Origin of the sequence: Pandoraea pnomenusa, assembly GCF_040391475.1 — a bacterium.
GTDB lineage: Bacteria > Pseudomonadota > Gammaproteobacteria > Burkholderiales > Burkholderiaceae > Pandoraea > Pandoraea pnomenusa_C.
Map to the genome: position 1 here is coordinate 283,170 of NZ_JBEBXS010000003.1, position 53,737 is coordinate 336,906.

General features: G+C 64.2%; 48 protein-coding genes and 1 tRNA gene (1 of these 49 running past the window's edge). 20 read left to right on the plus strand and 29 right to left on the minus strand.

Features of this window, described 5'->3' with window-relative positions:
• From ABWO90_RS05485 to ABWO90_RS05505, 5 genes are all read left to right on the plus strand, one after another.
• Positions 1–190: the 3' end of a TonB-dependent siderophore receptor gene (locus ABWO90_RS05485; protein ID WP_502922546.1), read on the plus strand. Its footprint begins 2,270 nt before the window's first position; only the last 190 of its 2,460 coding nucleotides appear in the window; its start codon lies beyond the left edge, outside the window; the stop codon is at positions 188–190.
• A 71-nt stretch (positions 191–261) separates the two neighbouring features.
• Positions 262–1,017: a DUF4198 domain-containing protein gene (locus ABWO90_RS05490; RefSeq protein ID WP_353190187.1), complete on the plus strand. Its 756-nt coding sequence runs from the start codon at positions 262–264 to the stop codon at positions 1,015–1,017.
• 12 nt (positions 1,018–1,029) lie between these two features.
• Positions 1,030–1,341: a DUF3649 domain-containing protein gene (locus ABWO90_RS05495; RefSeq protein ID WP_353190188.1), complete on the plus strand. Its 312-nt coding sequence runs from the start codon at positions 1,030–1,032 to the stop codon at positions 1,339–1,341.
• Positions 1,342–1,400: 59 nt separating this feature from the next.
• Positions 1,401–3,080 (plus strand): PepSY-associated TM helix domain-containing protein, encoded by a 1,680-nt coding sequence (locus ABWO90_RS05500; protein WP_353190189.1) that lies wholly within the window; start codon positions 1,401–1,403, stop codon positions 3,078–3,080.
• Positions 3,077–3,358 carry a DUF3325 domain-containing protein gene (locus ABWO90_RS05505; protein WP_353190190.1) on the plus strand — a complete coding sequence of 94 codons (282 nt, stop codon included), beginning with the start codon at positions 3,077–3,079 and terminating at the stop codon, positions 3,356–3,358. Before ABWO90_RS05500 ends, ABWO90_RS05505 begins: the two co-directional genes overlap by 4 nt.
• Before the next feature lie 52 nt (positions 3,359–3,410).
• Here ABWO90_RS05505 and ribA read toward each other — a convergent pair whose 3' ends face one another.
• The 4 genes from ribA to ABWO90_RS05525 form a co-directional block, all read right to left on the minus strand.
• A complete protein-coding gene (gene ribA, locus ABWO90_RS05510) occupies positions 3,411–4,058 on the minus strand; it encodes a GTP cyclohydrolase II (protein WP_353190191.1) in 648 nt (215 codons plus the stop codon).
• Positions 4,059–4,207: 149 nt separating this feature from the next.
• Positions 4,208–5,305 (minus strand): threonine aldolase family protein, encoded by a 1,098-nt coding sequence (locus tag ABWO90_RS05515; RefSeq protein ID WP_353190192.1) that lies wholly within the window; start codon positions 5,303–5,305, stop codon positions 4,208–4,210.
• The gene (locus tag ABWO90_RS05520; RefSeq protein WP_353190193.1) at positions 5,302–6,603 is read right to left on the minus strand and encodes a dicarboxylate/amino acid:cation symporter; all 1,302 of its coding nucleotides are present in this window, start codon (positions 6,601–6,603) and stop codon (positions 5,302–5,304) included. Before ABWO90_RS05520 ends, ABWO90_RS05515 begins: the two co-directional genes overlap by 4 nt.
• A gap of 51 nt (positions 6,604–6,654) precedes the next feature.
• A complete protein-coding gene (locus ABWO90_RS05525; RefSeq protein WP_353190194.1) occupies positions 6,655–7,398 on the minus strand; it encodes a GntR family transcriptional regulator in 744 nt (247 codons plus the stop codon).
• A gap of 225 nt (positions 7,399–7,623) precedes the next feature.
• Here ABWO90_RS05525 and ABWO90_RS05530 point away from each other — a divergent pair, with 225 nt between their 5' ends.
• A complete protein-coding gene (locus ABWO90_RS05530; RefSeq protein ID WP_353190195.1) occupies positions 7,624–8,979 on the plus strand; it encodes an aspartate aminotransferase family protein in 1,356 nt (451 codons plus the stop codon).
• A 101-nt stretch (positions 8,980–9,080) separates the two neighbouring features.
• Positions 9,081–10,466 (plus strand): amino acid permease, encoded by a 1,386-nt coding sequence (locus ABWO90_RS05535; protein ID WP_353190196.1) that lies wholly within the window; start codon positions 9,081–9,083, stop codon positions 10,464–10,466.
• A gap of 103 nt (positions 10,467–10,569) precedes the next feature.
• Here the strand turns inward: ABWO90_RS05535 and ABWO90_RS05540 are convergent, their stop codons facing one another.
• The 7 genes from ABWO90_RS05540 to gcvA form a co-directional block, all read right to left on the minus strand.
• Positions 10,570–11,451: a MurR/RpiR family transcriptional regulator gene (locus ABWO90_RS05540; RefSeq protein ID WP_353190197.1), complete on the minus strand. Its 882-nt coding sequence runs from the start codon at positions 11,449–11,451 to the stop codon at positions 10,570–10,572.
• A gap of 122 nt (positions 11,452–11,573) precedes the next feature.
• Complete coding sequence (locus tag ABWO90_RS05545; RefSeq protein ID WP_353190198.1) at positions 11,574–11,777, minus strand: hypothetical protein; 204 nt, start codon at positions 11,775–11,777, stop codon at positions 11,574–11,576.
• 44 nt (positions 11,778–11,821) lie between these two features.
• Positions 11,822–12,850, minus strand: a complete 1,029-nt coding sequence (locus tag ABWO90_RS05550) for an alcohol dehydrogenase (protein ID WP_353190199.1) — start codon at positions 12,848–12,850, stop codon at positions 11,822–11,824.
• 121 nt (positions 12,851–12,971) lie between these two features.
• Positions 12,972–14,102, minus strand: coding sequence for a flavin monoamine oxidase family protein (locus tag ABWO90_RS05555; RefSeq protein WP_353190200.1), 1,131 nt, complete (start codon positions 14,100–14,102; stop codon positions 12,972–12,974).
• On the minus strand, positions 14,099–14,785 hold the full coding sequence (locus tag ABWO90_RS05560) for a cupin domain-containing protein (RefSeq protein ID WP_353190201.1): 687 nt from the start codon (positions 14,783–14,785) through the stop codon (positions 14,099–14,101). Before ABWO90_RS05560 ends, ABWO90_RS05555 begins: the two co-directional genes overlap by 4 nt.
• An 18-nt stretch (positions 14,786–14,803) precedes the next feature.
• On the minus strand, positions 14,804–15,994 hold the full coding sequence (locus tag ABWO90_RS05565; protein WP_353190202.1) for an MFS transporter: 1,191 nt from the start codon (positions 15,992–15,994) through the stop codon (positions 14,804–14,806).
• A 217-nt stretch (positions 15,995–16,211) separates the two neighbouring features.
• Positions 16,212–17,129: a transcriptional regulator GcvA gene (gene gcvA / locus ABWO90_RS05570; RefSeq protein WP_353190203.1), complete on the minus strand. Its 918-nt coding sequence runs from the start codon at positions 17,127–17,129 to the stop codon at positions 16,212–16,214.
• 147 nt (positions 17,130–17,276) lie between these two features.
• Between gcvA and ABWO90_RS05575 the strand changes: the two genes are divergently transcribed.
• From ABWO90_RS05575 to ABWO90_RS05590, 4 genes are all read left to right on the plus strand, one after another.
• Positions 17,277–18,059 carry a substrate-binding domain-containing protein gene (locus tag ABWO90_RS05575; RefSeq protein ID WP_353190204.1) on the plus strand — a complete coding sequence of 261 codons (783 nt, stop codon included), beginning with the start codon at positions 17,277–17,279 and terminating at the stop codon, positions 18,057–18,059.
• Between the two features lie 207 nt (positions 18,060–18,266).
• Positions 18,267–18,683, plus strand: coding sequence for a hypothetical protein (locus ABWO90_RS05580; protein ID WP_353190205.1), 417 nt, complete (start codon positions 18,267–18,269; stop codon positions 18,681–18,683).
• Between the two features lie 166 nt (positions 18,684–18,849).
• A complete protein-coding gene (locus ABWO90_RS05585) occupies positions 18,850–19,707 on the plus strand; it encodes a hypothetical protein (RefSeq protein ID WP_502922547.1) in 858 nt (285 codons plus the stop codon).
• 542 nt (positions 19,708–20,249) lie between these two features.
• Positions 20,250–20,834, plus strand: coding sequence for an imm11 family protein (locus ABWO90_RS05590; RefSeq protein WP_353190207.1), 585 nt, complete (start codon positions 20,250–20,252; stop codon positions 20,832–20,834).
• A gap of 199 nt (positions 20,835–21,033) precedes the next feature.
• Here ABWO90_RS05590 and ABWO90_RS05595 read toward each other — a convergent pair whose 3' ends face one another.
• Complete coding sequence (locus ABWO90_RS05595; RefSeq protein ID WP_353190208.1) at positions 21,034–21,270, minus strand: hypothetical protein; 237 nt, start codon at positions 21,268–21,270, stop codon at positions 21,034–21,036.
• 131 nt (positions 21,271–21,401) lie between these two features.
• On the opposite strand from ABWO90_RS05595, the gene ABWO90_RS05600 reads away from it, so the two are divergent.
• Positions 21,402–21,998, plus strand: coding sequence for a hypothetical protein (locus tag ABWO90_RS05600; protein WP_353190209.1), 597 nt, complete (start codon positions 21,402–21,404; stop codon positions 21,996–21,998).
• Between the two features lie 56 nt (positions 21,999–22,054).
• Here the strand turns inward: ABWO90_RS05600 and ABWO90_RS05605 are convergent.
• From ABWO90_RS05605 to fdnG, 7 genes are all read right to left on the minus strand, one after another.
• Positions 22,055–22,150: transfer RNA gene (locus ABWO90_RS05605), tRNA-Sec, on the minus strand.
• Between the two features lie 24 nt (positions 22,151–22,174).
• Positions 22,175–24,088: a selenocysteine-specific translation elongation factor gene (gene selB / locus ABWO90_RS05610; RefSeq protein WP_353190210.1), complete on the minus strand. Its 1,914-nt coding sequence runs from the start codon at positions 24,086–24,088 to the stop codon at positions 22,175–22,177.
• Complete coding sequence (gene selA / locus ABWO90_RS05615) at positions 24,085–25,515, minus strand: L-seryl-tRNA(Sec) selenium transferase (RefSeq protein ID WP_353190211.1); 1,431 nt, start codon at positions 25,513–25,515, stop codon at positions 24,085–24,087. Before selA ends, selB begins: the two co-directional genes overlap by 4 nt.
• Before the next feature lie 19 nt (positions 25,516–25,534).
• Complete coding sequence (gene fdhE, locus ABWO90_RS05620; RefSeq protein ID WP_353190244.1) at positions 25,535–26,569, minus strand: formate dehydrogenase accessory protein FdhE; 1,035 nt, start codon at positions 26,567–26,569, stop codon at positions 25,535–25,537.
• Positions 26,570–26,623: 54 nt separating this feature from the next.
• Positions 26,624–27,280, minus strand: coding sequence for a formate dehydrogenase subunit gamma (locus tag ABWO90_RS05625; RefSeq protein WP_353190212.1), 657 nt, complete (start codon positions 27,278–27,280; stop codon positions 26,624–26,626).
• 1 nt (position 27,281) lies between these two features.
• The gene (fdxH, locus tag ABWO90_RS05630; RefSeq protein ID WP_353190213.1) at positions 27,282–28,232 is read right to left on the minus strand and encodes a formate dehydrogenase subunit beta; all 951 of its coding nucleotides are present in this window, start codon (positions 28,230–28,232) and stop codon (positions 27,282–27,284) included.
• Between the two features lie 9 nt (positions 28,233–28,241).
• Positions 28,242–31,310 carry a formate dehydrogenase-N subunit alpha gene (gene fdnG / locus ABWO90_RS05635; protein ID WP_353190214.1) on the minus strand — a complete coding sequence of 1,023 codons (3,069 nt, stop codon included), beginning with the start codon at positions 31,308–31,310 and terminating at the stop codon, positions 28,242–28,244.
• A gap of 206 nt (positions 31,311–31,516) precedes the next feature.
• Between fdnG and ABWO90_RS05640 the strand changes: the two genes are divergently transcribed.
• The 5 genes from ABWO90_RS05640 to ABWO90_RS05660 all read left to right on the plus strand — a co-directional run bounded on the left by ABWO90_RS05640 (position 31,517) and on the right by ABWO90_RS05660 (position 37,343).
• Complete coding sequence (locus tag ABWO90_RS05640; RefSeq protein ID WP_353190215.1) at positions 31,517–32,158, plus strand: paraquat-inducible protein A; 642 nt, start codon at positions 31,517–31,519, stop codon at positions 32,156–32,158.
• A complete protein-coding gene (locus ABWO90_RS05645; RefSeq protein WP_353190216.1) occupies positions 32,155–32,799 on the plus strand; it encodes a paraquat-inducible protein A in 645 nt (214 codons plus the stop codon). The genes ABWO90_RS05640 and ABWO90_RS05645 overlap by 4 nt, the downstream gene beginning before the upstream one ends.
• Positions 32,792–34,462: a PqiB family protein gene (locus tag ABWO90_RS05650; RefSeq protein ID WP_353190217.1), complete on the plus strand. Its 1,671-nt coding sequence runs from the start codon at positions 32,792–32,794 to the stop codon at positions 34,460–34,462. Before ABWO90_RS05645 ends, ABWO90_RS05650 begins: the two co-directional genes overlap by 8 nt.
• On the plus strand, positions 34,459–35,169 hold the full coding sequence (locus ABWO90_RS05655; RefSeq protein WP_353190218.1) for a PqiC family protein: 711 nt from the start codon (positions 34,459–34,461) through the stop codon (positions 35,167–35,169). The genes ABWO90_RS05650 and ABWO90_RS05655 overlap by 4 nt, the downstream gene beginning before the upstream one ends.
• A 230-nt stretch (positions 35,170–35,399) precedes the next feature.
• The gene (locus ABWO90_RS05660; protein WP_353190219.1) at positions 35,400–37,343 is read left to right on the plus strand and encodes an ATP-binding response regulator; all 1,944 of its coding nucleotides are present in this window, start codon (positions 35,400–35,402) and stop codon (positions 37,341–37,343) included.
• 5 nt (positions 37,344–37,348) lie between these two features.
• Here the strand turns inward: ABWO90_RS05660 and ABWO90_RS05665 are convergent, their stop codons facing one another.
• Positions 37,349–38,035, minus strand: a complete 687-nt coding sequence (locus ABWO90_RS05665) for a response regulator (RefSeq protein WP_353190220.1) — start codon at positions 38,033–38,035, stop codon at positions 37,349–37,351.
• 378 nt (positions 38,036–38,413) lie between these two features.
• Between ABWO90_RS05665 and ABWO90_RS05670 the strand changes: the two genes are divergently transcribed.
• Entirely contained in the window at positions 38,414–39,721 is a 1,308-nt protein-coding gene (locus ABWO90_RS05670; protein WP_353190221.1) for an ABC transporter substrate-binding protein, read from the plus strand.
• Positions 39,722–39,761: 40 nt separating this feature from the next.
• Here ABWO90_RS05670 and mdtD read toward each other — a convergent pair whose 3' ends face one another.
• The 5 genes from mdtD to ABWO90_RS05695 form a co-directional block, all read right to left on the minus strand.
• The gene (gene mdtD / locus ABWO90_RS05675) at positions 39,762–41,201 is read right to left on the minus strand and encodes a multidrug transporter subunit MdtD (RefSeq protein WP_353190222.1); all 1,440 of its coding nucleotides are present in this window, start codon (positions 41,199–41,201) and stop codon (positions 39,762–39,764) included.
• A gap of 167 nt (positions 41,202–41,368) precedes the next feature.
• On the minus strand, positions 41,369–41,950 hold the full coding sequence (locus ABWO90_RS05680; protein WP_353190223.1) for a FlxA-like family protein: 582 nt from the start codon (positions 41,948–41,950) through the stop codon (positions 41,369–41,371).
• 133 nt (positions 41,951–42,083) lie between these two features.
• Positions 42,084–43,952 (minus strand): glycoside hydrolase family 15 protein, encoded by a 1,869-nt coding sequence (locus ABWO90_RS05685; RefSeq protein ID WP_353190224.1) that lies wholly within the window; start codon positions 43,950–43,952, stop codon positions 42,084–42,086.
• A 359-nt stretch (positions 43,953–44,311) separates the two neighbouring features.
• A complete protein-coding gene (locus tag ABWO90_RS05690; protein ID WP_353190225.1) occupies positions 44,312–45,550 on the minus strand; it encodes a CaiB/BaiF CoA transferase family protein in 1,239 nt (412 codons plus the stop codon).
• 1 nt (position 45,551) lies between these two features.
• Positions 45,552–46,364, minus strand: a complete 813-nt coding sequence (locus ABWO90_RS05695) for an enoyl-CoA hydratase/isomerase family protein (protein WP_353190226.1) — start codon at positions 46,362–46,364, stop codon at positions 45,552–45,554.
• Between the two features lie 179 nt (positions 46,365–46,543).
• On the opposite strand from ABWO90_RS05695, the gene ABWO90_RS05700 reads away from it, so the two are divergent.
• Complete coding sequence (locus tag ABWO90_RS05700) at positions 46,544–47,218, plus strand: GntR family transcriptional regulator (RefSeq protein ID WP_353190227.1); 675 nt, start codon at positions 46,544–46,546, stop codon at positions 47,216–47,218.
• 43 nt (positions 47,219–47,261) lie between these two features.
• Here ABWO90_RS05700 and ABWO90_RS05705 read toward each other — a convergent pair whose 3' ends face one another.
• Positions 47,262–47,996, minus strand: coding sequence for a GntR family transcriptional regulator (locus tag ABWO90_RS05705; protein WP_353190228.1), 735 nt, complete (start codon positions 47,994–47,996; stop codon positions 47,262–47,264).
• A gap of 294 nt (positions 47,997–48,290) precedes the next feature.
• On the opposite strand from ABWO90_RS05705, the gene ABWO90_RS05710 reads away from it, so the two are divergent.
• Positions 48,291–49,052 carry a 2-keto-4-pentenoate hydratase gene (locus ABWO90_RS05710; protein WP_353190229.1) on the plus strand — a complete coding sequence of 254 codons (762 nt, stop codon included), beginning with the start codon at positions 48,291–48,293 and terminating at the stop codon, positions 49,050–49,052.
• Positions 49,053–49,076: 24 nt separating this feature from the next.
• Here ABWO90_RS05710 and ABWO90_RS05715 read toward each other — a convergent pair whose 3' ends face one another.
• From ABWO90_RS05715 to ABWO90_RS05725, 3 genes are all read right to left on the minus strand, one after another.
• A complete protein-coding gene (locus ABWO90_RS05715) occupies positions 49,077–50,336 on the minus strand; it encodes an MFS transporter (protein ID WP_353190230.1) in 1,260 nt (419 codons plus the stop codon).
• Positions 50,337–50,818: 482 nt separating this feature from the next.
• Complete coding sequence (locus tag ABWO90_RS05720) at positions 50,819–52,192, minus strand: ankyrin repeat domain-containing protein (protein WP_353190231.1); 1,374 nt, start codon at positions 52,190–52,192, stop codon at positions 50,819–50,821.
• Between the two features lie 397 nt (positions 52,193–52,589).
• Entirely contained in the window at positions 52,590–53,540 is a 951-nt protein-coding gene (locus tag ABWO90_RS05725) for a LysR family transcriptional regulator (RefSeq protein WP_353190232.1), read from the minus strand.
• Between the last annotated feature and the right edge of the window lie 197 nt (positions 53,541–53,737).

Consider the following 53,737-nt stretch of genomic DNA (forward strand, 5'->3'; position numbering starts at 1 on the left):
GCTGGAGCTGCCTGCCTGGACCCGCTACGACATCGGCGCGCGATATCGCACCCGCGTCGCCGGCAAATCGGTCGTGTTCCGCGCCAACATCGAGAACCTGTTCAATTCGAACTTCTGGCTCATGAGCGGCACCTACGCGACCGTCGCTGCGCCGCGCACGTTCCTGCTCTCGGCCCAGATCGACTTCTGAGCCACACCGCCATGCGCCAGCCCATCACACACTTTTCTCACCACGTCTGCAACCGCTACAAGGAACCCGCTATGACGAAGACTGCTACCCACCGGATGACGCAACTGACGTTCGCCGCCCTCCTCGCTGCCGTCGGCACGGCAGGCACGGCCCAGGCACATCAGATCTGGATCGAGCAGGCCGCCGGCCAGAACGCCGTGATCCGCTTCGGCGAATTCGGTGAGAACCTGCGCGAAGTCTCGCCTGGCCTGCTGGACAAGTTCGTCGCGCCGACCGGCACGCTCACCTCCGCGCAAGGCGAGAAGACGGCAGAAGCGTCGAAGACGGCGAACGGATTCGCCTTGCCGTTCAAGGCGAACGTCGGCGAAGCGCTGGTCGCCGAGGACACGAAGTACCCGCTCTTCACCTTCAAGCGCGACGGTCAGGAAGTCACCAACTGGTACCGCCCGGCCGCACGCCTGGCGACCGACTTTTCGAAACAGAAGCCGCAACTGACGCTCGACCTCGTGCCCGCCGGCAAGACCGGCGAGTTCCAGTTGTTCTTCCAGGGCAAGCCGCTGCCCAAGGCCAAGGTGTCGCTCGTCACGCAATCGGGCTGGGCGAAGGAAGCGCGTACGGACGCGCAGGGCCTCGTCGCGTTCGACATGCCGTGGAAGGGTGTCTACGTGGCCGAAGTCAGCCACAAGGACACCACGCCGGGTGAACGCGCAGGGGCCAAGGGCGCCGAGCGCTATCAGGGCGTGAACTATGTGACGACCACGACGGTGGTGCAGGCCGAAGGCATCGATCCGCTGCCGGCCGGCCCTGCCGCCAAGCCCAACAAGTAAGCGACACGCATCATGGCTCAGGCTCATCGCACCTCGCTCGTCGGCGTGGGTGCGCTCATCGCTCGCATCGTGGCGGCCATCGGCGGCGGATACGCCGTCGCGGCGCTCGCGAGTGTGGCGGTCCTCGCGCTGCCGATGGACAAGTCCCAGGCGATCATCACCGGACAGCTGGCGAGCTTCGCCGTCTATGCCGGTGCCGTCGTGTGGGTGTTTGCCGTGCGCAGCGCGCGCCGGGCCTGGGCCGGCCTGCTGGTCGCGGCGGCGCCGCTCGCGCTTGCCGCGTGGGCGGTGTCGTCCGGTTGGCTGACGGGAGGGGCTGCGTAATGTCCGCGCAAGTTTCCGAAGCGACGAATGCTACGAAAGCTACGAAGGCGACGAAAGCGATGAAGTCGCCCAAACCGTCCAACGTCCCGAATGGTCGCGGCCTCCGTCAGACGATGTCCGATCTGCACACCTGGTCCGGGCTGCTCGTGGGCTGGTTGCTCTATGCCATGTTCCTGACCGGCACGGTCAGCTACTTCAAGGACGAACTGTCGCAATGGATGCGCCCGGAAGTCGCGCATCAGCAGGAGCTGCCGGATTCGGCCGTCGTGGCCCAACAGGTCGGCGACCGCCTCTCGACGCTCGCCGCAGGTAGCCCGCAATGGAGCGTCTATCTGCCGACCGAGCGCAATCCGGTCGCCAATGTCTTCTGGCGCAACGCCCCTGCGGCGGCCAAGGGCGGCGCAAAAGCCCCGCGCCGCGCCTTCGAGGAAGCCACTTTCGACCCGGTGACGGGCCAGACCCTTCGGGCTCGCGAGACCCTCGGCGGCGAGTTCTTCTATCGCTTCCACTTCCAGTTCCATCCGCTGCCCGTGCTGTGGGGACGCTGGCTCGCCGGCTTCTGCGCCATGTTCATGCTCGTGGCGATCGTGAGCGGCGTGATCACGCACAAGAAGATTTTCGTCGACTTCTTTACGTTCCGATGGGGCAAGGGACAACGCTCGTGGCTCGACGCGCATAACGCGCTCTCTGTCTTCGGCCTGCCCTTCCATCTGATGATTACCTATACCGGCCTCGTCACACTCATGGCGATGTACATGCCTTGGGGTGCACAAACGGCCATCAAGACACCGGTCGAGCGGGCACAACTGATGTCGCAGTTGAGCGCGTTCCCGCCACCGGGCAAGGCCGCCGGACAGCCCGCACCGCTCGCGTCCATCGAGGCGATGGTGCGCGAGGCGCAGGCGCGTTGGGGCGCTCACGACGTGGGCCGTGTCACCGTGACGAACCCGGGCGACGCCAACGCACGCGTGGCCGTCACACGCGGCGAATCGTCGCGCGTGTCGATGAGCCCGCAATACCTGCTGTTCGACGGCACGACCGGCAAGCTGCTCGACGTCAGGGACAATGTGGGCGCGGCTGCCGAAACCCGCGGGGTGATGTACGCGCTTCACCTCGGACGCTTCAGCGATCTGCATCTGCGCTGGCTCTACTTCCTCGTGAGTCTGGGCGGCACGGCCATGGTCGGCACGGGACTGGTCATGTGGACGGTGAAACGCCGCAGCAAGCTCCCCGACCCGGCGCGCCCGCACTTCGGCTTCCACGTGGTGGAGCGATTGAACATCGCGGCCATCGCCGGGCTGTCGATTGCGATGGCAGGATTCCTCTGGGGTAACCGTCTGATTCCTGTGACCGCAGCGGCACGCAGTGCCGCAGAAGTGGACCTGTTCTATTGGGTCTGGGCGGCCACGCTGCTCTATGCGCTGGTGCGCCCGGCGAAGCGTGCATGGGTCGAGCTGCTGTGGATCGGCGCGGCGGTGCTCGCCTTGCTACCGGTGCTCAATGCCGTGACGACATCGCGCGGTCTCTGGCACAGCCTGAGCACGGGCGACTGGGCCTATGTCGGCGTCGATCTGATGCTGTGGGCGCTGGCCGCCTTGCACGCGTGGCTGGCAATTCGTACCGCGCGGCACAAGCCGAAATCGAAGCCGGTGCGCGCAGCAAGGCCACCGAAGTCGTCGGCGCCGGCCGAAGCGATCGAAGCCCCGACACCCGCTGCGATGAACGAGGACCGCGCATGATGGCTTTCTTCACGTTCGCGGTGTGTCTGGCAGGCTTTGCGGGACTCGCGCTGGCGACCGAGCGTCAGCAGACGGCATGGTTCGGCGGCGTGTCGGCAGTGCGCACCCGCCGGTGCCGCATCTTCGGATGGGCATCGCTCGCCATCGCCCTGGCGGCGACGGTGTCACGTCTGGGATGGGGATTCGGACTGGTGAACTACAGCGGGCAGACGAGTCTGGCGGCCGGCGTCGTGTATCTCGCACTCATCGCGATCGCGCGCCGCCGTCAACCGGACTGAGGACATCGACGGGCGACGCGCCGGTCGTCGCGACCGGCCTGTCCTTGCCCGCTTATTCGTTCTCTTCGAAGTAGTGCCCGAACTTCACCTGCTTGGTGCGGATGTAGCGTTCGTTCTCTTCGCGCACGGGAATGTCGAGCGCAACGCGTTCGCACACGGGAATACCGTGCTTGGCGAGCGTATCGAATTTCTTTGGGTTGTTACTCATAAGGCGCACCGAGCGCACCCCGAGAATGCGCAGGATCGCGGCGGCCGAGTCATATTCCCGGGCGTCGTCGGGCAAACCGAGATCCAGATTCGCCTCGACGGTGTCACGTCCCTGCTCCTGAAGCAGGTACGCACGGATCTTGTTGCTCAGTCCGATGCCGCGCCCTTCATGCCCGCGCAGGTACAGCATCACGCCGCGCCCTTCCTCGGCAATCTTGCGCATCCCCGCGTCGAGTTGCTCCCCGCAGTCGCACCGATACGAGCCGAACACGTCGCCGGTCAGGCATTCCGAATGCAGACGCACGAGGGTCGGCGCGTCGCCGGACACGTCGCCCATGACCAGCGCGAGATGTTCGTTGTCGCTGTCCTTGACGCGAAACGCATGTGAGGCGAAGGTGCCGTAGCGGGTCGGCAGCGTTGCGGACGCAACGAGCTCGACGCATTCGCCGGCATCGCACGCAGGCTTGGCAGAGGCAGTACCAGGGGACTTCATGATGACGTTCAAACAGGCCGAATGGAGGTATTCCGGGCCACCCGACAAGGGTGGCGTGCGTTAGGAGTGTACCGCCATTTCCGTTTTTCGGCCGACAGCGGCGTGCAACACACTGTTGCACGCCGCTGCCCTATCGGTTCGCGACAGGCTCAGCGACCGGGCACGCCCCGGGGCGACGCATTGGCCGCGAAGCTCTCGCGAATCGCTGCCACAGCCGCAATCGTCGCGTCGATATCGTCGTCGCCGATGTGGCGGTGCGTCACCAGCCGCAGCATCGACGCGCCGCTCGAACGCGCCAGAATGCCGAACCCGGCGAGCGCCGCCTCCCACGCCAGCGGGTTGGCTTCGCGTTGCCCGGCCACGCGCAAGCGCACGATATTGCTCGTCGACGGCAGCGCATCGACCAGTTGCGGATCGATCTGCGCCAGCCCGGCCCACAAGCGCTGCGCGCGCTGATTGTCGTCGGCAAGCCGCGCAACCATCGTCTCCATCGCCACCTTCCCGGCGGCCGCCATGATCCCGGCCTGACGCAGGCCGCCACCGGTCATGCGACGGAAGGTGCGCGCCTGCTCGATCGTGGCATGCGTGCCGACGAGCATTGCCCCCATCGGGGCCGAGAGTCCCTTCGAGAGGCAGAAGGTCAGGGTGTCGCAATGCGCCGTGATCTGCCCGACGTCCACCCCGAGCGCTGCGGCCGCATTGAACACACGGGCACCGTCCATATGCACCGGCACCCCGGCGCGCGAGGCGAGTGCGTGCACGTCCGCCAGATACGAGAGCGACGGCACATAGCCACCCGAGTGGTTATGCGTCGACTCGACCCCGACCATGGCCGTCGGTTGCCCGTAACGCGAAAAGCCGGGGCGCAGCGCCCCGGCCAGTTGATCGAGATCCATCTCGCCATGCACTGACGGTATGGGCACCGGATAGAGATGCGCGAGCCGCGACATGCCGCCCGCTTCCGACTTCGCCATGTGCGCCTGCGCATCGATGATTGCCTCGCCGCCGCGCGTGGCGTGGCACAGCGAGGCGATCAGATTGCCCATGGTGCCGGAGACGACGAACATCGCCGCCTCCTTCCCGGTCATCACGGCGGCGAGATGTTCGAGGGCGCGCACGGTCGGATCGCCTTCGAGGGTGTCGTCACCCAGCGATGCGGTCTGCATCGCCTCCCACATCAGGGCCGTGGGACGGGTGACGGTGTCGCTTCGCAGATCGACGAAGCGTTCGGTCGGACTTGAGGTCATGCAAACTCCTGGCCGTGGGCATGGCCGCCTGCGCTCGCCTGTTCCGAATCGGCGAGCGCCGCCTTGACGGCTTCGGGCGATTCGTACGGAATTCCGGCGAGCTTCATGACGAGCTTGATGGCCACGGTGTTGCTGAAAACATTGATGGCGGTACGGCCCATGTCGAGGAACGCATCGACACCGGCGATGATGGCGAGCGCCTCGATGGGCACGCCGATGGTCGTGAGCACCATCGCGATCGCCACGAGCCCGCCCGACGGCACGTTTGCGCTGCCCTTGCTGGCCAGCGTGGTGACGAGCACGATCGAGAGCAGCGTGGGCATGTCGAGCGGCACATGATACGCATCGGCGAGGAAGCCGACCGCCAGCGCGAAGTACATGATCGATCCGTCGCGGTTGAACGCATAGCCCAGCGGCAACACGACCGACGCGATGGCCTTGGGTACGCCCATGCCGATGAGCTTCTCCATGTGCAGCGGCAGCGTGGCTTCCGACGAGCGCGTGGCGAACGCGAGAATCACAGGCTCACCAATGGCACGCGTCGTGGCCAGCGGCTTCTCGCCAATGGCCTTGAGCAGAATCCAGAACAGCACGAGCAGCACACCGAGGCCCAGATACATGGTGCCCACGAGCTTCACGAGCGCGAGGATCGTGCCCAGCCCCTGGGTGGCGAACAGCCAGGAGATGATGGCGAAGATCGCGAGCGGCGACAGGGAGATGATCCAGTCGGTGAGCTTGAATACGGCGCCCATGAGCGCGTCGAGCACGCCGACGAGCGGCTTGGCGCGCTCACCGATGGCCGAGAGCGCGAGCCCCAGCAGCACCGCGAAGACCAGCACCGGCAGCAGATTGCTGCCACTCATCGCCGCGAAGATGTTCGACGGGATCATGTCGAGGAAGAACTTGGTCCAGTCGACGGACGCGGCAATCGGCTTGGACGACGCATGCGCCGCCGCGAGATTCGCCCCGAGGCCGGGACGGAAGATCGCGTTCAGGCCAAGCCCGATCACGATCGACACGAGCGTGGCGATGAAGAAGTAGATGAGACTGATCGCCGACACACGCCCAAGTGCGCGTGCGTTGTGACCCATTTGATAGATGCCGAGCGTGATCGCCGTGAAGACAAGCGGCACGACGATCATCTTGACGGCCTGCACGAAGGCCGTGCCCACGGGCATGAGCTTGGTGGCGAATGCCGGGGCGACCATGCCGAAACCGATGCCGAGCGTCAGGCCGATCAGCATCTGGACAGGTAACGGGATGAGGCGCTTCTTCTTGCTGGCAGTGCTTGACGACATGACGGCGATCTCCGGTGAATTGCTGGCGGCGCACGAGGCGCTCGCGATGACTTATTTCGTGGAACGGCGACGAGGCCTGGCAGGTGCTTCGGCGCCGACGTCCGCCCCGGCCGGCACAAGCGGCGCGGCGGCGGGCACGAGCGCCTGCAGACGCGCCTGCATGGCCTGCGTGAGGTGATCCCAGACATGGCGCTGGGCCGCCTCGGCCTGCCCGGCGGCAATGGCGTCGAAGATCGCCAGATGCTCGCGCACGGCAGCACGGGTGCGCTCGGCGTCGTAGTGGGGAATGCGCTGGAGCGCGAGACCGTTCTGCGTGCGCAACGCGTGATACGTCTCGGTCAGACGCGCGTTGTCGGCGGCAGCGAACATCGCCTCATGGAATTGCCAGCCCACGCGCTGGGTGATGTCCACGTCGAGCGGCAGACCCTCGTTGCCCTGCGCATCGAGCGCGCGCAGGCGCACGGCGACTTCCTCGAGCGCAGGTGTCACGCCCTTTTGCGCCGCGAGCCACGCGGCCATTCCTTCGAGCGCGAGACGCACCTCGTGAATCTCGCTCAGATCGCGCACCGACAACTGGCGCACGAACGTGCCGCGCATCGGCACGATCTCGAGCAGACCGTCGTTGGCGAGTGCGCGAATCGCTTCGCGCACTGGCGTGCGGCTGATGCCGAATCGCTCCGAGAGAGCGCGCTCGGACAGCGCCTCCCCTGCGCGAATTTCGCCGGAGACGATGAGATGGCGAATGGCGTTGTACGCCGAATCGCTCAGGGCCGGGGTGCGTTGTGTCTGGTTCATAACTGGCATACCAGCAAAAAACAATTTGCCGGTCAATCGGAAATATCGGGCGATGAGGCATTTGCGGGTAAACCATAGCGGTGGGCATCTGGCATCGATCCGGCGCGCCGACGTCTCGCATCTCAGGGTTTCTACGCATCAAAAAATAAACATGTGTGCTATACGCTTACGGAAATTGAACATGTGTTCAATTCATTTTCGTTTGCACACAGCCCCCAACCCACCATGAGTCAAGTTGCTTCCAGTCGCGTCTTCCACCGTCATTTGCGCCATCAGCCGCCCATCGCCGTTGGCGGACAAGGGGTCTACCTGAAGGACGCCGAGGGCCGCGAGTACATCGACGCCTCCGGCGGTGCCGCCGTGTCGTGCCTCGGCCACGGCCATCCGGATGTCATTGCCGCCATGCACGCCCAGATCGACAAGCTGGCTTACGCACATACCGGGTTCTTCAGCTCCGAAGTCGCCGAAGCGCTCGCCGACACCCTGATCCGCAACACGCCGGCCGATTCGGGCCTGAGCCATGTGTATTACGTGAGCGGCGGCTCCGAAGCCATCGAAGCCGCGCTCAAGATGGCGCGTCAGTATTTCGTCGAGATCGGTCAGCCGCAGCGCCGCCGCTTCATCGCGCGGCGTCAGAGCTATCACGGCAACACGCTCGGCGCGCTGGCCATCGGCGGCAATCGCTGGCGGCGTGCGCAGTTCGAACCCTTGCTCATCGACGTCACGCACGTCTCGCCCTGCTACGCGTATCGCGATCAGCGCGAGCAGGAAAGCGAAGTCGAGTACGGACAACGTCTCGCGCAGGAGCTTGAAGCCACCATCCTCGAGCACGGCGCCGACTCGATCATCGCCTTCGTCGCCGAGACCGTCGGGGGCGCCACGTCGGGTGTCATCACGCCGGTGAAGGGCTATTTCAAGGCGATTCGCGAGGTCTGCGATCGATACGGCATCCTGTTGATCCTCGACGAGGTGATGTGCGGCATGGGACGCTGCGGCACGCTGCACGCCTGGGAACAGGAAGGCATTGCCCCGGACATTCAGACGATCGCCAAGGGACTCGGTGGCGGCTATCAGCCGATCGGCGCCGTGCTGGCGAGCCGTCGCGTCGTCGACGCCATGAGCGCGGGCAGCGGCTTCTTCCACCACGGTCACACCTACCTCGCGCATCCGACCGCATGCGCGGCGGCACTGGCCGTGCAAACGGTCATCGAACGCGACGGACTCCTCGCGCAAGTGCGCGAGCGCGGCGACTACCTCATGCGGCAACTGAACGAACGCTTCGCCGGCAATCCGCATGTCGGCGACATTCGCGGCCGGGGCCTGTTCGTCGGCGTCGAACTGGTGGCCGATCGCGCGACGAAGGCGCCTTTCGACCCGCGCTTCGCAGTGCATGCCGGCGTCAAGCGCGAAGCGATGGCGCGCGGCCTGGCGTGCTATCCGGCGATGGGTACCGTCGACGGCAAACATGGCGATCACATCATGCTGGCACCGCCGTTCGTCATCAGTGAAACCGAGATCGATCTTGTCGTCGACCGTCTCGAGGGCGCTATCGAAGCGGCCGTCGCCCCCGCCACGCGCTGACACGCCCTCCCGCGCGAGGCGGCACCGTCGAGACATCGGTGCCGCCTTGCGCGCGTGTCCGCCCAGTCGTCCCATAAACCTTATACAAAGGGAATTCGACCATGCAGCAGAACTCGCTGAGCCAAAGCCTCAAGCAGCGGCACATCACCATGATTGCCCTGGGTGGCGTCATCGGCGCCGGCCTATTCGTCGGCTCGGGCGCCATCATCGCCACCGCCGGACCGGCCGCCATTCTGTCCTATCTCGTGGGCGGGCTGATCGTCACGTTCGTGATGTTCATGCTCGGTGAGATGGCCTCGCGCAACCCCGACAGCGGCTCGTTCTCGACCTATGCGAGCACCTACCTCGGTGAATGGGCGGGTTTCGCCGTCGGCTGGCTTTACTGGTTCAAGTCGCTCATGACGATCACCATCGAAGCCATTCTGCTCGGCGCGATGCTCCACGAATTCCTGCCCTGGCTGCCCGTTTGGGGCGGCGCGGTTGTAATGCTCATCACGCTGATCGTGAGCAACGCCTATTCGGTGCGTTCGTTCGGCGAGGCGGAGTACTGGCTGTCGTTCGCAAAGGTAGCGACCATTGTGATCTTCATGCTGTTCGGGCTGTCGATCCTGTTCGGTTTCCAGAGCAAGATCCCGGCGCCGGGCTTCGTGAACCTGACGTCGCACGGCGGCTTCATGCCCAACGGCATTTCGCCGGTGATCGCGGGCATCATGGTCGTGATCTTCTCGCTCGGCGGCAGCGAAATCGCCGCCGTGGCGGCCGGCGAGTCGGAGAACCCGCGCAAGAACGTGGTGCGCGCCATCCGCAGCGTGATCTTCCGCGTGCTCGTGTTCTACATCGGTTCCGTGTCGATCATCATCCTGTGCCTGCCGTGGACGGACAAGGCCAACCTCGCGTCGCCGTACGTGTCGTTGTTCAGCATGGCCGGGTTCCCGAACGCCGCGCTGGCCATGAAGGCGGTGCTGTTCGTGTCGTTCATGTCGGTGATGAATTCGTTCCTGTTCTCCAACTCGCGCATGCTGTATTCGCTCAGCCAGCGGGGCTACGCGCCGCAGTTGTTCGCCCGCACCAACTCGCGCGGCGTGCCGATCAACGCACTGGGTTTCAGCTTCGCCATCTGCCTGACGATTCTCGCGGTGCACTTCGTGAGCGGCGGCGATCTGTTCCTCATGCTCGCAAAGAGCAGCGGCGCGTTCGTGATGACCGTGTGGATCTTCATCATCGTGGCCCACTTCGTCATGCGCCGCAAAATGGCTGCACAATCGACACAGGCCCGTGACGCATCGGACTTCAAGGCATGGTTCTACCCGTACTCGAACGCGATTGCATTCCTGACGCTGGTGGCCGTGCTCGTCTCGCAGGCCTTCAATCCGGACTCGCGCTTCCAGTTCTGGTTCATGGTCGCGACAGCCATCTTTATCGTGGGTTTGTACTTCGTGCTGCGTCGCCGGCCGACGTTCGGCATGGTCAGGGCCGAATTGCGTTGAGCGTCATGAGGGGCTGACGTTGGCGCGAACGAGCGCCGCCGGAAGACGAAAGCCCGTCGATGCCTTGCGGCATTCGACGGGCTTTTTCGTTGCGGCGCCCGGCTCAGTCGTCCGATGTGTAGATGTTGAACTCGTGAAGTTGCATTGCGCTGTTCGCCACTTCTGCGAGCGTTCCTTCACCGCCATGCGCGATGAGCAGTTGCGCGAGCGTCTGTGCCACTGCGAGGGCGGGCAGAATCGACGGGAACAGCGACAGGCTCGTGTTGGGCGCCACGATGCAGGTATGTGCCTGCGCGGCGACCGGCGAGAGCGTGCTGTCGCTCACCGCGATCACGGTCGCGCCGCGCTGGCGGGCGAAGCGCGTTGTCTCGACACTTGCGACGGTGTAGGGACGCGCCGTGAAACACAGCAGCACGTCCGTCTTGCCGATCCGCCGCATGTCGTCGATCAGTGCCCCGCCCTCTCCGGAAATCAGCGTGACGTTGTCCTGAAAGGTCGACAGCACGTAGTGCAGATAGAACGCGGGGGGGTAAAGACTGCGCAGGCCAAGCACGTAGATGCGGCTGGCATTGCGCAGCAACTCGACCGCTTCGTGGAAACTCGTTTCATTGCGCTTGGACAGCGTGGCTTCGAGGTTGCCGAATTCGTTGGCCAGTGAATCGGCCAGCATCTGGTCGTCGCCCGAAGCGCGGGAATGTTCACGCAGCTGCTCGGCCCGTTCGAGCAACCCCGACGGTCCGGACGGCCCGGCAGAGAGCCAGTCGATATAGACGGCGCGGAAGTCCTCGTAGCTGGCAAACCCCAGCTCGCGGGCCAGACGCAGCATCGACGCCGGCTGCAATTGGGCACGTGCCGCCACCGCCCGCATCGATTGCAACGCGACTTCCTTGGGAGAGTCCAACACATACCGCGCCGCCTGACGAAGTTTGGGCGGCATTTCCTGGAAACGCATCGAAATGGCCTTTTCCAGTTCGTCTTTCGTCATCGTTGCGACTCGGTGAGGGAGATAAAAGTGGGAATGCGCGAAGCGAATCAAGCCGTCGCTTCAAGGCACAAATGCGAACCCCGATTTTATCGCTATCTTTGCCGTTGCTGCGTAGGTCTGATTCAGGTTCGTCCCGCTGCGAAAATTGGCATCGGCTCAGGCGGCCCCGAGCGTGCAAAGCGCTTTCGGGTAATCCAGAGCGCTATCGCACCCACGGCAAGTCCGGCAATGACGACGACCACAATCACGACGACTTTCATGCTTCGGGTAAGCGGATCGTATGCCGTTTGAAGATCGATCGACGGCGTATCGCGCGGTTTCGCCATCGATGCCGCTTGTTCGACGGTAACCACGCTCTGCGTCATGCGTGTCAGCGATGTAGACCCATTTCCAGCACCATCCGGAACCTGACGGCACCGGAACGCATTCTCGCCACTGCCTCGTTCGCCATTTCCAACGGCAGGGTCTCAACCATCGGACGCACGCCCGTCAGCACACTGAAGTCGAGCGTGCGTTCGTTTTCGTAGGGCGTACCGGTAATCGATCCCAAGATGCTACGCTCGCCGCCGACCATGACGCGCGGAGCGACCGTCAAGGGATCCTTGCCGACGCCGAGCAACACAAGACGGCCCTGCGGCGCCAGTCCGGGGAGCAGTGCCGCTACGGCGTCGGGCGTGAGAATCGTGGACACGACGGCTTGTGCGCCGCCCAACTGGCGCAGTCGCTCGACCGCTGACTCGTCGTTCGAATCGATGTAGATATGTGCGCCGAGCGCCCCGGCGACTTCGGCAATGTCGGCACCCCGGCCGACCGCCACCACGCGAAATCCCATCTTTCGGGCGTATTGGAGCACCATGTGCCCCAATCCCCCGATGCCCAGCACGGCCACGAGGTCGCCCGCTTGTGCGCCGGACTTCTTCAGTGCATTGAACGTCGCGATACCGGCGCAGAGAATCGGCGCCGCATCTTCCGCACGGAGTTCATCGGGAATCGCGACAAGACCGGTAGCCCGCGCCAGCATCATTTCGGCATAGCCGCCGTCGCAAGATGCGCCGAGCACCGGCTGGTTCGTACAAAGCTGGAATTCGCCACGGCGACATGGCTGGCATTCGTTGCAGTGACCGCCGAGGCGACCGACGCCGACCCGCTGCCCCACTTGCCACAGGGTCGGCACGTACTCGCCGAGTGCCACAATGGTTCCGACCACTTCGTGGCCCGGCACGCGCGGCGGCTGCACGCCGGGGTTGGCATTGTCGATGTCCGCGGCGTCGGCACCGCAAATGCCGCACGCCTGCACGGCGATCAGCACCTCGCCACGCCCCGGGCTGGGCACCGGACGCGTCACCAGTTCGAGCCGTCCGCCACCCGCCACTTGCATCGCACGATACGTTGTGTTCATGACCTTCCTCCTGCGTTGACGATTGCGCAGCAGACCCTCTGCGTTCGATGCGCAACCCGGCAAACCTCCAGCACCCCTATTAACCGCTTCCCTCGTGCGCGCGGCCGACGACTGGCCCGCCCTACGAGAATTCCGCCAGCTGAAGCAACGCGCTCACGCCGATTTCGGCAGCCTCGACCGCGCCTGCGAGATACCCCGGATACTGCGGCGACCACTCACTCGCCACACCGATCAACCGGCCTTGCCACTCGCCGGCAGCGGGCGTTGCGGTAGGAGCGGCATTGTGTGCACCGTAAGCATTGTGATCGCGTGGCGTCGCGACCCACGGATCTTGCGCCCAATCCTGGATCGCATGCACGACGGGCGCCGCCGCCTTTGGGCCAAACAGGCGCTCGAGTTGCGCACGACATTGCGCAAGCAACACCGTTTCGGGAAGCGTCGCGCGGGCGCTCGCCGGAACACCGACGAAGCCGAAGAGCGCCCCCCGGCCGTCTGGCGCGGAAGCATCATGGATCTCGACCATCGGCCCCCGTTGGCTCCTGGCTTCGCCAGAGAGTTCATCGTCGCGCCAGAATGCCGTGTCGTACACCGCGACATATTTGGCGTGTGGCGCCATCCATGTGTCCGTCCCCTGCCATGCTCGGTGCAGGGCCTCGGGCAGTGGCGGCGAAAACGCGATGCGGGACGTCGCCATGCGCGGTGGCGTCGCGAGTAGCACGTAATCGGCATGCCATGCCGTCTCACGACCCGAGGCATCCGACACGTTGAGCGCGACGCCGGCATCGTTTCGAACCAACTGCCGAACGTCGCAGCCGAGTCGCAGGCGAGACGGCTCCAGCGCACGCCGCAACGCGGAAATCAGCGCGCCCATACCGCCACGCACACGCATCGACGCCGGCACATTCTGGAAGCCGTGGGTTCTCGCAGGCGCACCCGCCGCCCGCTCTACCAGCATGCCGCCGGTCTCGTATTGCGCAAAACGTTGAAGACCGAGCGATTCGACCAGATGACTCAGCCGGGGCTGATATTCCGGCCAGAACCAGGTCGGCCCGAGGTCGAACGTATCGCCGCCAACGTCGTCAGATGGCATGCCTGCGGCAGGCGTCCCCACGTCCAGCGAGAGAATACGGCCGCCCGGTAACGGCTTCGCCTCAAGTACGACATAGTCCGTCAGGCCCGCACTTGAGAGGAGATAAGCGGCGTACAGTCCGCTCAGCCCACCGCCGACAATGGCCACGCGCGTCGACGTCATGCTGTCATCTCCGGTGAGACTGACGGCGTCAGATAGGTCTTCGCGTAGAACGTGACGCCCTGCCCTCCGGCGCGCAACGCAGCCGAATCTCCCGCCGGAAGACGAATCCAGCTCCCCGCAGGGCACGCCGCACCATCGACGTAAAGCTCGCCCGCCAGCACCAGATATTCGACCAGCCAGTCATGCGGCGCCGGGCAAACATTCGGCACGGGTACTGCGCCATCCAGCCGCATGAGTAGCGCGTGCTCCGCCTGGTCTTCGTAAAGATGACAGGTCGCCATACCGGGCGATGCTCGCCAGACGCTGACGTCATTCGTATCGATGCGAACCGACAGCGCGGACGCAGACGTCATCTGTCGAAGCTTTACGAAGATCGTTGCGCCCGGCGCGCTCGACGGCTGATGCGCCGACCCCGGTGGGTTGCGCATGTACCAGCCCGCCGGATAATCATCCGTCCCCTCGGACAACGTGCCGGAAAGCACCAGAATCTCCTCGCCCGCAGGATGAGCGTGACTGGGAAAAACGGAGTTCGGCGCGTAACGAACCAGACTGGTCGCACGAGCCTTCTCGGCACCGATGCGGTCGAGCATGACGCGCTCGACACCTCGCTGCGGAGAGGCGACCCATGCGTAATCCTTCGGGGTGACGATCACGCGTTGGGAAAAATCAGCATTGACGTACATGATGTTTGGCCGGGGATGTCAGGTCGCAACGGTTTGCTTCGCGCGGCCCCTCTGCAACCAGACGACGCCCAGAACACCGACGGCCACGACCGGGAGCATGAGTCCGCTCACGGCTGTCCAGCCGAGTGCGCTCAGGAGACTGCCCGACGCGAACGAGCCGATCACCATGGCACCGAACACGACGAAATCGTTCACCGACTGCACGCGCGGCGCTTCTTCCGGGGTATGACACGCCAGCACCATGGCCGACGCGCCGAGAAAGCCGAAATTCCACCCTAAGCCGAGCAGCACGAGCGCTGTCCAGAAGTGCGCAACCGTCATACCGCTCATGCCGACGAGCGCCGCGCCCGCGGTCAGCGCAAGACCGGCCAGCACGACACGATGCGCGCCAAAGCGGGCAATCAGACGGCCGGTGAAGAAGCTCGGCGCGTACATGGCCAGTACGTGAAATTCGATGCCTGAATTCGCATGAATGCGCGGAATGCTGCACAAGTCCATCGCCAGCGGTGCCGACGTCATCATGAAGTTCATCAGCGTATAGCTCACCACGCCGCAGAGCATGGCGATCAACAGTTGGGGATCGCGCAGGAATTCGGACACCGGCCGCCCCGCGCTCGCCGCTTCCACTGCCTTCGGTCGCTTGAAGTCGCCGCCAATGAGCACCACTGCGGAAATGACAGCGACAGCAGCAGCCGCCAGGTAGGTTGCCGCATAGGCATAGGGCGGCCAGACATTCATCGTGCCCGTGACCAATTGCGGCCCAAGCACGCCGGCGAGCACGCCCCCTGCGAGCACAGTCGATAGCGCCTTCGGCTTTTCGTGCGGCGCGACGCATTCGGCCGCGGTGAACCGGAACGTCAGGACGACCGCGTTGTAAGCGCCGCCGAAGATCATCGCGAAGTTGAACAGTGCGAACGATTGGACGACCAGCGCGATGGCAGCGAGCACGCCCATGAGGACACCGCAAGCGTTGCCGACGAGAAAGGCTGTGGCACGTCCGTAGCGTCGGGTCAGCGCACCCACGGGCAGCGTCGAGAGCGCCATGCCGAGCACGAATATCGAGATCGGCAGCGTGGCATACGCCGGGTCGGGCGACAACATGTTGCCGATGATCGCCGCAGTGGCGTACGTCACGGTCGAATTGGCACCGGCGAGCGCCTGCGCCGCCGAGAGCCGCAGCACATTTCGATTTTTGGTAAGGCCGAGCATCGTTGCCGAGTTCCTGTCCTGATACGCGATCGCTACCGCCGAACGCGGCCGACTTCACAATGCCGCAGCAACGGAGTTCGCTTTCGGTTTAGAGGGAAAAAGTGTGCAGGAAAGGCACTGCCGAGACAAACAACATTATCTGCGTCCATTAGAAAGAATTTCTTTCAATCAGCAATGCATGGACCTGGATGACAACGCCTCGGCCGCTGGTCGCCACTCACGAGGCCACACCCGCCTCGTCGAGCAACCACTCCCTGAACGCCGTCAGACGCGGCAATGGCGCAGCTTCCGGCCGGTACACGATGTAGTAGGCGAGCGTCGACGGATACGCGATCTCGGGGAAGAGGCGAACCACGCGCCCGGAGGCGACGTCGTCTCGCGCCAGTACGCTGCGGGCCAGCGCAACGCCGTGCCCGTCGATAGCCGCTTGCAGCACGGCGGCCGAGTTATTGATCGTGAGTCCGGAGCGTTGCGACGGCGCCTTGTCCCCCGTGACCGTGCCCAGCCAGGTGGCCCAGGTCACGAAGCCCGCCCGACTGTCCACCGACAGATCGTGGATCAGCGTGGCGCCGAGGAGTGCCGAGGGGGAATCCAGTTCCGGATGTCGGCGCAGGTAGTCCGGTGAGCAGACGGGGAAAACCTCTTCATCCATGAGTTTTTCTGCCGCCAGATCCGGCCAGCGCCCCGCCCCGTAACGCACGCCGATATCGATGCCTTGCGTCGCGAAATCCATGAGCTTGAGGTTGGTATCGAGCCGCACGTCGGTGTCCGGCCATGCTGCCTGGAACTTGTGAATTCGCGGCAGAAGCCACTTGGCGGCGAATGCCGGACTGACCGTGACCGTCAGCACGCCCGTCGTCGATCCTTCCCGGAGCTTGGCGAATCCCAGATTGAGGCGATCGAAACCGGCACGAATATCCGGTAATGCGCGCAATGCGGCTTCCGTCGGTACCAGCCGGGCCCTTCCCGTACCACGCACAAAGACCGGCGTACCCAGCCATCCTTCCAGACTGCGCACCAATTGCCCTACGGCTGCGGGCGTGACATTGAGTTCGTCGGCAGCCGCGGAAAAACTCTGATGGCGCGCGCTCGCCTCGAAGGCTCGCAACGCATTGAGGAAGATGGGCGCTTTCATTTGATAGCAAGATTTTCTTTCATTACGCAACAGCTTATCTCATTGCGGCGGAATAAATTGCCGGCGCAAAACGTTCGTTCTCATGGAGGACATTCACGTCCCTCCCCCCAGGAAATCGTCGTCGAATTCTCACCGTCAAATTGCCCTATGAAAATCCGCCTCCTGAAGTTGGTTAGCGCGTTCGCCGTGGCGTCGTCGCTGGTCTCGCTGTCATCAGTGGCCGTACACGCCGCAGAAGTCGTCCATGTTTACGGTCCGGGCGGTCCTGCGCCCGCCATGAAGGAAGCAGCCAAGGTGTTTGGACAGGCGCACGATGTCCAGATCGAAGTCACGGCAGGCCCCACGCCGAAATGGGTGGATCAGGCGAAGCAGAACGCGGACGTCGTCTTCAGCGGCGCCGAAAACATGATGAGCGACTTCGCGCGGGCCATGCCCGGCGTATTCGAACTCGCGAACGCCGAGCCGCTGTACTTGCGCCCGGCCGCGATTCTGGTGCGCCCCGGAAATCCGAAGCACATCAAGGGCTTCCGCGATCTGTTGCAACCCGGCGTGAAAGTCATGGCCGTGGCGGGCGCGGGTCAGGTGGGTCTGTGGGAGGACGTTGCGGGGCGTACGGGCGATATCGCCACCGTGCGTGCCTTCCGGAAGAATCTGAAGCTCCCCGAAGCCGCGAACAGCGCGATGGCCCTCGCGGACTGGACGCAGGACAAGAGCATCGACGCATGGCTGATCTGGAATATCTGGCAGGTCGCCAATCCCGACGCCGCGCAAGTCGTCGACATCGAGGAGCCGTACCGGATTTATCGCGATGCTGGCGTCGTGCTGACGAAGCAAGGCGCCGCACATAGCGACGCCAGGTCGTTCGTCGACTTCCTCAAGTCACCGCAAGGCGCAGCGATCTTTGCCAAATGGGGATGGAAGACGAACTAGGTGATGCTCGGCTGGGGGGCGGAAAGCAGCGGGAGTCAAACCCCAGCACAAGCGCTGCGTATTGCAGCCCTCGGCCGGGACGCTGGCACAGTGCCGACATCCGGCCACTTTGAGTCTTCTTCCCGGTCATCGGCCGCAATCGGACGGAAGCGGACGGTCAAGATAAACTCTGATTTTCCAAAAAACACATCGGATAGCTGTCGTCCTATGCCTCGAGCCACTGTAGACATCGCCCGCGACATCGCCACTTTTATTCCAAAAGAGGACAACTGGCTCGCCTTGGATTCGCTCCTTGTTGAACTCTGGCAGGCGGGGCGTCCGGAACAGGCGATACCGGAGCTTCTGGGTCTGTTCGAGCGCTACCCGGAGGAAGATGGCTACGGCGTGATGTGGAGCGTGCTCCACGGACTGGAGTCGTTGCCGAATTATGAACCAGAGCTCCTTCGTTCCCTCGCGCGACAGCCCAGCGAGTTTGGCGTCCGCATGGTTGGCCGACTACTTAATGCGGGTATGCGAGAAGTTGGCGACGTTTCGCTGCTGGACACACTGCATGGGCTGGCATCCACGGCGAAGTCCCCGCTCATTCGTGAGACTGCGAGAACTTTTGCGTCCCGGAACAAGTGAATGAATGATCCTGGAACGCACTTCCTTCAATTATTAGTGGCTGCGTTCGGGAAATCTAACTGGCCGTTGTGGGTCGTCATCGTTCGTCGGTGAGCGCAGAAGCCAGCACCTTTCTCGGCCATGCAATACTAACGATCGACAAATAGGATGCCAAACAGGGGGGAGTATGGGATTGCGGTTACCAGAATGCGTAAATTCGATCTCGCTGGACACGGATGATCGACGTGTCGCATTCATGCCATTCGGCTTCATTGCATTTGCGGAAGAGCAACTTGGTAACGGCGATCAGTTTGGCCTCTATTGGCCCATAGGCCAGGAAGGACAGCCACCAATCGTGGCAGAAACCTTCCATGATGAGGGCGCCGTGATGCCAGCGTTCTCAAGCCTCGAAGTATTCCTGTCCCAGGTTGCCGAACAGCGCGAAAGCGGTCACCCCGAATTCCCCTCATACGAAGCCGATTGTTTGTCGCCACTCGCGTGCTACGAAGAGGCACGACGTATGTTGCGCAACCGCAACTTCGATGCGGCGGTTGCATTGCTTGAAGCAGCCGTTGCGAAGCTTCCTGAGTACACAGGCGCTCTTGCCCTACTTACCGCCCAGTACCTGCGTCAGAAAAGAAAGGACGAAGCCTGTCGAATGGCGGCCCGGACAATTATTTCTCCCCCAAGTTTTGGTTCTGGTGAGCAAGTACAGCGCATTTGCAGTTGGTTCTCGAATTGGGACGAAGGACCTGCTGACCTTGTACAAGATCCCATCTGGCAAAGCCGAGCTTCTCTGGCCTCGATCCCGAGCGGAGGAACGAAGGAAAGCGCGGCGTATCCGATACTTGCTGAAGCCATCGATATTTACGCTGCGCGCGGTCACATCGTCACGGCGTTAACGCTCATGCAAACGTACGGCGAACATATGAACTATGAAACCATATCGTTTCAGCAGCGCTACCGGTTCGACTGCCATACACACTGGCAGCGGCAGAGAGATATGTCCACGAGACTCCCGGACGGTCCTCGCTTTTTGACATAACTCCGATGGCCTAGATACCCGTGACCGGTCGCAATCGGCCAGGAGCAGACAGACGATTTTTAAGCCTCCGCGCCCAATTCTGCACATGATTTACTTCTTGCACACAGGCCCAATGGATGACCGATTTCTCTGATCTATTGCGACAAGGCGCAAACGAGGTTCGCCAATTCATGTTGACCGTAGCGGACGAGCAAGCGTTCGGACTGCGGTTATTGGAGTCGTTGGCGGCGAGAATGGAACGAGCCAGCACTATCCATGACCGGCGAGATGTCGAACATGAGATTGACTCGATCGCTCGCTCCATTATCGACTCCGGTCCGATCGGTGTAGACATTTCGCCTTCGTTTTCTCGTGCGCTTGACTCGCTCCAACGCAAACGAAAGAGGGGGATTTGACTTTCGAATTGCTGCCCCAACAAGGGTTTGTTTCGTGTCGCAAACGTCAGTAATCGGCCAGATTCGGCCTGTCGCGGAAGCACCCTGTTCATCGCGACGCAATTGGAAGGCCGCACCTTTCGAATTTCCGATCTACGAGAGATAGTGATGAGCAATCGAATCGAAAGCGACTACTTCACAGTCTGGGCAGAGGATGCAGATCAAATTGGTGTCTTTACGTTTGAAGACGTTGATTGGCTATGGAGAGAAGGCAAGGCACTGCTTCGTAGCGATCCAATCTCGAGATTTGGCGAGATGCCCGTTCTGAAAATCGCAAAAAGAAACAAAGGCTATGACTACATCCCGTGTGGCGTTGTTGATCTGTTTTCGACAAGGATTGTTGACCTGCTGCGGGGAGAAGTTTGCGGAGAATTCTTGGACTTCATCGCATTGAGCGGGACCATGCGCATGAAAGCCCCTGGCTATATGATTTTTCATGCGATGGACCGATTCGAAGCCGTCGACTACGAACGGAGTGACTTGATAATGTGGGGGGAAGCAGCGGGAGGAGGGATCGAAAAGATTCGCGAGCTTTATCTGAGGTGGGATGTGATAGGTGAGAGCGAGGTTTTCTACTTGACCGACGCGCACAAGCTCTGCGTGTCAAGGCGGATACGAGATCGTCTGCTAGGCGTTGGAGCAAAGGGCTTTCGCTTCACTTGTCTGGACGATATCGCTACGGAGTATCTCTGAGAAACGTCGACTTCTCCGAAACCAACGACCGACGGCGCAATCCAAAATGAGTTCTATCAATCGCCGGGTTGCAACACCCGAGTGGCCCATCGCTTCTGATGTACCTAAATGGCTGTTTCGGGTCGAAAACAGCCGTTCAGAAGTCACCGTAGTCAGCTAGCCTTGGCCAGCCATACCCGAGTCGAAGTCATAGCCCCCTTCAGGCTAGCCCCAAAAATGGTTTCAGTCGGGTGAAGAGGATCAGACCGACGACGGCGATAAGAACGATGGCCAAAAAATAGCCCCATTCTTTTCGCGTCGTTGGCAAATCTGTTAGCCCACCTCCGAGGACGCCCAGCACCACAGCAACGACCCCCACGACAACCATTGTCCCTTTGGCCAATCCACCGAAGAAGATCTCCGCATATCGTGCAGCTTTTGGCGTCCGGTCAGTCATTTCGTATTATTCCTCTTCGCTGAAAGCGATGAGTCACTATACCCGGTCAAATCCGGCTTAAGATAGGCCTCGATCCGGCCGCTCGCCAAGCGTCTGTATCCGCTCCAGAGCGGCCAACGGAGAGAATAACGATGAAGGAAGTTAGCTTTGATCGTCTCGCACGCGAGTACTTTGGCGAGGTGCTACGCCCAATGGGGTTCTCGTGCGCCGAGAGTAAGTTCTCAAACTTTTACCGCCAAGTTTCGAACGACATCGTTCACGTTGTTATGCCCGATCTGATGCGTGGCGGGACTCGGTACGAGGTGAGGGTCTTTGCCACGTCGTCCAAAATAGAACCCCAATTTGTTGAGCGATTCCCGGACGATATCGGCATCCCAAGCGGGACGCTAAGTTACTTGCATCCTGTGATGGGTGTTGGGCCTGGTCAAAAGCTCTTTCATTGCAAGACGGAAGAGGGATTTATTCGCGGCTTTCTCTCTGAGGTAGCACCGGCTCTGTCTACCAAGGCGCTACCTTATCTTGAAAAGATCTCTACGTTGGAATCGTTAATCCCGGAAATCAGACATGATTTTTATTTGGGTATGGCGATGTGGCACGCCGGCGACAGAGATCCCGCGCAAGTAGTATTGCGTCGGGAAGCGGCCAGGCTGGCTGCCATTCCTGACGAAACCGGACGGACGACCGCGCTGATCAAGTCCATTCAAGCCCTGCTAAACGGCGCTGAATGAAATGATGTCGGACCAGTCGCCGCTTTCGGAAACGACGAATTGCCTGAAGGGGGTTGTGGCGGAAAGCAGCAGGAGTCGAACCTACCTGGGAGCGGCTGACGCCCCCAACCGGGTTTGAAGCCCGGCCGCATCACCGGATACGGATGCCTTCCTCTGGAGAAATGACTTAAGCGATTTTACGGCGGCGAACCCCACTCCACACCGGGGCGCCGCACATGCCGATCACCAACGCGGCGAGTATAGCCCGCGCGATCGAAGAACTCCAGAATCTGAATCGCGCGCTTGCGTCCCAGACCCGTCGCATCCCGAAATGCTCCCGCTTCGACCGTGCCGTGCGCATTCGCAATAATGCCCGCGAGCGTGCCGACGCACGCGTCGTCGTAGAACAGATCCTTGACAATCTGATGCACCCGTCCCTGCCGTGCCAGCTTGCGCAGCACGCCACGCACGCGCTCCTCGGGGACGTTCAGCTCACGTCCCATGTCGCGCACCCACGGCGGATCGAAGCGCCCCTGCGCCACTTTCGGCAGCAACGCCTCGGCCAGCGCCGTTTCCTCATCCGTCATTTCGACACGATGGGTCGGCAGATGCCACCACGCACCGGTGCGCGCCAACGCCCCTTCGCCTAACATCGCCTGCATGGCAACGCGCCAGCGTGACGCTTCCAGCGAGGGCCACGTCATGCGACCCAGTCGCGCGGCATCGAGCCCGGGTTCGTCGGGCACGCGGGCGTGATAGTCGCGCAATGCATCGAGCACGCGAGCACGCATCGCCTGCCACGCCGACGGCGCGAAAGCCAACGACTCCCCTTCCCCTCCAGTGAACACAACGGCATCGCCGGGCCACTGCCATCGTCCAACCGGCAGCCCGGTCAACGCCACCACCTGCGCACTCGTCAAACCGAATGGCGATTGCACAAGCAGCGCATCGAGGCCTGCGCCATCGAGCGACTGCGCCACGGCGTCGAGCCATGCCAGTCGCGCCGACGAGCGGCGTTTGCGTTGCGGTGCCGCCGGATCCAGCACGCGCCCACCGCCCACGGTCGCGGTGGCCTGCGGATTGCGCACGATGAAGCGATCGCCCGGCATCGTGCAGACGGGTATGTCGAACACGAGCTGCGCGCGCATCGTGCCGCCCGGCGCAAGCGTGTCGCCGTCGAGCAACACGGTCCGTGCCTGCACATGCGTCGTGCCCAGATGCACATGCAACGGAAACCATTGCGTGAGCGGCGCGTTGCCGTCGAGCCAATGCAGTTCGACGTCCACATGCGTCGACGGCTCGGACAATCCGGCCGCGACGATCCAGTCGCCACGCCCCAACTGGTCGCGCTCCACGCCCGCGAGATTCAACGCACAACGCTCGCCGGCCCTGCCCGCGTCGACCGGACGATTCTGCGCATGGATGCTGCGCACCCGCACCGGCAGCCCTTGCGGCATGACGGTCAAACTGTCGCCGACACGCACGGTGCCAGCGAACGCCGTGCCCGTCACCACCGTGCCATGCCCGGGCAACGTGAACACGCGATCGACGGCGAGACGGAACAATGCATCGTCGCGTCGCGTTGCATTGCCCGACGTCTTCAGCATCTGTGCCGCCGAGATCAAACGCTCACGCAACGCCGCCACACCAGTGTCGTTCGGCGTCGTCGCCGAGACCGGCACGATCTCCGCATTCGCCAGCGGGGTATCCGCGAGCCAGCGGGCAATCTCCTGCGTCACGCTCGCCAGACGTTCGGCGTCCACACGATCCGCCTTCGACAACGCCACCACGCCGCGTCGCACCCCGAGCATCGTGAGAATGGCGAGATGCTCCCGGGTCTGCGGCATGATCCCGTCGTCTGCCGCGATCACCAGCAGCGCGAAATCGATGCCGACCGCTCCGGCCGCCATCGTGTGAATCAGCTTCTCATGGCCTGGAACATCAATGAAGCCGAGCACGTCGCCATCGGGCAACGGCGTGTAGGCATAGCCGAGTTCAATGGAAATGCCCCGTACCTTCTCTTCCTTCAGACGGTCGGTGTCGACGCCGGTCAATGCGCGAATGAGGCTCGTCTTGCCATGATCGATGTGTCCCGCCGTACCGACGATCATGCGCGCAACTCCGCGAACTGCAGCGACAGACGCGCCTCGTCAGCCGCTTCGAGACAGCGCAGATCGAGCCAGAGCGTCTGCTCGGAAATTCGCCCGATGACGGGATACGGCAGTGCCCGCAACGCCGCTTCCAGCTTCGCCAGTGCGCGGCCGCTGCCCCGCTTGCCACCGCCCGCAGGCGCAATGGCGAGCCCGTAGCTGGGCAATTGTTCGACGGGCAACGCGCCGCTACCGATCTGACTGACCATCGGTGCTGCGCTCACCGTGTACTCGTCGCCCAGCGACGCCGCCAGCACCGGCGCCAGCCGCTCCGCCTGCGCAGCCATCTCGGCGCGCGTGCGCGTGAGCAAGCGCAACGTCGTGAGACGCTCGGTCAGATGGTCAGGATCACGATACAAGCGCAGCACCGGCTCGAGCGCCGCCAGCGTGAGCTTGCCCACGCGCAACGCGCGCTTGAGCGGATGTTTCTTGATCTTCGCGATCAGATCCTTGCGCCCGACGATCATGCCCGCCTGCGGGCCGCCGAGCAGCTTGTCGCCGGAGAACGTGACGAGATCGGCGCCCGCCGCAATCGTCTCCTGAACGGTGGTTTCGTGCGGCAACCCCCACTGCTCCAGTCGTGCAAGCGTGCCGCTGCCCAGATCGACAGCGACGGGCACGCCATGCGGCTTCGCGATCTGCACGACGTCGGCCACGTCCACGCTTTTGGTAAAGCCCGTGACCTCGTAGTTACTGCAATGCACCTTCATGAGCAATGCCGTCTTCTCGCCGATGGCGTTGCGATAATCTGCCGGATGGGTGCGGTTGGTCGTGCCGATCTCGACGAGCTTTGCACCTGCGTGCGTCATGATGTCCGGAATGCGGAACGCCCCGCCGATTTCCACCAGTTCGCCGCGCGACACCACGACTTCACGGCGTTTGGCCAGCGTAGCCAGCATCAACAGCACGGCGGCCGCGTTGTTGTTCACGACGGTCGCCGCCTCGGCGCCCGTCAATTCGCAAAGCAGCGGCGCGACGAGGTCGTCGCGATCGCCACGTCCGCCGGTGGCCAGATCGAATTCGAGATTCGCGGGCGCGGTGAGTGCCTGCATCACCGACTCGATGGCGGCCTCGGGCAGCAACGCCCGGCCGAGGTTGGTATGCAGCACCGTGCCCGTGAGGTTGAACACCGGCCGCAGTGTGGCCCGGTTGCGTTCGATCAGGGCGCGTGTCACGCGCGCGCCAAAGGCCGCAGGCGCGACGGTGTCGTGCGCGAGCGTGCCCGCAAGCGCCGACGCGCGGCATTCGTCGAGATCGCGGCGCAGCGCGGTTGTGACCTGTGTGCGGCCGAAGTCGGCCAACGCCGCCTGAAACTCAGGCATCCCCAGCAACCGGTCGAGCGACGGCAGATCCGCCGCACCGGCCAGCATCCGATCATGCTCGGCCATCGCAGTCCCCTTCATCGAATCAGGCGTCCTCGGCGTTTTGCCACAGCAACGGATTGCCGTTGGCGCGCGCATATCCCGCTTCGCCCATCAGCACATCGAGGGCGAGACTGGCGAGATCGTCGGCGACCGGCTCCACGAACGGGTCCTTGTCCTGATAGAAGATCTTGCGATAGCTATGGCAGTCGTCACACGACTCGGCGCGAATGGGCGACGACGCGACCCGCTTGGCCGCTTCGTCGAGCTTCGGACGACCGTCTTCGCCTTTCAGAATTTCGCCGGTACCGGCCACCGGGGCGTCCAGCGTTTCGGCGCTCGACGACGCGGCGTCGCCCCCCTTGTCGACAACGTGATACGCCACATGCTCGCTCGCTTCGCAATGCGTGCACTTCACGCGGACCATGTGCCACTCCGTCGCGCAAAGCCCGCAGGCGAGATAGCGATAGCCCTCGTGCGCCCCGCCAATGCGAACGACGCTCGCCACCGGCAGCGTGCCGCACACCGGGCAGACATTGGGAACGTCGAGCATCGGCACGTCGCTCGCGGCGAAGGTGCTCGCCACGCCGGTCCACAGGACCTGCAATGCCGCCATCAGGAACGGCGCGCTGGCCGAATCGACACCTTTGCCATGCCCCGCCAGCAGCGCCTGCGCGCCCGCCTCGAGCTGCGCCGGATCGGTCGCACGAACCCGGTCCAGCACACCGCGCACTGCGGCGGGCAAACCCGGCTGGGCCGCCACGGCATCGAGCAACGGGGTGAGCAACGGCTGCCACCGACCCACTTCGTAGCCGCCGGTGGCGGGCACGAGTGGCATGCAGTGCTGTTGCGCCTGGGCGATCGACTCGGGCGACGGGCGCTCTGCCTGGAAGTTGTCGAGCACGCGCTGCTGCGCGTCGACCAGTGCGGCCATTAGCCGTAGGTAATCCCCCAGCGGATGACCGTCGGCCAGCTGGCGCAGACGTGCCGCACGCGCCGAAAAAACCTCGGCGCGCTGGGGCATGCGAAGACGGGGAATGGAGGTGCGATCGAGGGATTCGATCTGTCCGGGTTCGAGAATGCGTTGCAAGGTGGCCGGCCTCTTAAAAGCGTCCGGCCACCCACCCGGCCGGACTTATTTGTTGAGCTGCTTGTACCAGGCGCGATGATGCTTCCACGCCCAGCCACGGGTGACGGTTCCGCGCGTCATGGCGCGCACGGAGCCCTTGATCCAGATCGCCGCGTAGATGTGCGTAATGATGCCGCAAATCAACACGAATGCACACACCGCGTGTACGTCCGATGCCAGACGAATCATCCAGATCGGGAAGTAGAACGCGAAGTACGCGCGCCAGATCACGATGCCCGAGAGCAACAGGCCGATCATGCACAACACCATCACGTAGAAAAGCAGCTTCTGTCCGGCGTTGTAGCGCCCGACTTCCGGCAGATTCTCTTCGCGATTGTTGAGCACGTCGCCGATCTTCTTCATCCACTCGGCGTCGCGCGACTCGAACTTGTTGTAGCGGGCGAGCCGCAGTGCGAGCCACACGAAAGCGACGAACATCACCAGACCGACGAACGGATGCAGCACCCGCGTCCACGGCCCGCCACCGAACAGGTTGGTGAGCCAGAACATGGACGGATGGAACAGCGCCAGCCCGGACAGCGCGAGCAGGATGAACGTGCCCGCGACAATCCAGTGATTGATGCGCTCCGCCGCGTTGTACCGCTCGATCAGGTCGTCTTTGCCACCCCGACGATCCGAATGATCGTTTTGCACTTGCGACATGTCAGACCTCCTCGTGCGTTACGGGCCCTTTCTGGCCGTCGGGACCGCTCCCCTTGCGGGATGCATCGTAGCGACGGGCCTCGTCTTCGTCTTCCTCGGTCGTTTCGTTCGGACCGGTCTTGATGTAGTGGAAGAAGCCCGCAAGCGCCGTGAGCGCCATCGCGGCCACGCCCAGCGGCTTGGCCAACCCCTTCCAGAACGAGACCATCGGGCTGATGCGCGGATCGTCCGGCAGACCGGCATAGAGCGACGGCCGGTCGGCATGGTGCAGCACGTACATGACGTGCGTGCCGCCCACACCCTGCGGATCGTACAGCCCCGCGTTGTCGAAGCCCCGCGTCTTCAGGTCTTCGACCCGCTCGGCCGCCTGGTCCTTCATGGCGTCCTTGGTGCCGAACATGATCGCACCGGTGGGGCACGTCTTCACGCACGCCGGCTCCAGCCCCACGGACACGCGATCGGAACACAGGGTGCACTTGTACGCCTTGTGATCCTTCTGCGAGATACGCGGAATATTGAACGGGCATCCGGTAATGCAGTACCCGCAACCGATACACGCCTCTTCATGGAAGTCGACGATACCGTTGGCGTATTGCACGATCGCGCCGGGCGACGGACACGCCTTCAGGCAGCCCGGGTCCTCGCAGTGCATGCAGCCATCCTTGCGGATGAGCCACTCGAGATCGCCCTTCGGGTTCTCGTACTCGGTGAAGCGCATGAGCGTCCACGAGTCGGCCGACAGGTCGGCCGGGTTGTCGTACACGCCCACGTTGACGCCGACTTCGTCGCGCAGGTCGTTCCACTCCATGCACGCCGTCTGGCAAGCCTTGCAGCCGATGCACTTCGTGACATCGATGAGTTTGGCGACATCGCCCGTGTGCGCTTCGCGCACCGAGGGCGACGGCATCGTGGTTGCCGAGCGCCGTTTGATATCCAGAGATTGCAATGCCATGGCGCCCCCTTATGCCTTCTCGACCTTCACCAGGAACGACTTGAACTCGGGTGTCTGCGAGTTGCCGTCGCCCACGATCGGCGTCAGCGTGTTCGCGAGGAACCCGGGCCGGGTCAGTCCCTTGAAGCCCCAGTGAATCGGAATGCCCACGTGGTGAATCGTCTTGCCGTCCACCTTGAGTGCCCGAATGCGCTTGGTCACGACCGCTACGGCCTTGATATAGCCACGGTTGGACGACACCTTGACCCTGTCGCCTGCCACAATGCCGATCTCCTTCGCGAGCGCCTCGCCAATTTCGACGAACTGCTCGGGCTGGATGATCGCGTTGAGCAACGCGTGCTTGGTCCAGTAGTGGAAGTGCTCGGTCAGACGATAGGTCGTAGCCACATACGGGAACTTGTCGGCGGTGCCCATCGCGGCCAGATCGTCCGGGAAGATGCGCGCGCCCGGGTTGCTCGTGGCCTTCGGCTGTTTCGGATGCAGCGGGTTGTAGCCCAGCGGCGTCTCGAACGGCTCGTAATGCTCGGGGAATGGCCCTTCGGCCATTGCGCCCTTCGCAAAGAAGCGCGCCACGCCCTCGGGGTTCATGATGAACGGGCTCATGCCACCGGCCGGATCCTCGTCGACCTTGAAGTCCGGTACGTCGGAACCCGTCCAGGCCTTGCCGTTCCAGTACACCAGCTTGTGCTTCGGATTGAACGGCTTGCCCGTGAGGTCGCACGACGCGCGGTTGTACAGCACGCGACGGTTCGCCGGCCACGCCCATGCCCAGTTCAGCGTCTGGCCGATACCGGTCGGATCGCTGTTGTCACGGCGTGCCATCTGGTTGCCCGCCTGCGTCCATGCGCCCGCGAAGATCCAGCAGCCCGACGACGTACTGCCGTCGTCCTTGAGTTCCGCGAAGCCCGCGAGTTGCTCACCCGCCTTGCGCGTGACCTTGGTCGGGTCCTTCGGATCGACGAGGTCCTTGAGCGCCCGGCCGTTGTACTCCTTGGCGAGTTCCTCGGGCGACGGACTTTCCGGCTGCGCGTAAGGCCACGACAGATTCAGGATCGGGTCCGGGTACTTGCCGCCCTGCGTCTTGTACATCTCGCGCAGGCGCAGGAACAGCCCCGTCATGATCTCGATGTCGGTGCGTGCCTCGCCCGGCGGCTCGGCGCCCTTCCAGTGCCATTGCAGCCAGCGTCCCGAGTTGACCAGCGCGCCGTCTTCCTCGGCGAAGCAGGTCGTCGGCAGGCGGAACACTTCCGTCTGGATCTTGCTGGAATCGACGTTGTTGTGCTCGCCGAAGTTCTTCCAGAATTCCGACGTCTCGGTCGCCAGCGGATCCATGATGACGAGGAACTTGAGCTTCGCCAGCGCCTGATCCCACTTGAACTTGGCCGGGGCCGCCGCGAGCGGGTTGAAACCCTGCGCGATGTAGCCCGTCATCTTGCCCTGGTTCATCAGTTCAAGCACTTGCAGCAGATCGTACGGCTTGTCGAGCTTGGGCAGGTAGTCGTAGCCCCAGTTGTTCTCGGCCGTTGCCGCGTCGCCCCACCACGCCTTCATCAGGCTCACATAGAACTTCGGATAGTTCTGCCAGTAGCTCAACTGGTTCGGACGCAGCGGCTTTTGCGTGCGCGCCGTCAGATACTGCTCGACGGTCTGCTCGGCCTGCTTGGGCAACGACATGTAGCCCGGCAGCAGGTCAGTCATCAGCCCCAGATCGGTCAGGCCCTGAATGTTCGAGTGCCCGCGCAGCGCGTTCATGCCGCCGCCCGCAACACCGATGTTACCCAGCAGCAACTGCACCATCGCACCGGTGCGAATGATCTGCGAGCCGATCGAGTGTTGCGTCCAGCCCAGCGCGTACAGGATCGTCATGGCGCGCGTCGGTGACGAACACTCGGCGATCTGCTTGTAGATGTACTCGACCTTCTCCGCCGGGGTGCCGCACACGCGCTCGACCGTGTCGATCGTGTAACGCGAGTAGTGCTGCTTCATCAACTGGAACACCGTACGCGGGTTTTGCAGCGTCGGGTCCGTCAGGACGTAACCGTCCGCGCCCTTCTGGTAGTCCCAGGAGATCTTGTCGTAAGTGCGCTTTTCGGCGTTATAGCCCGAGAAGATGCCGTCTTCGAACGTGAACTCGTCTTTCACCAGGAAGGTGAAGTCGGTGTAGTTCTTGACGTATTCGTGCTGGATCTTGTCGTTCGCGAGCAGGTAATTGATCAACCCGCCGAGGAAGACGATATCCGTGCCGGTACGGATCGGGGCGTAGTAGTCCGCGACCGATGCCGAACGGTTGAAGCGCGGGTCGACCACGATCAGGCGCGCCTTGTTGTGCGCCTTCGCCTCGGTCACCCACTTGAAACCGCACGGGTGTGCCTCGGCCGCGTTGCCGCCCATGATGAGTACCAGATCCGCGTTCTTGATGTCGACCCAATGGTTCGTCATCGCTCCACGGCCAAACGTCGGGGCAAGACCTGCCACCGTCGGGCCGTGTCAGACACGTGCCTGGTTATCGAATCCCAGCATCCCGGTACTGCGGATGACTTTGTGCGTGATGTAACCGACTTCGTTGCTCGACGCCGACGCGGCCAGCATGCCGGTCGTGAGCCACCGGTTGACCGTCAGGCCGTCGTCCGTTTTCTCGACGAAGTTGGCGTCGCGGTCGGCCTTCATCAGCTTGGCGATGCGATCGAGCGCATCGTCCCACGAAATCCGCTCCCACTTGTCGGAACCCGGCTTGCGGACTTCCGGATGGGTCAGACGATTCGGGCTGTGGATGAAATCGATGAGGCTGGCGCCCTTCGGGCACAACGTGCCGCGATTGACCGGGTGATCGGGATCACCCTCGATGTGGAAGACGCTCTTCTTCGCGTTCTTCGCACCGTCGCCGTAGCTGTACATCAGCAGGCCGCAGGCCACTGAGCAGTAAGGACAGGTATTACGGGTCTCGGTCGCTCGCGCCAGCTTGTACTGACGGACTTCCGCCAGCGCTGCGTCGGGCGCGAACCCGAGCATCGCCAGGCTGGACCCTGCCAGCGTTGCGCCACTCACTTTGAGGAACTGGCGCCTGGACATATTAAGCATGGGGGAATTCTCCTCAAATTTTGGGAAACTTTGCGGGAGTGTGTTGAGTATAGAGCAAAGGCCTAATGTTTTCCGTGACTTAGCACAAACCATGCCGCATTTCGCGTTGCGCTGCATTCGATGGGAACTTCCTTGACATTTTGGTATTCTGAGCGTCACTTTGGTCACCGTCCCCGGTAATGCACACATTGCCTCCCGAAGATGACGTGACAAATCTCATCGCCTGTCCGAATTGCGACACGTTGCACCGTCGCACGGACTTGCCGCCGCGCGAGACTGCCCGCTGCGTGCGCTGTCACTCGGTGCTTTACCGCTCTCCCGACCTGCGACTGTCGCGGGTGCTGGCGCTCACCCTCACCAGCCTGATCGTGTTCGCGATCGCGAACGCGTTCCCCATCGTCGAGATCGAGGTGCAGGGCATCTACACCGAGACGACGCTCGTTGGCGCTGCCTGGGCGCTGTACCGTGAAGGCATGTGGCTGGTGGCGCTGCTGGTGTTCGCCACGACCGTCCTCTTCCCGCTCTCGCAATTGCTCGCGCTCGTTCACCTGATCGGGCCGCTTTCGCTCGGGCGTCGGCCGTACGCCGTTTTCGAAGTGATGCGCGCCATCGAGTTCTGCCGTCCGTGGGGCATGATCGAGGTCTTCATGCTCGGCGTGCTCGTCTCGCTGGTCAAACTCTCGGCGATGGCCAGCGTGTTGCCCGGTATCGCCCTGTGGGCCTTCGGCGCACTCACCGTACTGCTCGCGATGGTGCTCTCGTTCGATCTGCGTAATCTGTGGCTCCTGATCGACCACACGCCGGACCCGGCGGTGCGTCGCAGCCCGCCGCCACGGGTGCAGCCATGAGGTACGTCTCCGCCAAAGCCGCCGGACTGATCGCCTGCAACGTGTGCGGGCGTCTGTCGCGTCAGGTCCAGACGGTCGAGAAGGCGCGCTGCCCGCGCTGCGGCGCCGTGCTTCACCAGCGCAAGGTCGACAGCCTCGCGCGCACCTGGGCCTTGCTCATCGCCGCGGCGATCCTGTACATTCCCGCCAACGTGCTGCCCATGATGCAAACGCGTTCGCTGCTCGGTAATTCCAGCGACACGATCATGAGCGGTGTGATCTATTTCTGGACCAGCGGCGAATACGATCTGGCCATCGTCGTTTTCACGGCGAGCATTCTCGTGCCGATGCTCAAGCTCATCGCCCTGTCGCTCCTGTGCTTCACCGCACAGCGCGGCACCCGCTGGAAGCCGCACCAACGCACCAAGCTCTACCACATGGTCGAGTTCATCGGCCGCTGGTCGATGCTCGATGTTTTCGTCGTCGCGCTGATGGTCGCGCTCGTGAACATCCAGTCGCTGGCGGTGATTCAGGCCGGTCCTGGCATCGTGGCCTTCGGCTCCGTGGTCGTACTCACGATGTTGGCCTCCATGCAATTCGACCCCCGGCTGATCTGGGATCAGATTCGCGACGACGATACCGAACAGGACGATCATGACTGAACCGAAAGATCCGCAAGCGCGGGACAGCGCACCGCCGCCCGCGAGCGATCCGGGCGATCTGCCGACGCCGGCCATCGAGCCGCGCAAACGCTGGGCGCCCTCGCTCGTGTGGTTGATTCCCCTCGTGGCTGCGGTCATCGGACTGTCGCTCGTGGCCAAGGCGCTCATCGAGCGCGGACCGAGCGTCACCATCGATTTCAAGACCGCCGAGGGTCTCGAAGCCGGCAAGACGAAGGTCAAGTACAAGGAAGTCGACATCGGCACGGTCAAGAACATCGAACTGTCCGACGATCTGTCGCACGTGCGCGTCACCGTCGATCTCACGAAGAACGCCAAGAGATTCGCCGTGAAGGATTCGCGCTGGTGGGTCGTGCGCCCGCGCGTGGCCGGCGGCAGCGTGTCCGGCCTGTCGACATTGCTCTCGGGCGCGTACATCGGCGCGGACGCCGGCAAATCCAAGGAATCGGTCAGCCATTTCACCGGGCTCGAAGTGCCGCCGGTCGTCTCCAGCGGCCAGCCGGGCAAGCCCTTCGTGTTGCACGCGAACGATGTCGGCTCGCTCGATATCGGTTCGCCGATTTACTACCGCCGCATTCAGGTCGGCCAGGTCGAAGCCTTCTCGCTCGATCAGGACGGCAAGGGCGTAACGCTGCGCGTGTTCGTGCAGGCACCGTATGACCAGTACGTCGGCTCCAACACGCGCTTCTGGCACGCCAGCGGCATCGATCTGCGACTCGATTCGAGCGGCTTCCAGGTCAACACGCAGTCGCTGGCGTCGGTGGTGATCGGCGGTATCGCATTCCAGGCGCCGGGCGACGCGGGCGCCGGCGTGATGGCCAAGGCCGGACAGGAATTCCGTCTCGCGCCCGACGAGTCCACGGCCATGAAGGCGCCGGACACGCATCCCGTCACCGTGGTGTTCCGCTTCCAGCAGTCGCTGCGCGGGCTCGTCGTGGGCGCGCCGGTGGACTTCCGCGGCATTACGCTGGGCGAGGTCACCTCGATCGGCGTGGAGTTCGATCAGGCCACCAAGCAGATCAACATGCCGGTGACGGTGCAGGTCTATCCGGACCGTCTGCGTCGCCGCGATCCAAAGCGGAACCTGCCGCCCAACGAGCTCGCGAGCCACCAGATTCTGAACGCCCTCGTGGCGCGCGGCCTGCGCGGCCAGTTGCGCACGGGCAACCTGCTGACCGGTCAGCTGTATGTGGCGCTCGACTTCTTCCCGAACGCGAAGCCCGCCAAGGCCGAAGAAGTCGACGACGTGCTCGTCATGCCGACCGTGCCCAACACGCTCGACCAGTTGCAACTGCAGGTCGCGGACATCGCCACCAAGCTCGACAAGATTCCGTTCGACAGCATCGGGCAGAGCCTCGACTCGTCGCTGCGCAAGCTCGACAAGACGCTCGATAGTGCCCAGGGGCTGTTCCGTCAGCTCGACGGCGAGATCGCGCCCGAGGCGAAAGCCACGCTGGGCGAAGCGAAGAAGAGCTTTGGCGCGGCCGAGCGCACGCTCTCCGAAGACGCACCGGTGCAACAGGATGTCCGTTCGGCCATGCAGGAACTGACCAAGACGCTGCGCTCGCTCAACACGCTCGCCGAGTATTTGCAGCAACACCCCGAAGCGCTGCTGCGCGGCAAACCGAAGGACCCGCAACCATGACGAGGCCGACCGACATGATCCGTAACCCGCGCCGGCTCCCGCGCCGTCCTCACCTGCATCGCACGAGAACGACGGCGCTCGCCGCCTTGCCGCTGGCGCTGTTGATCGCGCTCACCGGCTGCGCGTCGCCGACGCCGACGTTCTTCACGTTGACGGATGCCGCCCCAGCGACCGGAAGCAACGCCGCCGGCGCAGTGACGACCGGCCCAACAGCACCGGCCGCACCTTACGCCATCGAGGTCTCGCCGGTGGCCGTGCCCGAGCAGGTGGACCGCCCGCAGATCGTTGTCACGCGCAACGGCGGCCGCGTGGACATTCTGGAGGAATCGCGCTGGGGCGCCCCACTCAAGACCGAACTGACGTCGACGATATCGCGCGATCTCACGCAGCGCCTCGGCGCGATGGACGTCTACGGCCTGCCGCGCGCCGATGGCCTGACGGTCTACCGCGTCTCGACGTCGGTGCAGCGCTTCGAGTCCGCGCCGGGCGAACAAGCCACGCTCACGGCGGTGTGGAGCGTTCGGCGGGTGCCGGGCGATATCGTGGCGACCTGTCGCTTCACCGCGACGGCGCCCGCCACCGGCGGCGTTGCCGAGGTGGTTGCCGCACAGCGCAAGCTGGTCGACCGTCTGGCTGACGGCATCAGCCGCGCCATCGCCACCAGTGCACAGGGCACGCCCGGCAGCGTGCCGCGCTGCCCCGACTGAACGCGGCGCATCGTCGCCTGCGTTCCGGCCGACGAATCTTCCCCGCCGCTCCCGTCGTGCACATTCAAATATCGTAGGGCTCCCCGACGCGCTGCGCATTGGACTAAAGTCCCATGCGCGACAGAATTTTCTGTGGGAGACTCGTGCGTCATCCGGTGCCCCGCCAGACCGGCGCCACCCGCATCCACCCGCTCCTCGACCCGCACTTACCGGCCCACTGAAATCGCCCTGTGACCTTGAACGCCTCCGACACATCCCCGGCCAATCCGGCGCCGCCGTCGGCGTCCGCCCCGCAGGCCCAGGCCGAAGTGCGCCAGGAACCGATCGGCGCCCACGCGACAGATGTGTACGTCGCCCGCCTCGCCGCCTTGCGCGCCAACCTGCCCGTGTCGCTCGCCGGTTCATTCCTCACGGTATGGCTGATCGTAGCCGTGCTGCGCGAAGTCTTTCCGTTGCGCGACCTGCTGCTCTGGGCAGTCGCACAGGCAGCCCTGACCCTGTGGCGGGCGACGGCGATCCGGCGTTACCCCGGGCTGCCGCACCGCACAGACGGGGCAAAACGCGACACGCGCACGCGTCGAGGCAGCGCGACACGCATCGACCTCGTTGCCCTGCGTCGGTGGGATTGGCGCGTGCGTATCGGCTCGCTGGCAGCGGGCCTGCTGTGGGGCGTTCCCTACGCGTTCTGGCTTTGGCACGCGCCACCCGCGCAGCAGATGTTCATGATCGTCGGCTTGCTCACGCTAGGCACCGGCGCTATCTACGCCTACTGCATCCACCCGCCGGCCCTGCTCGCCTTCGAGCTGCCCTATTACGCACCGAGCTTCGTCGCGCTCGCCACGCTTGGCGGCACGATCCCGACGACACTTGCCGTCGCAGGCGCCGTTTATCTGGCCGTCACGTTCGCGTTCGCCTACCGGATGTACCGCACACAGATCGACTCACTGGCGATGCGCTTCGAGAACGACGATCTGATGGCACGGCTCGCCGTCGAACGCGATACCGCCGAGCGCAGCAATCTGGCGAAGTCGCGCTTTCTCGCCGCCGCCAGTCACGACCTGCGCCAGCCCGTGCATGCCCTGAGTCTGTACGTCGGCGTACTGCGTGAGCAGCAGCTCAACGCGCGCAGCCGTCAGCTGGTCGATCACATCGGCCGCGCCACCGCCGCGATGGGGCAATTGTTCGACGGCCTGCTCAACATCTCGCGACTCGACGCCGGCGTGATCCAGCCGAAACCGCGCGCGCTGCGGCTCGCGCCGATGATCGATCAACTGCAACTCGAATACGCGCCGCAGGCGGCCGCCAAGGGATTGATCCTGCGCGTGCACGGCACGCGTGGCCGCGACTCGTTGGCCGTTCGCTCCGACCCGGTGTTGCTCGAACGCGTGCTGCGCAATCTGCTCGACAACGCGATCCGCCACACGGCCCGCGGCGGGGTGCTGGTCGGCTGTCGCCTGCGAGAGCGTCATGTGCGCATCGAAGTGTGGGACACCGGCGTGGGCATTGCCGACGCCGACCTCGACAAGATCTTCCTGGAATTCCATCAGGTCGGGAACCCGGAGCGCGATCGCTCGAAGGGACTGGGACTGGGGCTGGCAATCGTGCGGCGTACCGCCGATCTGCTCGGGCATCCGTTGACCTTGCGCTCCGTCCCCGGACGCGGCAGCGTGTTCGCGCTGAACGTGCCGCTCGCCGACGTGCGTGCGACTCGCACCCCATCGGAGCCGCATGTCACCACGTCGTCGCCTGCGGCCACCGCCGCACAGGGGCCGCTCGTCTGCGTCGTCGAGGACGACACGGAAAACCTCAATGGGCTGTGTCTGCTGCTCGAAGCGTGGGGGTATCGCACGGTGGGCGGCGGTAGCGGCGACGAGATCGTGCGCGCAGCGGTGGCGGCTGAAACCAAGCCTGCGTTGATCGTGAGCGACTTCCGATTACGCGATCATGAGACCGGCATCGACGCCATCGATCGTCTGCATGAGGAGTTTGCGGACGACACCATTCCGGCAATACTGGTGAGCGGCGATACCGATCCGCAACGCATCGTGGAAGCGTCGGCGCGCGCCTGGCCGCTCTTGCACAAGCCGGTCGATGCCCAGTTGCTGCGCCGCACGATCGAGCAGACACTGGAAGTCAACAGCGGCGGTGCGTCCGGTACGGCAACGGACGCGTAAGCGCGTCAGGCGGGTTTGCCGAGCAACCCGCCGCGGCGCGCCAATGTGGCCGCCTGCGTCCGGTTCAGCGCCCCGAGGGCCGCGAGCACCGCCGACACGTGAGCCTTGACCGTCTTCTCCGTCATGCCGAGACGCGCGGCGATCTCGCCATTTCGCAAGCCGTCGCAAACCAGCAGCAACACCTCGCGCTGACGCGGTGTCAGCGACGCCAGACGCGCCACGATCGAGCGGTCGTCGCCGGCGTCGGCAACCGCGCCGTTCAGTCGCTCGGCCTGGTCGTGGTTCGCCGCGTCGCCCGCATCGAATGCCGACGACAGATAACGCTCGCCGCGCAGCACCGTCTGCAAGGCGTCGAGCAGCGTGCGGCTGTCGGCCGACTTGTGCACGAAACCATGCGCACCGGCCGCTAACGCCGAACGCACATCCTGTCGGTCTTCGGACGCGGAGATCACCAGCAAACGCAGATCCGGGCGCACGGCGCGCAAACGTGCGAGCAACGCGGCGCCGGCGAGGTCGGGTAGGTAGTAGTCGGACATGACCGCATGCACGTCGGGTCGCCCGGGCAGTGCCCCGACCGCCTGCTCGCCGCTGGCGAACGCCTCGAAGTCGAGCTCCGGCGCGGCCGCACGCAGCGCGAGCAGCAGGCCCTCACGGAACATCGCATGGTCATCGATCAGAAAAACGGTCGGCACTCTTCGGGGGGACGCACGCAGGCGCGCACGATTCTCAGGCAGCAGCAATGCCGGGAATTATGTCGTATTACTGACCGAAAGTCGTGTTTTCAATTTGCGCAGTGCAACGCCACTCCCGGCCATTCCCAGTCGTTGTCAGCGGCCGCCCCGAAACGGTGCAACTGCCCGCCAGCCACAGCGTCCGAATGCCCCCGCTTACCCCCATACGCCCGTTCCGGCCAATGCGAAAGGTCAGGAAAATCCCGATGCCCAACTCGTCAATTACGGATTGCGCAATCGATTACGTGATGTTTAAGATGTTCGAGACCCGTGCGCACAGGCATCCCCCGAGAAATGGCCGGCGGCGGTTCGCAATAACTCGAATATCGGAGACAAGCCATGTCCAGCATTACCGCCGAACTGCGCGGCGCCCAACATCATCGCCTTCGCGGCCGCCTGCGCCACAAGATCGCCGTCGCGGCCTCCGCCCTCGTCCTGGGCGCCATCGGGGCCTTTGGCCCGGCCGTCACGGGCGCCCATGCCGCAGCGGGCGGCAATATTTCCGACGGCGTCGTGAAGATCGGCGTGCTCACCGACCTGTCCGGCGTGTCGAGCGACAACGCCGGCAAGGGCAGCGTGCTCGCCGCCACGATGGCCATCGACGACTTCTCGCGCGATCACAAGGTGCTCGGCGCCCCCATCGAGCTGATCTCCGCCGACTCGCAAGGCAAGACCGACACCGGCGCCACGATTGCGCGCGAATGGTACGACCGCGGCAAGGTCGACATGATTACCGACCTCACGTTCTCGAACGTGGCCCTGGCGGTGGACCGCATCGCCGACGAAAAGAAGAAGATCGCCCTCGTGACCGGCGCCGGCTCGTCGGCGATCAGCAACGAACAATGCACGGCGCACAGCGTGCAGTGGATGTATGACACCTACGCGCTGGCGAATTCGACGTCGCAGGCATTGCTGCGCCGGGGGCTGAAGTCGTGGTACTTCATCACCGCCGACTACGCGTTCGGTCAGGCGCTGGAGAAGGACGGCAGCGAGATCCTGACGCGTCAGGGCGGCAAGGTCGTCGGCTCGGTAAAGCACCCGGTGAACTCGCCCGATCTGTCGTCGTATCTGCTGCGTGCACAGACGTCGGGCGCGCAGGTGATTGCGCTGGCGAATTCGGGCACGGACACGCTCAACACCGTCAAGCAAGCGTCGCAGTTCAACATGATCCAGGGTGGCAAGCAGGTCTTCACGCCGCTGCTCTCGCTGATTACCGAAGTGCACGGCATGGGCCTGAAGAACGCCCAGGGCATGATTCTCACGAACGGCTTCTACTGGGATCAGGACGACCGCTCGCGCGGCTTCGCCCAGCGCTTCTACGCGCAGCACAAGAAGATGCCGACGATGATGCAGGCCGCCGTCTATTCCGCGGTCCTGAACTATCTGAAGGCCGTGCAGGCCGCCGGCACAGACGAGGCGGACGCCGTCATGGCCAAGCTCAAGTCGATGAAGATCGACGACCCGGTGATCCGCAACGGCCAGATCCGCGCCGACGGCAAGCTCGTGCACGACATGCTGCTGGTGCAGGTCAAGACGCCTGCCGAGTCGAAGTCGGAGTGGGATCTGTACAAGATCCTCGAGACCATCCCGGCCGACAAGGCGTTCGCGCCGCTGTCCGATTCGAAGTGCGCGCTGGTGAAGAAATGAGCTGAAAGCGCGTGAGGGCATGCGCCGGGACGCCCCGGCGTCAGCGCCCTGAACGCCCGCCGCCGGTGGCCGATGCCGCGTTGGCATCGGCCCCGGCAGCCGGGTCTTCCACCCGACGGAACACGAGTGCCGAGCCTAGCGTGATCAGGCCGACGCATACGAACGTCATGCGAAAACCCGCCACCGTGCCGCCCGCGCCGATCTCCCCCGCCTGACCGGCCAGTTGGCCGAACAGGGCCAGCAGTTGACCGCCGATGGTCACGCCAAGGCCCAGCGCCAGCATCTGCGCCATCGAGAACAGCCCGTTGCCCGCGCTGGCCCGACGCGCCCCGAGGTCCTTGAGCGTCACGCTGTTCATGGCCGCGAACTGCATCGAGTTCGCACCGCCGAAGATCGCCAGTTGCGCCAACCCGAGCCACATCGGCCACCCCGGGCCGAACAGCGCGAAGCTAGCGATCGATCCGCCGACCACGGCCGTGTTGACCATCAGGAAGCGCGTATAGCCGTAGCGTTGCACCAGGGGTGTGACCCTGCGCTTGACGACCACGCCCGAGAGCGCTACCGGCAGCATCATGAGCCCCGACGCGAGTGGGCTGTAGCCCATGGCGACCTGCAGCAGCAGCGGCAACAGGAACGGCACGGCGCTGCTGCCGATGCGTGCCACGAGGTTGCCCAGCAATCCAAGACTGAAGCTGCGGGTCTCGAAGAGCTCGAGCGGGAACAGCGGCGCCGCACGACGTCGGGCATACGGCCAGTAGCCGAGCGTCGTCGCCACGCAAAGCAGCGCGAGTCCCGCCGACGCCCCCCAGCCCGCATTCGAGAACGGATGATCGAGCGCCAGCGTGAACGACACCATCGCGACCGAGAGCAACACAAAGCCACCCCAGTCGAATCCGGTCGAGATAACGTCGTCCTTCGAGGGCCGGGGCAGATAACGGCGCACCGCAAGACTACCGAGAATGCCGATCGGCACGTTGATGAGAAAAATCCAGTGCCACGACGCGACCTGCACGAGCCACCCGCCCAGCACCGGCCCGATCATCGGGCCGACCTGCCCGGCAATCGACACGAAGGCCAGCGCCGCCAGATACTGGCCAGCCGGAAAGGAGCGCAACACGGCGAGACGCCCGATCGGCAGCAGCATCGAGCCACCCGCCCCCTGCAACACGCGTGCGACCACAAGCTGCGGCAGCGTCGCCGCCATCGCACAGAAGATCGAGCCGAGCACGAAGAGCAGAATCGCGACGAAGTACACGCGCCGGGTGCCGAACCGGTCGGCGAGCCACCCGGACGCGGGCGTGAGCATCGCCATCGTCAGCGAATAGGAGACCACCACCGGCTGCATGCGCAGCGGGTTCTCGCCAAGGCTGGCCGCCATGGCGGGCAGTGCCGTGTTGACGATCGTGGTGTCGAGCGCCTGCATGAAAAAACCCGCCGCAACGATCCACAGCAGGGCGGAGAGGGTCTTGTCTTGCTTCATGCGGCGCGGTGACGAGGCACGGCCGCCCGGCCATGCCTGCAACAAGAATTAAGCGAAAGCAGAATTCTAGCGCGCTTCGACCGTGCGCACTGATGCGATTCTTGCATCAAACGCCATCACGCAGACGTATTGCGCAACGCCAGGCGACGCGGTGGCGCCTGTGTCCGTCAGGCGGTCGTATTGACGTTGTTGCCGGTCGACTTCGTCGGGTTCATGAGCGCGAGAATCTGTGCCTGAATCGACATGGCCTGTGCCGACAGGCTGGTCGTCATCTGCAGCTTCTCGTCGGGCGGCAGCCGATCGTTGTTGCGCACTTCGTCGAGCTGCGACATGACCTTCGCGAGCATCGCCTTGAGCTTCTTGATGGTCTGCGCCACGATGGCGTCGGTGCCGCCGGCCTCGCTCGCATCGCTCACCGCCTTGCCCGTCTGCTTTGCACCGTCGCGCGCACCGCGCACCATCTCGACCATGTCGGTGTCGATGCGACGCGAATTCGTATTGTTATTGTTGTTACCGTCGCCGTTGCTCTCGTTGCCGGTGTTGTTGCCGGTCTTCGCGTCGCCGGCTGCGCCGACGGTCTTGGCCGAATCCGCGCCTGCGGCCGCCTCGGCAGCGCCCGCATTGCCGGTCGTCCTGGCCTGCGACGCCTGCGCTTGCGCCTTCTGCGCCTGCTGTTGCTGGATGTGCGACTGCCACACGTCGAGCAGGCCGGACGTCGCGCTGCCCTTGATCGGGATGATGATCGACATGGAGGGGGGGTCTCCGCAGAAAGGAAATGTAAGGAATTCCCCAGTATTACGGCATCCTTATCGAATTCCTTTAGTCGCGTTCGAGTCCCCCCCTTTTTCGCCACACTCTCCAGCCCCCTCCCGCCCGGACGCGTCAGGCCCGTACCGCCCGGTAACCCACATGCTCGAAATGCGCCTCATCGGCGTTCACGGCGTCGGCGGCCTCGTCGGCGCGATCGTCGTCGGCCAGGGCCTCAAGCCGGATGGCCGCATGCACGAGCGCGATATGCGAAAACGCTTGCGGGAAGTTCCCCACCTGACGCTGGTGGTGCGTGTCGTACTCCTCAGCAAGCAGCCCCACGTCGTTGCGCAACGACAGCAATCGCTCGAACAGTGCCCGGGCGTCGCGCTGGCGGCCGAGCATCACGAGACAGTCGACCATCCAGAAGCTGCACGCGAGAAACGCGCCCTCCCCCGCCGGCAGCCCGTCGTCAACCCGGGCCGTGCGATAGCGTTGCACCAGCCCGTTCTCCATCAACTCGCGCTCGACAGCCTCGATGGTGCCCACCACGCGTGGATCGTCCGCCGGGAGGAACCCGACGAGCGGAATCATCAGCACACTCGCATCCATTTCCGACGAGCCGTAGGCCTGCATGAACGCATTGCGCTTCTTGTCGAAGCCATGCGCGCATACGTCTGCATGAATCTCCTTGCACAGGCGTTTCCAGCGATCCACAGGCCCCGGCAGGCCGAAGCGTTCCGCCGATTTGATCGCACGGTCGAACGCCACCCACGCCATGACCTTCGAGTAGGTGAAATGCTGGCGACCGCCGCGCACCTCCCAGATGCCTTCGTCCGGCTCGCGCCAGACGGTTTCAAGATGAGCGACGAGTTTCGTCTGCACCTCCCACGTCGCCTCGTCGCGGGGCAGCCCGCCCAGACGCGCCTGATGCAAGGCGTCCATCACTTCGCCATAGACGTCGAGCTGCAACTGCCCCACCGCGCCGTTGCCGACGCGCACCGGCTTCGCCCCCTCGTAGCCCGGCAGCCAGTCGACCACCCACTCCGGCAGACGCCGCTCGCCCGACAGCCCGTACATGATCTGCACCTGCGACGGTGCCCCTGCCACGGCGCGTACGAGCCACTGGCTCCAGTCCGTCGCCTCGGTGTAATAGCCGCCGAGCATGAGCGCCTGCAGCGTGAGGGTCGCATCCCTCAACCAGCAGTAGCGATAGTCCCAGTTGCGCTCCCCGCCGAGCTGCTCGGGCAGCGATGTCGTCGGGGCCGCAACCACGCCGCCCGTCGGCACGAACGTGAGTGCCTTGAGCACGATCAGCGAGCGGCGGATCGCCTCGGCCCACCGGCCGTCGAGCTGACAGCGATTGGCCCACGTGCGCCAGTAACGTTCGGTATCCGTCAGCGCGGCGAGCGGGTCGATCTCGCGCGGATCGGCATGATGCGACGGCACCCGCGAGAGCACGAACGGCACGGTGTCGCCGGCCGCCACGTCGAAGCGCGCGCGCAAGCTGCCCGGCACGTCCTTGATCTCGACCGGGGTGCGCACCACGACCTTGTCCGGTCCGGCAATGAGCCGCATGCCTGGGCCGGTGGGATCGTCGGCATCGAGCGGGCGCGCCCACGGTACCGACGCGCCGTAGTCGAAACGCAGGATCAGCTCCATCGACATCGTCACCTTGCCGTGGATGCCCTTGACCAGCCGCACCAGATCGGCGGCGCCATCGCGCAACGGCATGAAGTCGATGACGGCAACGCAGCCCTCCACGGTCTCGAAACGCGTCTCGAGAATCAGGGTGTCGTCGTGATAGCGACGCGTGCACGTCGCGTGAGGATCGTCGGGAGCGAGCTTCCAGCGGCCATGCTCCGGGCCGCCGAGCAGTGCCGCGAAACAGGCGGGAGAATCGAAATACGGCCAGCAGAGCCAGTCGATGGAGCCGTCGCGCGCCACGAGCGCGGCGCTGCGGCAATCGCCAATCATCGCGTAATCTTCGATACGTGCCGGCATGCTCACCTCGCGAATGAGAGAGGAGAGAAAGACGTCACCCCCATGAGCGGCTGGGGGTACGCAATCGCAGGAAGTCCTATGGTACGCGCGTCACTCGCGCGCGACCATCGGGCCAGCGTTGGAAGGTTCGCTGCGAGGTTGGGTCTGCCGTGCCGTGCGAAATTGACTGGCACGTGAGGTCTGCTGGCGTTGCGGCTCAAGGTCATGCCTTCCCTCCTTGCGACGTTGCCGTCGGATCGGGTTCATCGGTGGCCGGCGCGCAACGCGCGCCTGTTCAAAAACCGACCGGCCACCGGCTGGGAAGTTCTGCAAAGTATGTCAACACGCGGAGAATCCGCATGACGGACACAAGATGCACATCATGCGTTCGCGGGCGCTGCCTCCTCCAGGACATGTACCGCTCCTTGCGCCACGAGTTCGCGAACCTGCGCCGCATCGAATCCATATTCGCCCAGCACTTCGCACGTGTGCTCGCCCAAGCGAGGCGCCGGCCCGCCGGTGCATTTCGGCGTCTCGGAGAATCGGATCGGCAGCCCGATACTGCGCGTCGGGCCATCGAGCGGATGCACGGTCTCGACCACCATCTCGCGCGCCACGATCTGCGGATGCGAGACGGCGTCGGAGATCGGCAGCACCGGGCCGACGGGCAACCCGACGGCGTCGAGCCGTTCTACCCAGTGGTCAGTGGTGTCGCGCATGAGATACGCCGTGAGGCGTTCGACAAGCTCGGCGCGATGCGCCGTGCGTCCGGCGTTGGTCGCGAAGCGCGGATCGCTGGCGATCTCGGGGGCGTCGAGCACTTGCAGCAGCCGTTCGTAATTGGCCTGATTGGCCGCGCCGATGTTGATCCAGCCGTCCTGCGTGCGAAACGCCTGATACGGTGTGCTCGTGGGATTGGCCGACCCGAGTTTCGGCGGGTTCTCGCCACTGGCAAAGAAGTTGGCGGCGGCCCAGTACATCTGCTGGAAGCCCGCTTCGAGCAACGACGTATCGACGATCTGTCCCTGCCCCGTGCGCAAACGGTGCGCGTAGGCTGCGGAAATTCCGAGCGCCGCCAGAATGCCCGCGTTGATATCGGCGATTGGCGAGCCCGCCTTGATCGGCGCCTGCCCGGGCTCGCCCGTCACGCTCATCAGTCCCGACAAGCCCTGGGCGATCAGATCGAAGCCGCCTTTGTCGGCAAACGGCCCCGTGCGCCCGTACCCGGAAATCGAACAATAGATGAGCGCGGGATTGGCCTCGCGCAGCGTCTCGTAGCCGAGGCCGAGCTTTTCCATCGTGCCCTTGCGATAGTTCTCCGTGACGACGTCTGCGCTCGCGAGCATCTTGCGCAGCACGGCCTTGCCGCCTTCCGTCTTCAGATTCAGCGCAATGCCGCGCTTGTTGCGGTTGAGCATCATGAACGATGCCGACTCGCCGTGCGAGAGGATCGGCGCGAAGCGGCGGGCATCGTCGCCGTCCATCTTCTCGACCTTGATGACGTCGGCGCCCATGTCGGCGAGCATCATGCCGCAGACCGGCCCCGACATGATGTGCGACAACTCGATCACCTTGACGCCCTGCAATGGCCCGCCTGACTGTTTCGTCGTGTCGCTCATCTCATCGCCCCTCGAACACCGGCGCCGTCTTCGCGAGGAATGCGCGATAGCCCGCCTGAAAATCGGCCGTGCCGAAGCACGCGAATCCTTCGTCGATCTGCGCCGGTGTCAGCGGCTGGCCGCTGACCAGTTCGCGCACGAACCGCTTGTGCCAGCGCGCCACCAACGGCGCCCCGGCAGCGATGCGCCCGGCACTCGCGAGCGCTTCGCGCGCCACCTCGGCGTCGGGGACCACCCGGGTGACGAGACCGATGCGCGCCGCCTCCTGGGCATCGAAGATCCGGCCTTCGAGCAGGATCTCGAGCGCACGCGCCGGCCCGAGCAGCCCCACGAGGCCGGATAGCTCCGCATGCGCCATCACCAGCCCCAGCTTGTTGATGGGCGCGCCGAAGCGGCTCGACTCACCGCAGATGCGAACGTCGCAGGCGGCGGCAATTTCCATGCCGCCGCCCACGCAGATGCCGTGAATCATCGCGACAAGCGGCACCGGGCAGCGCGCGAGCGCATCGAGCGTGCGATGCATGAGCGCACCATAAGTCCGCGCCTGCTCCACGTTGGCGCGGTCGGTCTCGAACTCGGCAATGTCGTTGCCCGGCGCGAAGGCCTTCTCGCCCGCGCCGCGCAGCACGATGCAGCGCACGTCAGGCGCTTCGGACAACGTCAGAATCGTGTCCCCCAACGCCTGCCACATCGGTTTGGTCAACGCGTTGAGCTTCTCGGGACGGTTGAGCGTGACCAGCGCGATGGCGCCTTGTCGCTCGGTCAGAACGGTCGATGTCACATTGCCTCCTTCAGATGCCAGCACGCACCCCATGTCCGGCCAGCGATGATTTTTGGTATACCAATTTTCGTTAACGATAGAAGGATCGAACGGCGATTGGCAAGTGATAACCGAAAAAATCAGGGTTAACGTGGCAAATTCCGGGATAGGCAGTTGACGATCGAACGCGTCGCCATCAAAATTGGCATTCCATTTTTCTGCGACGTCACGGCATGAGCACATCTGCATCGCTGAACGCCGCCGCCTACGAAGCGCTCAAGGCGCGCATCGTGCGCGGTGAGCTGCGCCCCGGCGCACCGCTCTCGGAGCGTGCGCTCTGCGACGAACTGTCCGTCTCGCGCACGCCGCTGCGCGAGGCACTCAAGCGGTTGGCGAACGAAGGACTCGTGGAGATCTCGGAAACGCGACGCGCCCGCGTGGCACGTGTGAGTGTCGATGAGGTCGTGAATCTGCTCGCCGTGATGGCAGTCCTCGAAGGATTGTCGGGCGAGCAGGCTTGCGAAAAGGCGACCGATGCCGATCTCGATACCCTGGCCCAACTACAGACCGAGATGGAAGCCGCCTACGCACGCACCGATCACGCCGCGTATTTCGCATTGAATCAGCAGATCCACCTGAGCATTCTGCGCATGGCGGACAACGGCCCGCTGGCCGAATACTTCCACAATCTGAACGCGCGTCTGCGCCACGTGCGAGAGCGCCTGACGCCGACACCGGAGCGCTGGCGTCAGGCGGTGGACGAACACGCGGAAATGCTCACGCTGCTTCGTCGGCGCGACGGCAAGCGACTACGACCATTGATGGAAGCGCATTTGCGCAGCAAGACGGACGCCTATGTCGCGGCAATGCTCAACGACGGACTGGTGAGCATGAGCCGCGCGGCGTGACGAAGGCGAGGTGAAGCGGGCGCACCCTGCCGCCCGGACCCTCTCAGGCAGCGGCGCGCATGTTGGCGATCACGGTGGCGCACTTGGCCATCAGATGCGCGCGCAGCAGACGGCCAAGCGCCGCGCCGTCGCGCTGATGCAAAGCCTGCAGCATGGCAACGTGTTCGTCGATGGCTCGCTCCCACTTGCCCGCGTGCAGGTTGGAGCGGAACCGCAGCGCTTGCAGGCGGGCATTCACCGACTGATACATCTGCGTCAGCGACGGGTTGCGTGCAGCGGCGTTGATGCGGTCGTGAATTCGTTGATTGCAGTCGAAATAGCCCGACAGATCGCCGTTGGCGTGGCAGGCGTCCATCGCGCAGTGCAGTTCCTGAATCTCATCGACTTCCGCCTGCGTGATGCGCTCGCATGCCAGCTCGCCGGCCAGCGCTTCGAGGCCGCTGAGCAGTTCGAAGGCTTCCGTGATATCTCTGGCCGATAGCGAGACGACGCGCGCACCACGATTCGGCAACAGTTCGATCAGTCGCTCGACCGCAAGCATCTTGAGCGCCTCACGCAGCGGCGTGCGCGACACGCCGAGATGCTCGCACAGTGCGCGCTCGTTCAGATGCGCGCCGGGCGGCAGCACGCCTTCCGTCATCATCTTGCGCAAACGATCCATGACTGCCAGATGCAGCGCGCGGCGGCTGATCGGTTGCGTGTCGTCGTCCGGCGGATGGACGGCAGGGTCTCGTACGGCGCTGACGGACACGGAGGTTGCGGAGGTCACGGAGTGCATAGGCTCGGCCAGTTCGTTCGCTTCAGGAGGTCATCGACTGCACGCACTGCACATTCGCGGGCCACGACGCGCACAACCGTTGCCATGCCGCACGAAATATTACGAAATATTACGAAATTCGATTCTCGCAGATCGAAGGCGTTTTGACTACGTTAGCTGGTGTTTTCACTAAGTACGCGACACGTTCGCTGCACTGCGCAACGACGCATCAATCTTGGTTAGGATGTAAGCCATCGCGCCGCTGCTGATCGCAGGGACACCGGCGCATTGCCCGTTGCACAGGAGACCTTCACCATGCCCCACCCATCCCCCGCCGTCGAATCGCTCGCCCAATTGCTGGCCGACACGCGCCGTGGCGACACGCCGATCGAATCGCCCGCCGCCGCCCTGCTGCCCCCTGATACCGATGCCGCTTACGCGGTGCAACTCCGCACCCTCGACCTGCTCGGCGAGACGATTGCGGCATGGAAAGTCGGCGCGAAATCGCCGAAGGATCTGAAGAACTGCGCACCGATTCCGGCATCGGTCGTGAGCCAGAGCGGCGGCACGCTGGCCCTGGACGACTTCTTCCGTCCGGGACTGGAGCTGGAAATCGCGTTCCGTCTGGCCCGCGACATCAAGCCGGGACGTTACGACGAGCGTGAAGCCATGATGTTCGTCGGCGAAACGCTCACGACCATCGAAATTACCGACAGCCGGTTTGCAGCCACCGGACTGGACAGCCGTTTTGCGCTCGCCGATCTGCAGAACAATGGCGCCCTCGTGATCGGCAGCGGGCGGGATTACGATGCCTCGCTCGACTACCTCAATCCGACGCTGTCGTTCACGCTCGACGGCACCGCCATCTCTCCGGCGCAAACCGGGCACAACACGGGCGGCGATCCGCGCGCCCTGTTCGCGTGGCTCGTCAATCACAACGGCAAGCGTGGCATCACGATGCGCGCCGGCGCCGTTGTGACCTGCGGCTCCTACGTCGGCATGATTCCGGCGAACGGCCCGGGTCTGCTGCGCGGCACCATTGGCGGGATCGGCGAGGCGTCGGTCACGCTGAAGTAAGCGAGGCGACGCGTGCGGGCGGTCTCAGTGCCGCCCGGTGCGTCCGTCGGCCCCCGCCAGCATCTTCGGGGCCAGCAACGCAATCGGCACGATGCACAGCAAACCGGCCCCCAGCGCCACCGGGAGACTGATGCCATGTGCGATCGCGCCGATCACCACCGGCCCCACCAGCAATCCCAGATAGGCCAGACGCGCCATCACGGCAATCGCTTCGGCGCTTGCCATGCCGGCCCCGCGCGCCACTTCGCCCGACGCGGCGAACATCACCGGCATCACGTTCGACAAGCCGAGACCGGCCAACGCGAAGCCCGCGACGGCAGCGGCCGGTGTGCGCCAGAACAGCGCGAGCATCACTCCGCCCACACATAGCAGGCTGCTGACCCGGAGCAGACGCGCGCCGCCCATGCGTGCGCGCACCGGATCGCCGCCGAAGCGCCCCCCGGCCATGCCGAGCGAGAACGCGGCGTAGCCGGCGCCGATCCAGGCACCCTGTGCGGCGACCACTTCGCGCATGTACACGGCGGTCCAGTCGTACATCGCCCCTTCGACCACGAGGCCGAGAAACGCGAGCACGCCGAAACCGGTGAGACGTCGATGCAGTTTGCGGCGTGACGCATCGTCCAGTGCAGGCGGTGCGCGATGCGTATGCCCCGGAACACGCTCTCCGGCGCTTACCGCACTCGCGTCCGGCGCTTCACCGGGCATCATGTCTTTCTGCATATGGCGAGCGCCGACGATCATCACCACGGCGCACACGAGTGCCGCGAGGCCGACGTGCCATTGCGGCGAACCCTGATGCGCAAGCCAGGCCCCGCCGACCAGCGCGCCCGACATGCCACCGAGGCTGAAGCACCCGTGCAGCGACGCCATGATCGGCTTCCGGTAGCGCGCCTCGAGCGTGGCGGCTTGCGCGTTGACGGCCACGTCGTACGTGGCGTTCGCGGCACCATAAAGTGCGAGCCAGCCCACCAGGCCCCAGTAATTCGGCATCGACAGGATGAACGCGCTCGTCACCGCGAGCGCCATGCCCGATTGCAGGCTCGCCCGTCGGCTACCCGCACGACCGACCCAGCGTGCCATGCGCGACATCGTGACGATGGCGCCGCCCGCGATCGCGAACATGGCCACCGAGAGGCTCGCGTCGTTCAGGTCGAACATCGCCTTGACGGTGGGCACATGTACGCCCCACGTCGCATAGAGAAAGCCGCTGCAAAACAGCAATGCCATCGTTGCCGCGCGGGCAGGCCAAAAGCCCGAGCGCGGCTTCGTCGTTTCAGAAGTCATGGGAATCGCAGGAAATGCGGGAGTGAATCGTGAATGACGCAGCGCAGACGTCTGCGTGATCACTTGAAGACGGGACTGACAGAGCACCGGCGCGATGCAGCACTCGTTGGGGGCATTCTAACGCACCTGATGTGACACTGCCGTGCAAGACCCACGTCACGCGGGGCCGCCCGCCATCGAAAAAAGCTGGCCGCCGCATCGCACCGGTCAAGTATGCGTGCGGCAGCCAGACAGGGGAAACGGGGTGCCGGGCGGGCGGACAGGTCGCGCAGGATCGGTTCGCATCGCATGGTTCGTTCACCGATACGGTGAATGCCCGTCAGTTCAACACGCTTCGATGGCATTCCCATGACCGATTCCCGCGAATCGCGCCGCCGGTCCGGGCATCCGTCCCAGACGGCGCGAGAACGCTGGCTCGCGGCCATCCCATGAGTCGAGACGCACGGCGTCGCGGTCCTCCCCCTCCGGCAATCCCGCGAGGCTCACCACGTCTCCAATTTGCGCAGCAAAGCGAGCAGCGACCAGATCGCGTCGCCGGGTCGCCCTTGGGCATGCACCTGCGCAAACATCTCGACCTGCCGCGCGCCACTGCCATGCGCCGCGTCGAAACACACGCCGCGGTGGCAGAGCGACACCAGCAGCGCTTCGAACTCCGGCCAGCTGTCCAGCCCCCCGCCGTCGCGCGACGCCATCACACTGAGCATCAGCGCCCTGCCCACGTTCATGCCGTCGTTACCTCGCGCACACGGATCTGCGCCGAGATCCAGAAATGTCCGAACGACAGCCGCGGTGCGCTCGCGCACATGCCTGTCGGTGCGATTTTCCGGGAGGAAGCTGGCGCTCGGGTCGCAACCGTACAAAACCGGCGCGCTCGCATGCGCGTACAACATCGGCGCGTAGCCACGCGCATCGCGTGTGTCCGGCTGCGCGCCATAACTGATCAGCAGTCCTATCGCCTCGACGTTGCCGTGCAACGCCGCATAGTGAAGCGCATGCGCGCCCGGCAAGATCGGCGCGATGTCGCCTGCCGGCGCCCGCCCGGGTGGTGACGGCGTATCGGGTTCGAACCCCAGCGACAGCATCTTCTCGATGGCTGCAGCGGGCAGTCCGAGGCGCATGGCGTGCAACAGGATCGGCTCGCCGGTAAACGTGGTCATCAACCGCTGGGCGTGCGTGCCGCGCGGCAGCCCGTCAAGCAACGCCATACCCGTCCACGGGTTGGCAGGCATGCCGGTCTCCGGATCGCTCTGCAATGCGTGTCCCGCGTACATCACCGCGCTGCGCCAGATCTGCTCGTCGAACGGCCATTGCCGGTGCCCCGCCAATTGCAGGACTCGCAGACTTCGCCGTGCCTCTCGCGACCCCATATCGTCGGCGAGCCAGGGGGTTTGGTGCCACCACGCGATGAGCGGCGACGGCGATGCGGCGAATGCTGCCAGCGTCGAGACCACGATGTCTTCGGGAGCGTCGTGAAGCAAGCAGCAGAGGTCGTAGGCCGCGTCGTTCGACATGCCGGCATCGCGCAACAGGTCGATCGGGACATCGGCGGCAGGCAGCATCACGACACCGCGCAGCGCCGCCTGTTCCTCACGGCTCAATATCGCGTTCCCGACCGCGTCGCACGGCAGCAGCGGTTCGAGGAAAGCCGCCACTTTGCCGGACGGCATCATGCCCATCGACCACAACAGCTTTCGCAACGAACTCGCGCGGGGCGCATCTGCAAACGCCGCCCGCAGTTCATCGACGGCCGATCGCCGACGCGCTTGACCGGCATCGGCACCGGACGAATCGCCGACCGCCGGGGCCGGCACTTCGGCGCACGGCGCTGACGCACCACCGCTAAGGGAAGGGAACATCGAGACACTCCAGATCAAATGGGTTGAGCTACGAAGATGACGACTCGGCGGCGAGGCACGAATGCCGAAGTGCCGGCCGTTGGGCATCCTAGGCAACGGCGTGGCAGCGCATCTTGGTATTGCGGCGTCGAACTGTCGGGAGCCGGACAGCGAGCGCTGACCGGCGGCCGAAAGGCCGAGACTTATCCACCGTTTTTGTTCACAAGGCTGTGGACAACAAACGGGGCAATTCACCCAAGCACTTGATCGGAATGGTGTTTTCGAAGGAAGGGGTCAGACGGAGGCACTCGCAGGCAGACGCCGGCCAAGTGCCTCCTATTTATCCACAGATTTTGTGTTCAACTCTGTGGACAAGTCCTTGATGAGGGGACTCAAGTGGTTGATTCGAATCAGGGATTCAGTTGGCGGGGCCGGCCGAGGCAGCGACCAGCGACTCCGCAGCCATCGCGAATCCCTTGTTGCGCTCGCGCACCACGCGATGGATCAGCTCCCACACGGTATGCGCCACGGGCGAGAGCGAGCGGTTCTTGCGTCGTACCAGCACGATGTTGCGCTCGAAGGCCGGGAGCAGCGGACGCACGGCCAGCGTCGAATTTTCGGGTAGCGGCAACGCGAGCGGCGGCAGCACGCTCACACCCAGCCCTTCCTGCACCATGCGGAAGATGGTGCTCACGTGCCCCAGCTCCTGCGTGATGGTGCCCTGCACTTTCTGCGTGGTGAGCGCCCGGTCGATCAGCGGCCGGCTGCCCGAACTCTGGTTGAGCAGCACGAGGTTCTCTCCCGAGAGCTCCGACCAGTGCACCGCGCCTTGCTCGGCGAGCGGGTGATCGCTGCGGCAGACGAGGCAGAACGGCTCGCTCATCAGGTGCTCGGTCGTGAGGTCGTCCGCCCCCTGCGGGGCGACCACGATACCGAAGTCCACATCGCCCGCCCGCACGCTGTCGAGCACCGCGCGCTGCATCTGGTCGACGAGCGCGAGTGCAATGTCGGGATAGGTCGCCTGCGACGCGAGCAACACGCGCGGCAGCAACGTGGCCGAGATGGTCGGCGCCGCCCCGATGCGTACGCGGCCGGTGGTGCGCGCTTCGGCACCATGCGTTTGCAGCAGCGCGATCTCGAGTTCGTCGAGTACGCGATCGAGATTTCCGGCCAGCGTCACGCCCGCGTCGGTCAGCGCGACCTCACGCGTGGTGCGATCCACCAGCCGCAGGCCGAGCTGTCCTTCCAGCTCGTTGATGCAACGGCTGATGGCCGGTTGTGTCAGGCCGATCTCGGCGCCCGCGCGGCTGAAGTTCTTGCTGCGCGCCACGACCATGAAGACCTTGAGTTGTCTCAGCGATACGTTCATGTGCTTGTGCCCTGCGAGGAAGTGAGCCAACGAGCCATGACGATGGCTCCGGCGCGCCGCACCCGGCGGCGCGCCCCGTGACGCCCACGACATTCGATGGGCGCCGACACGACACGTCGGTCAGGCCGCTGCCTTGACCATTTCTTCGACGACCTTCTTCGCGTCGCCGAACACCATCATCGTCTTGTCGAGATAGA

Coding starts and splice junctions, on each gene's coding strand:
- ABWO90_RS05625 (WP_353190212.1), bottom strand. CDS start 27,280: ATGTCGCAAGTGCAAAACGATCATTCGGATCGTCGGGGTGGCAAAGAC.
- ribA (WP_353190191.1), bottom strand. CDS start 4,058: ATGAAGTCCCCTGGTACTGCCTCTGCCAAGCCTGCGTGCGATGCCGGC.
- ABWO90_RS05705 (WP_353190228.1), bottom strand. CDS start 47,996: ATGCACTCCGTGACCTCCGCAACCTCCGTGTCCGTCAGCGCCGTACGA.
- ABWO90_RS05535 (WP_353190196.1), top strand. CDS start 9,081: ATGCAGCAGAACTCGCTGAGCCAAAGCCTCAAGCAGCGGCACATCACC.
- ABWO90_RS05595 (WP_353190208.1), bottom strand. CDS start 21,270: ATGACTGACCGGACGCCAAAAGCTGCACGATATGCGGAGATCTTCTTC.
- ABWO90_RS05685 (WP_353190224.1), bottom strand. CDS start 43,952: ATGCCGGCACGTATCGAAGATTACGCGATGATTGGCGATTGCCGCAGC.
- ABWO90_RS05540 (WP_353190197.1), bottom strand. CDS start 11,451: ATGACGAAAGACGAACTGGAAAAGGCCATTTCGATGCGTTTCCAGGAA.
- ABWO90_RS05585 (WP_502922547.1), top strand. CDS start 18,850: ATGGGATTGCGGTTACCAGAATGCGTAAATTCGATCTCGCTGGACACG.
- ABWO90_RS05670 (WP_353190221.1), top strand. CDS start 38,414: ATGTCCAGCATTACCGCCGAACTGCGCGGCGCCCAACATCATCGCCTT.
- ABWO90_RS05655 (WP_353190218.1), top strand. CDS start 34,459: ATGACGAGGCCGACCGACATGATCCGTAACCCGCGCCGGCTCCCGCGC.
- ABWO90_RS05720 (WP_353190231.1), bottom strand. CDS start 52,192: ATGTTCCCTTCCCTTAGCGGTGGTGCGTCAGCGCCGTGCGCCGAAGTG.
- gcvA (WP_353190203.1), bottom strand. CDS start 17,129: ATGAAAGCGCCCATCTTCCTCAATGCGTTGCGAGCCTTCGAGGCGAGC.
- ABWO90_RS05550 (WP_353190199.1), bottom strand. CDS start 12,850: ATGAACACAACGTATCGTGCGATGCAAGTGGCGGGTGGCGGACGGCTC.
- ABWO90_RS05695 (WP_353190226.1), bottom strand. CDS start 46,364: ATGGGGTGCGTGCTGGCATCTGAAGGAGGCAATGTGACATCGACCGTT.
- ABWO90_RS05555 (WP_353190200.1), bottom strand. CDS start 14,102: ATGACGTCGACGCGCGTGGCCATTGTCGGCGGTGGGCTGAGCGGACTG.
- ABWO90_RS05575 (WP_353190204.1), top strand. CDS start 17,277: ATGAAAATCCGCCTCCTGAAGTTGGTTAGCGCGTTCGCCGTGGCGTCG.
- ABWO90_RS05530 (WP_353190195.1), top strand. CDS start 7,624: ATGAGTCAAGTTGCTTCCAGTCGCGTCTTCCACCGTCATTTGCGCCAT.
- ABWO90_RS05590 (WP_353190207.1), top strand. CDS start 20,250: ATGAGCAATCGAATCGAAAGCGACTACTTCACAGTCTGGGCAGAGGAT.
- ABWO90_RS05505 (WP_353190190.1), top strand. CDS start 3,077: ATGATGGCTTTCTTCACGTTCGCGGTGTGTCTGGCAGGCTTTGCGGGA.
- ABWO90_RS05645 (WP_353190216.1), top strand. CDS start 32,155: ATGAGGTACGTCTCCGCCAAAGCCGCCGGACTGATCGCCTGCAACGTG.
- fdxH (WP_353190213.1), bottom strand. CDS start 28,232: ATGGCATTGCAATCTCTGGATATCAAACGGCGCTCGGCAACCACGATG.
- ABWO90_RS05560 (WP_353190201.1), bottom strand. CDS start 14,785: ATGTACGTCAATGCTGATTTTTCCCAACGCGTGATCGTCACCCCGAAG.
- ABWO90_RS05545 (WP_353190198.1), bottom strand. CDS start 11,777: ATGGCGAAACCGCGCGATACGCCGTCGATCGATCTTCAAACGGCATAC.
- ABWO90_RS05650 (WP_353190217.1), top strand. CDS start 32,792: ATGACTGAACCGAAAGATCCGCAAGCGCGGGACAGCGCACCGCCGCCC.
- ABWO90_RS05490 (WP_353190187.1), top strand. CDS start 262: ATGACGAAGACTGCTACCCACCGGATGACGCAACTGACGTTCGCCGCC.
- ABWO90_RS05565 (WP_353190202.1), bottom strand. CDS start 15,994: ATGCTCGGCCTTACCAAAAATCGAAATGTGCTGCGGCTCTCGGCGGCG.
- ABWO90_RS05495 (WP_353190188.1), top strand. CDS start 1,030: ATGGCTCAGGCTCATCGCACCTCGCTCGTCGGCGTGGGTGCGCTCATC.
- ABWO90_RS05725 (WP_353190232.1), bottom strand. CDS start 53,540: ATGAACGTATCGCTGAGACAACTCAAGGTCTTCATGGTCGTGGCGCGC.
- ABWO90_RS05690 (WP_353190225.1), bottom strand. CDS start 45,550: ATGAGCGACACGACGAAACAGTCAGGCGGGCCATTGCAGGGCGTCAAG.
- ABWO90_RS05515 (WP_353190192.1), bottom strand. CDS start 5,305: ATGACCTCAAGTCCGACCGAACGCTTCGTCGATCTGCGAAGCGACACC.
- ABWO90_RS05600 (WP_353190209.1), top strand. CDS start 21,402: ATGAAGGAAGTTAGCTTTGATCGTCTCGCACGCGAGTACTTTGGCGAG.
- ABWO90_RS05580 (WP_353190205.1), top strand. CDS start 18,267: ATGCCTCGAGCCACTGTAGACATCGCCCGCGACATCGCCACTTTTATT.
- ABWO90_RS05710 (WP_353190229.1), top strand. CDS start 48,291: ATGCCCCACCCATCCCCCGCCGTCGAATCGCTCGCCCAATTGCTGGCC.
- selA (WP_353190211.1), bottom strand. CDS start 25,515: ATGGCCGAGCATGATCGGATGCTGGCCGGTGCGGCGGATCTGCCGTCG.
- mdtD (WP_353190222.1), bottom strand. CDS start 41,201: ATGAAGCAAGACAAGACCCTCTCCGCCCTGCTGTGGATCGTTGCGGCG.
- ABWO90_RS05700 (WP_353190227.1), top strand. CDS start 46,544: ATGAGCACATCTGCATCGCTGAACGCCGCCGCCTACGAAGCGCTCAAG.
- ABWO90_RS05500 (WP_353190189.1), top strand. CDS start 1,401: ATGAAGTCGCCCAAACCGTCCAACGTCCCGAATGGTCGCGGCCTCCGT.
- ABWO90_RS05520 (WP_353190193.1), bottom strand. CDS start 6,603: ATGTCGTCAAGCACTGCCAGCAAGAAGAAGCGCCTCATCCCGTTACCT.
- ABWO90_RS05715 (WP_353190230.1), bottom strand. CDS start 50,336: ATGACTTCTGAAACGACGAAGCCGCGCTCGGGCTTTTGGCCTGCCCGC.
- ABWO90_RS05525 (WP_353190194.1), bottom strand. CDS start 7,398: ATGAACCAGACACAACGCACCCCGGCCCTGAGCGATTCGGCGTACAAC.
- selB (WP_353190210.1), bottom strand. CDS start 24,088: ATGATCGTCGGTACGGCGGGACACATCGATCATGGCAAGACGAGCCTC.
- ABWO90_RS05680 (WP_353190223.1), bottom strand. CDS start 41,950: ATGTCGATCATCATCCCGATCAAGGGCAGCGCGACGTCCGGCCTGCTC.